This is a genomic window from Paenibacillus paludis (assembly GCF_042610515.1).
Lineage (GTDB): Bacteria > Bacillota > Bacilli > Paenibacillales > Paenibacillaceae > Paenibacillus_AQ.
The window spans coordinates 1-57,410 of the sequence record NZ_JBGJZP010000024.1 but is presented as its reverse complement, the minus strand read 5'-3'; the positions used below and the strand labels follow the sequence as shown (position 1 = coordinate 57,410).

At 52.9% G+C, this 57,410-nt stretch carries 55 protein-coding genes and 1 pseudogene (1 of these 56 running past the window's edge); 18 read left to right on the top strand and 38 right to left on the bottom strand.

Translation table 11 applies throughout. From position 1 onward, the window contains the following. From mnmM to ACAN56_RS30190, 3 genes are all read left to right on the top strand, one after another. Positions 1-359, top strand: partial view of a tRNA 5-(aminomethyl)-2-thiouridylate-methyltransferase MnmM gene (gene mnmM / locus ACAN56_RS30200; RefSeq protein WP_379147521.1) — the 3' portion only. It extends 247 nt beyond the left edge of the window; only the last 359 of its 606 coding nucleotides appear in the window; its start codon lies off the left edge, out of view; its stop codon occupies positions 357-359. 105 nt (positions 360-464) lie between these two features. After that, on the top strand, positions 465-1,433 hold the full coding sequence (locus tag ACAN56_RS30195) for a type I phosphomannose isomerase catalytic subunit (RefSeq protein WP_379147519.1): 969 nt from the start codon (positions 465-467) through the stop codon (positions 1,431-1,433). A 186-nt stretch (positions 1,434-1,619) separates the two neighbouring features. Continuing rightward, positions 1,620-2,579, top strand: coding sequence for a serine aminopeptidase domain-containing protein (locus tag ACAN56_RS30190; protein WP_379147517.1), 960 nt, complete (start codon positions 1,620-1,622; stop codon positions 2,577-2,579). A 159-nt stretch (positions 2,580-2,738) separates the two neighbouring features. On the opposite strand, the gene ACAN56_RS30185 is transcribed toward ACAN56_RS30190, so the two are convergent. From ACAN56_RS30185 to recQ, 3 genes are read right to left on the bottom strand one after another with little or no spacing between them, the layout of a single operon-like run. Continuing rightward, positions 2,739-3,287, bottom strand: coding sequence for a GNAT family N-acetyltransferase (locus ACAN56_RS30185; protein WP_379147515.1), 549 nt, complete (start codon positions 3,285-3,287; stop codon positions 2,739-2,741). A 19-nt stretch (positions 3,288-3,306) separates the two neighbouring features. Then, positions 3,307-5,208 carry a B12-binding domain-containing radical SAM protein gene (locus tag ACAN56_RS30180; RefSeq protein ID WP_038587236.1) on the bottom strand — a complete coding sequence of 634 codons (1,902 nt, stop codon included), beginning with the start codon at positions 5,206-5,208 and terminating at the stop codon, positions 3,307-3,309. Between the two features lie 15 nt (positions 5,209-5,223). Beyond that, complete coding sequence (gene recQ, locus ACAN56_RS30175) at positions 5,224-7,059, bottom strand: DNA helicase RecQ (protein ID WP_038587234.1); 1,836 nt, start codon at positions 7,057-7,059, stop codon at positions 5,224-5,226. A gap of 314 nt (positions 7,060-7,373) precedes the next feature. On the opposite strand from recQ, the gene ACAN56_RS30170 reads away from it, so the two are divergent. Beyond that, entirely contained in the window at positions 7,374-8,399 is a 1,026-nt protein-coding gene (locus tag ACAN56_RS30170; RefSeq protein ID WP_340894252.1) for an RluA family pseudouridine synthase, read from the top strand. A 101-nt stretch (positions 8,400-8,500) separates the two neighbouring features. Here the strand turns inward: ACAN56_RS30170 and ACAN56_RS30165 are convergent, their stop codons facing one another. Genes ACAN56_RS30165 through ACAN56_RS30150 form a run of 4 tightly spaced genes read right to left on the bottom strand, consistent with a single transcriptional unit; the run spans position 8,501 to position 11,500 of the window. Continuing rightward, positions 8,501-9,376, bottom strand: a complete 876-nt coding sequence (locus ACAN56_RS30165) for a cysteine ABC transporter substrate-binding protein (protein ID WP_379147512.1) — start codon at positions 9,374-9,376, stop codon at positions 8,501-8,503. A 31-nt stretch (positions 9,377-9,407) separates the two neighbouring features. Then, a complete protein-coding gene (locus ACAN56_RS30160; protein ID WP_379147510.1) occupies positions 9,408-10,154 on the bottom strand; it encodes an amino acid ABC transporter ATP-binding protein in 747 nt (248 codons plus the stop codon). A gap of 22 nt (positions 10,155-10,176) precedes the next feature. Beyond that, on the bottom strand, positions 10,177-10,854 hold the full coding sequence (locus ACAN56_RS30155; protein WP_038587228.1) for an amino acid ABC transporter permease: 678 nt from the start codon (positions 10,852-10,854) through the stop codon (positions 10,177-10,179). After that, on the bottom strand, positions 10,835-11,500 hold the full coding sequence (locus ACAN56_RS30150; protein WP_379147508.1) for an amino acid ABC transporter permease: 666 nt from the start codon (positions 11,498-11,500) through the stop codon (positions 10,835-10,837). Before ACAN56_RS30150 ends, ACAN56_RS30155 begins: the two co-directional genes overlap by 20 nt. A gap of 283 nt (positions 11,501-11,783) precedes the next feature. Here ACAN56_RS30150 and ACAN56_RS30145 point away from each other — a divergent pair, with 283 nt between their 5' ends. From ACAN56_RS30145 to ACAN56_RS30125, 5 genes are all read left to right on the top strand, one after another. Further along, positions 11,784-12,299 carry a hypothetical protein gene (locus ACAN56_RS30145; RefSeq protein ID WP_379147507.1) on the top strand — a complete coding sequence of 172 codons (516 nt, stop codon included), beginning with the start codon at positions 11,784-11,786 and terminating at the stop codon, positions 12,297-12,299. A gap of 20 nt (positions 12,300-12,319) precedes the next feature. Then, a complete protein-coding gene (locus ACAN56_RS30140) occupies positions 12,320-12,718 on the top strand; it encodes a hypothetical protein (protein WP_340894258.1) in 399 nt (132 codons plus the stop codon). A 62-nt stretch (positions 12,719-12,780) separates the two neighbouring features. Beyond that, a complete protein-coding gene (dhaS, locus tag ACAN56_RS30135; protein WP_038587220.1) occupies positions 12,781-13,356 on the top strand; it encodes a dihydroxyacetone kinase transcriptional activator DhaS in 576 nt (191 codons plus the stop codon). Positions 13,357-13,574: 218 nt separating this feature from the next. Then, positions 13,575-13,931: an HIT domain-containing protein gene (locus ACAN56_RS30130; RefSeq protein WP_076112659.1), complete on the top strand. Its 357-nt coding sequence runs from the start codon at positions 13,575-13,577 to the stop codon at positions 13,929-13,931. A 142-nt stretch (positions 13,932-14,073) separates the two neighbouring features. Further along, positions 14,074-15,654: an oleate hydratase gene (locus ACAN56_RS30125; RefSeq protein WP_038587216.1), complete on the top strand. Its 1,581-nt coding sequence runs from the start codon at positions 14,074-14,076 to the stop codon at positions 15,652-15,654. 103 nt (positions 15,655-15,757) lie between these two features. Here the strand turns inward: ACAN56_RS30125 and ACAN56_RS30120 are convergent, their stop codons facing one another. Further along, positions 15,758-16,480 carry a DsbA family oxidoreductase gene (locus tag ACAN56_RS30120; protein WP_379147503.1) on the bottom strand — a complete coding sequence of 241 codons (723 nt, stop codon included), beginning with the start codon at positions 16,478-16,480 and terminating at the stop codon, positions 15,758-15,760. A 237-nt stretch (positions 16,481-16,717) separates the two neighbouring features. Here ACAN56_RS30120 and ACAN56_RS30115 point away from each other — a divergent pair, with 237 nt between their 5' ends. Further along, positions 16,718-17,650 (top strand): glycosyltransferase family 2 protein, encoded by a 933-nt coding sequence (locus tag ACAN56_RS30115; RefSeq protein WP_379147501.1) that lies wholly within the window; start codon positions 16,718-16,720, stop codon positions 17,648-17,650. Positions 17,651-17,855: 205 nt separating this feature from the next. Next, the gene (locus ACAN56_RS30110) at positions 17,856-18,974 is read left to right on the top strand and encodes an FAD:protein FMN transferase (protein WP_340894263.1); all 1,119 of its coding nucleotides are present in this window, start codon (positions 17,856-17,858) and stop codon (positions 18,972-18,974) included. Between the two features lie 130 nt (positions 18,975-19,104). Here ACAN56_RS30110 and ACAN56_RS30105 read toward each other — a convergent pair whose 3' ends face one another. The 8 genes from ACAN56_RS30105 to ACAN56_RS30070 form a co-directional block, all read right to left on the bottom strand. Then, positions 19,105-19,815, bottom strand: coding sequence for an HAD family hydrolase (locus tag ACAN56_RS30105; RefSeq protein WP_076112663.1), 711 nt, complete (start codon positions 19,813-19,815; stop codon positions 19,105-19,107). Positions 19,816-19,829: 14 nt separating this feature from the next. Further along, complete coding sequence (locus tag ACAN56_RS30100) at positions 19,830-20,306, bottom strand: GNAT family N-acetyltransferase (protein WP_076112690.1); 477 nt, start codon at positions 20,304-20,306, stop codon at positions 19,830-19,832. A 122-nt stretch (positions 20,307-20,428) separates the two neighbouring features. Further along, positions 20,429-20,935: a metallophosphoesterase family protein gene (locus ACAN56_RS30095; protein WP_076112664.1), complete on the bottom strand. Its 507-nt coding sequence runs from the start codon at positions 20,933-20,935 to the stop codon at positions 20,429-20,431. A gap of 167 nt (positions 20,936-21,102) precedes the next feature. Further along, positions 21,103-22,311 (bottom strand): anti-sigma factor, encoded by a 1,209-nt coding sequence (locus ACAN56_RS30090; protein ID WP_379147497.1) that lies wholly within the window; start codon positions 22,309-22,311, stop codon positions 21,103-21,105. Then, on the bottom strand, positions 22,304-22,807 hold the full coding sequence (locus tag ACAN56_RS30085; RefSeq protein ID WP_076112666.1) for a sigma-70 family RNA polymerase sigma factor: 504 nt from the start codon (positions 22,805-22,807) through the stop codon (positions 22,304-22,306). Before ACAN56_RS30085 ends, ACAN56_RS30090 begins: the two co-directional genes overlap by 8 nt. A gap of 272 nt (positions 22,808-23,079) precedes the next feature. Beyond that, entirely contained in the window at positions 23,080-24,366 is a 1,287-nt protein-coding gene (locus ACAN56_RS30080; RefSeq protein WP_038587192.1) for an AAA family ATPase, read from the bottom strand. Between the two features lies 1 nt (position 24,367). Continuing rightward, complete coding sequence (locus tag ACAN56_RS30075) at positions 24,368-25,819, bottom strand: RtcB family protein (protein WP_379147495.1); 1,452 nt, start codon at positions 25,817-25,819, stop codon at positions 24,368-24,370. Positions 25,820-26,343: 524 nt separating this feature from the next. Further along, positions 26,344-26,604 (bottom strand): YqkE family protein, encoded by a 261-nt coding sequence (locus ACAN56_RS30070; protein WP_038587188.1) that lies wholly within the window; start codon positions 26,602-26,604, stop codon positions 26,344-26,346. 90 nt (positions 26,605-26,694) lie between these two features. Here ACAN56_RS30070 and ACAN56_RS30065 point away from each other — a divergent pair, with 90 nt between their 5' ends. Next, positions 26,695-27,039: a winged helix-turn-helix transcriptional regulator gene (locus tag ACAN56_RS30065; protein WP_379147492.1), complete on the top strand. Its 345-nt coding sequence runs from the start codon at positions 26,695-26,697 to the stop codon at positions 27,037-27,039. Between the two features lie 43 nt (positions 27,040-27,082). Here the strand turns inward: ACAN56_RS30065 and ACAN56_RS30060 are convergent, their stop codons facing one another. Together ACAN56_RS30060 and ACAN56_RS30055 are read right to left on the bottom strand one after the other, a co-directional pair. Next, positions 27,083-27,586 carry a GNAT family N-acetyltransferase gene (locus ACAN56_RS30060; RefSeq protein ID WP_340894276.1) on the bottom strand — a complete coding sequence of 168 codons (504 nt, stop codon included), beginning with the start codon at positions 27,584-27,586 and terminating at the stop codon, positions 27,083-27,085. A 13-nt stretch (positions 27,587-27,599) separates the two neighbouring features. Beyond that, positions 27,600-28,460: an SDR family oxidoreductase gene (locus ACAN56_RS30055; RefSeq protein WP_379147490.1), complete on the bottom strand. Its 861-nt coding sequence runs from the start codon at positions 28,458-28,460 to the stop codon at positions 27,600-27,602. Positions 28,461-29,085: 625 nt separating this feature from the next. Here ACAN56_RS30055 and ACAN56_RS30050 point away from each other — a divergent pair. Next, positions 29,086-29,814, top strand: coding sequence for an MBL fold metallo-hydrolase (locus ACAN56_RS30050; RefSeq protein ID WP_379147488.1), 729 nt, complete (start codon positions 29,086-29,088; stop codon positions 29,812-29,814). A 114-nt stretch (positions 29,815-29,928) separates the two neighbouring features. Here the strand turns inward: ACAN56_RS30050 and ACAN56_RS30045 are convergent, their stop codons facing one another. Further along, positions 29,929-31,278: a PQQ-dependent sugar dehydrogenase gene (locus ACAN56_RS30045; protein WP_379147486.1), complete on the bottom strand. Its 1,350-nt coding sequence runs from the start codon at positions 31,276-31,278 to the stop codon at positions 29,929-29,931. Between the two features lie 210 nt (positions 31,279-31,488). Here ACAN56_RS30045 and ACAN56_RS30040 point away from each other — a divergent pair, with 210 nt between their 5' ends. Next, positions 31,489-32,583, top strand: coding sequence for a M24 family metallopeptidase (locus tag ACAN56_RS30040; RefSeq protein ID WP_379147484.1), 1,095 nt, complete (start codon positions 31,489-31,491; stop codon positions 32,581-32,583). Positions 32,584-32,671: 88 nt separating this feature from the next. On the opposite strand, the gene ACAN56_RS30035 is transcribed toward ACAN56_RS30040, so the two are convergent. After that, complete coding sequence (locus ACAN56_RS30035) at positions 32,672-33,397, bottom strand: queuosine precursor transporter (RefSeq protein ID WP_038587178.1); 726 nt, start codon at positions 33,395-33,397, stop codon at positions 32,672-32,674. Positions 33,398-33,785: 388 nt separating this feature from the next. On the opposite strand from ACAN56_RS30035, the gene ACAN56_RS30030 reads away from it, so the two are divergent. Next, on the top strand, positions 33,786-35,474 hold the full coding sequence (locus ACAN56_RS30030) for a methyl-accepting chemotaxis protein (RefSeq protein ID WP_038587176.1): 1,689 nt from the start codon (positions 33,786-33,788) through the stop codon (positions 35,472-35,474). Positions 35,475-35,586: 112 nt separating this feature from the next. Here the strand turns inward: ACAN56_RS30030 and ACAN56_RS30025 are convergent, their stop codons facing one another. The 13 genes from ACAN56_RS30025 to cobD form a co-directional block, all read right to left on the bottom strand. Further along, positions 35,587-35,913, bottom strand: a complete 327-nt coding sequence (locus ACAN56_RS30025; protein WP_076112675.1) for a YnfA family protein — start codon at positions 35,911-35,913, stop codon at positions 35,587-35,589. A gap of 2 nt (positions 35,914-35,915) precedes the next feature. Further along, complete coding sequence (locus ACAN56_RS30020) at positions 35,916-37,658, bottom strand: cobyric acid synthase (protein WP_379147481.1); 1,743 nt, start codon at positions 37,656-37,658, stop codon at positions 35,916-35,918. A gap of 100 nt (positions 37,659-37,758) precedes the next feature. Further along, positions 37,759-38,571, bottom strand: coding sequence for an adenosylcobinamide-GDP ribazoletransferase (cobS, locus tag ACAN56_RS30015; protein WP_379147479.1), 813 nt, complete (start codon positions 38,569-38,571; stop codon positions 37,759-37,761). After that, a complete protein-coding gene (cobU, locus tag ACAN56_RS30010) occupies positions 38,568-39,116 on the bottom strand; it encodes a bifunctional adenosylcobinamide kinase/adenosylcobinamide-phosphate guanylyltransferase (protein WP_038587167.1) in 549 nt (182 codons plus the stop codon). Before cobU ends, cobS begins: the two co-directional genes overlap by 4 nt. After that, complete coding sequence (gene cobT, locus ACAN56_RS30005; protein WP_379147476.1) at positions 39,113-40,174, bottom strand: nicotinate-nucleotide--dimethylbenzimidazole phosphoribosyltransferase; 1,062 nt, start codon at positions 40,172-40,174, stop codon at positions 39,113-39,115. The genes cobU and cobT overlap by 4 nt, the downstream gene beginning before the upstream one ends. A gap of 325 nt (positions 40,175-40,499) precedes the next feature. Next, positions 40,500-41,684: an aminotransferase class I/II-fold pyridoxal phosphate-dependent enzyme gene (locus ACAN56_RS30000; RefSeq protein WP_379147474.1), complete on the bottom strand. Its 1,185-nt coding sequence runs from the start codon at positions 41,682-41,684 to the stop codon at positions 40,500-40,502. Beyond that, a complete protein-coding gene (locus tag ACAN56_RS29995; protein WP_379147472.1) occupies positions 41,677-42,666 on the bottom strand; it encodes a D-alanine--D-alanine ligase in 990 nt (329 codons plus the stop codon). The genes ACAN56_RS30000 and ACAN56_RS29995 overlap by 8 nt, the downstream gene beginning before the upstream one ends. A gap of 15 nt (positions 42,667-42,681) precedes the next feature. Beyond that, positions 42,682-44,136 carry an aminotransferase-like domain-containing protein gene (locus tag ACAN56_RS29990; protein ID WP_379147470.1) on the bottom strand — a complete coding sequence of 485 codons (1,455 nt, stop codon included), beginning with the start codon at positions 44,134-44,136 and terminating at the stop codon, positions 42,682-42,684. A gap of 285 nt (positions 44,137-44,421) precedes the next feature. Next, on the bottom strand, positions 44,422-45,132 hold the full coding sequence (locus ACAN56_RS29985; RefSeq protein ID WP_379147468.1) for a histidine phosphatase family protein: 711 nt from the start codon (positions 45,130-45,132) through the stop codon (positions 44,422-44,424). A gap of 59 nt (positions 45,133-45,191) precedes the next feature. Beyond that, positions 45,192-45,428 (bottom strand): hypothetical protein, encoded by a 237-nt coding sequence (locus tag ACAN56_RS29980; protein ID WP_379147466.1) that lies wholly within the window; start codon positions 45,426-45,428, stop codon positions 45,192-45,194. A 49-nt stretch (positions 45,429-45,477) separates the two neighbouring features. Then, on the bottom strand, positions 45,478-46,437 hold the full coding sequence (cbiB, locus tag ACAN56_RS29975; RefSeq protein WP_379147464.1) for an adenosylcobinamide-phosphate synthase CbiB: 960 nt from the start codon (positions 46,435-46,437) through the stop codon (positions 45,478-45,480). Positions 46,438-46,474: 37 nt separating this feature from the next. Then, positions 46,475-47,431, bottom strand: a complete 957-nt coding sequence (locus ACAN56_RS29970) for an adenosylcobinamide amidohydrolase (protein WP_379147462.1) — start codon at positions 47,429-47,431, stop codon at positions 46,475-46,477. An 842-nt stretch (positions 47,432-48,273) separates the two neighbouring features. Beyond that, positions 48,274-49,368 (bottom strand): threonine-phosphate decarboxylase CobD, encoded by a 1,095-nt coding sequence (gene cobD / locus ACAN56_RS29965; RefSeq protein ID WP_379147559.1) that lies wholly within the window; start codon positions 49,366-49,368, stop codon positions 48,274-48,276. A 224-nt stretch (positions 49,369-49,592) separates the two neighbouring features. On the opposite strand from cobD, the gene lplA reads away from it, so the two are divergent. Beyond that, positions 49,593-50,594, top strand: a complete 1,002-nt coding sequence (gene lplA, locus ACAN56_RS29960) for a lipoate--protein ligase (protein WP_038587155.1) — start codon at positions 49,593-49,595, stop codon at positions 50,592-50,594. Between the two features lie 202 nt (positions 50,595-50,796). Here the strand turns inward: lplA and ACAN56_RS29955 are convergent, their stop codons facing one another. The 4 genes from ACAN56_RS29955 to ACAN56_RS29940 all read right to left on the bottom strand — a co-directional run bounded on the left by ACAN56_RS29955 (position 50,797) and on the right by ACAN56_RS29940 (position 54,354). Next, the gene (locus ACAN56_RS29955; RefSeq protein WP_379147459.1) at positions 50,797-51,939 is read right to left on the bottom strand and encodes an ABC transporter permease; all 1,143 of its coding nucleotides are present in this window, start codon (positions 51,937-51,939) and stop codon (positions 50,797-50,799) included. After that, entirely contained in the window at positions 51,936-52,883 is a 948-nt protein-coding gene (locus ACAN56_RS29950) for an ABC transporter ATP-binding protein (RefSeq protein ID WP_038587149.1), read from the bottom strand. Before ACAN56_RS29950 ends, ACAN56_RS29955 begins: the two co-directional genes overlap by 4 nt. A gap of 21 nt (positions 52,884-52,904) precedes the next feature. Beyond that, on the bottom strand, positions 52,905-53,480 hold the full coding sequence (locus tag ACAN56_RS29945; RefSeq protein WP_038587146.1) for a TetR/AcrR family transcriptional regulator: 576 nt from the start codon (positions 53,478-53,480) through the stop codon (positions 52,905-52,907). A 160-nt stretch (positions 53,481-53,640) separates the two neighbouring features. Next, on the bottom strand, positions 53,641-54,354 hold the full coding sequence (locus tag ACAN56_RS29940; RefSeq protein WP_038587143.1) for a metal-dependent hydrolase: 714 nt from the start codon (positions 54,352-54,354) through the stop codon (positions 53,641-53,643). 241 nt (positions 54,355-54,595) lie between these two features. On the opposite strand from ACAN56_RS29940, the gene ACAN56_RS29935 reads away from it, so the two are divergent. Beyond that, positions 54,596-55,519 carry a DMT family transporter gene (locus ACAN56_RS29935; protein WP_038587142.1) on the top strand — a complete coding sequence of 308 codons (924 nt, stop codon included), beginning with the start codon at positions 54,596-54,598 and terminating at the stop codon, positions 55,517-55,519. A 92-nt stretch (positions 55,520-55,611) separates the two neighbouring features. Next, the gene (locus ACAN56_RS29930) at positions 55,612-56,418 is read left to right on the top strand and encodes a Cof-type HAD-IIB family hydrolase (protein ID WP_379147455.1); all 807 of its coding nucleotides are present in this window, start codon (positions 55,612-55,614) and stop codon (positions 56,416-56,418) included. A 616-nt stretch (positions 56,419-57,034) separates the two neighbouring features. On the opposite strand, the pseudogene ACAN56_RS29925 reads toward ACAN56_RS29930, so the two are convergent. After that, a pseudogene (locus tag ACAN56_RS29925) lies at positions 57,035-57,410 on the bottom strand (hypothetical protein); the annotation flags it as partial.

Genomic DNA, 57,410 nt, shown 5'->3' with positions numbered 1-57,410 from the left:
AGCGCAGCCATGCAGCGATGGCGGAAGCCGTTCCGCCGGAGTGGCGCGGAACGGTGTCGGCGGTGATGTTCAACCTCGGCTACCTGCCTTCCGGCGATGCCGACAAGACCATCATCACCGAGCCGGAGAGCACGCTGGCCGCCTTGGAGGCCGCGCTCTCGCTGCTGCGCCCGGGCGGCATCGTCACGGCGGTGCTCTACCCGGGCCATGACGGCGGAGACCGCGAAGCCTCCGCCGTAGAGTCATGGGCGGCAGGGCTTGCCCAGCAGGAGGCGCAGAGCATTGTGTACCGCCAGCTGCAGCGGTCTTCTGCTCCCTACGTAGTAGCCGTAGAGAAGAAAAAAGGAACTGAAGCCTAAATAGCAATGAGTAAAATCGGGCATTTTGGCATTCAGCTCACAAAATTGACACGCTGTAAGTAACAGAAGCAAGTAAATATTACAATTTGGAAGGAAGATGTTGTGATGACAAAACCATATCCTTTAAAATTTCAGCCGGAGTTTAAAGAACGCGTCTGGGGCGGCCGCGCACTGGAGAAATTCGGGCTCGGACTGCCGGAGGGCCATATTGGCGAAGGCTGGATGATCGCCGATCACCCGAACGGCACCTCTTCCGTCGTAAACGGCGAACTCGCCGGACAGGGGCTCGATCAAATCCGTGAGCAGTTTGGACAGGAATGGTTCGGCAGCAAAGGCATCAGCGAAGAAGGCGGAAGATTCCCCCTGCTGATCAAGCTGCTGGACTGCAATGACAACCTTTCCGTGCAAGTGCATCCTACAGATGACTATGAAGGATTGCCGAAGGGTGAACTGGGCAAGACAGAAATGTGGTACGTGCTGGACGCCAAGCCGGGTGCCAAGATCATTTACGGCCTGAAAGAAAATGTCACCAGGGAAACACTGCGTGATGCACTGGAGAATGGAACCGTTATGGACAGTCTTCAGGAGATTACCGTCTCTGCCGGTGATTCCTTCTATATTCCTGCGGGCACCGTTCACGCTCTCTGCGCAGGAGTCGTTGTTGCCGAAATCCAGCAAAACTCTGACACTACATACCGGATTTATGATTATGACCGTCCGGGACTGGACGGCAAGCCGCGTGAGCTTCATATTGAGGATTCATTGAATGTAACCGCCTATGAAGGTGCGGGGGCCACCTCGATGAAGACAGACGGCGCCGTTCCCGGGGAATGGCTGCAAATCGCCTCCTCTCCTTATTTCATCGTTGAAAAAGGCCTTGTAAACGGACAATGGGAGCTTGCCACGACTCCGGACAGCTTCACCATTCTCGTCATCTGCGAAGGCAGCGGACACCTGACTTGGGAAGGCGGTTCCCAACCTTATGCCGCAGGAGAATGTTATCTGCTTCCGGCAACCCTTGGCTCTTACGGAATCGAAGGCCACTCTACCGTGTTGCGTTCATATTTGCCCTAAAATTCATACTTATAAGGCAAACCCGCAGCAGGGAAACAGTGTAAAGCGGGGTTTTCTCTCGTTACTCTTTCCGATAAAGAGCTGTATCAGCGATTCCTACAATACTCAGATGTATCACTCAGCGGAGTGGGTACGGCGTATGATCAAGGAAGCAGATGTTTTACAAACTTTTAGGAGGGCAGGATAATGCAGGAAAACAGCTTTACAATGACCGATCCCCTCGGCGTGAATATTCATGTGTACGAATGGCTGCCGGAGCCAGAAGCTCCGGTCAGGGGCATCGTGCAAATTGCACATGGCATGTGTGAGACGGCTGCACGTTATACCCGCTTCGCATTAGCGCTCACCGGGGCCGGATATGCAGTTTATGCCAATGATCACCGTGGGCACGGCAAAACTGCCGGGAAGGTCAACCTGCTTGGCGATACCGGGGAGAACGGATTCTACTGGATGCGGCGCGATATGCTCCAGCTTGCCGGGATTGCCTCTTCCCGGCATGAAGGTCTGCCGATCTTCCTGCTCGCCCACAGCATGAGCTCCTTCCTGGCACAGAAGCTGATGTGTGAGCATGGCAATGAGATATACGCCGGCTTTATTCTCAGCGGCACCAATGGCCCGCGCAATATGCTGAGAGCCGGAGAAACGCTGGCCGGGATGCAGTTCAGACTGCAGGGAGCCCTTCATCGCAGCGTAATGCTGAACGGCCTCGTATTCGGCCCTTACAACCGTTCCTTCTCTCCGGTAAGAACGGCTTTTGACTGGCTGAGCAGTGACACGCAGGAGGTGGACCGTTACATCGCCGATCCTTTCTGCGGCGCGATCTGCACCACCCGCTTCTTCCGGGATTTCTTCCGGCTGCTGCGCGAAATCCAGTCCCGCGAAACACTGCTGACATTATGCAAGAATAAGCCAGTGTATCTGTTCTCCGGGGCCAAGGACCCTGTGGGCATGCAGGGGCAAGGTGTGCTGCGATTGGCCAGCATCTACAAGGAGCAAGGATTAGGCGATGTGGAGTACAGGCTGTATCCGGAAGGCAGACATGAAATGCTGAACGAAGTGAATCATAACGAGGTCACAGCCGACGTGTTAGACTGGCTGGTCCGGCACCTCCCTGCCGAGTCTCTGCTTCAATCGAATGCAATATAAAAGCGAACAAAAACAGGCATTCCAGAAATAATGGAATGCCTGTTTTTTGAACAAACTTTTAGTCAAGCGGTCGAAAGTGCAGCATATAAACAAACAGAATAATGTAACTGACACTCCGTTGAGAACGTTGCAAACAGCGGACTGCGGGTCATGCTCTGATTAGCCGCTCCCGCAGCCGTCCCCGTTGTTCATGCCCCCGCCAGAACCTGCGCTGAATTCCTCAAGCGAATACTGCAGAATCATCTGCGATCCTTTTGCACCGCTCCTGCGCAGACCGTAATCCCGAAAACCGGCACACAGATAGAGATTTCCTGCCGGGAGATTGCGCTCATTCACAGCCAGCACCACCTCACGGACTGCCGGAAAATGAATACGGACAAAACCCGGCAGCAAAGCCATTGCAGCCTTGGCAAACCCTTGTCCCTGGCTGGCATAGTCAACAAGGAACGCACGCAGCAGCAACGCTTCAGACCAATGGTTGTAGAAGTCGGCGATACCCGCTCCGGTATGCAGGATGAAGAATCCCACCGGCTTTTCTCCAGCCACAATAACAACCGGAACCTTCCCCTCGTCCTGCAAGGCACCATCTATAGTCTCCTCAGGCAAGCCGGTGAATTCCGCCTGCTCCGCAGGAAGCTGAAACGCCAGCAGCTCTTCCCGCAGCTTCTCTTCATACAAAGTCAATCTGACCGGAGGTTGATTGCTCATAGCCGGAAGAATCCTCCTTCTACAAAGGCAGTGTATAATACTGTGCCCGCTGGCTGTCATCCTGCTGGTACAGCACAATCAGCAGCGTGTTTCCTCCCACTCCTGCCTCAGCTTCGGCCACAGCCGTGGCCCTGTCATTTACCGCTACGGCCGCCGCTGCTGCGTTCGCTTCACCGATATTGCCAGACACACCACTCATCTCCACATTCGGTTCTGTATTCGCTTCTGCATCAGCCAATCCTTCATCGGCCCGCAGGCCGCTGATCGAATCCAGTACCGTCTCCAAACGGAAAGGCAGCACTTCCAGCATCATGAACTTCTGCAGTTCACGTTCACTGTATCCGGCCTCCGCCAGCTGCGGGGATATCAATCCCGGATGAGCAGCGATATCCTTCATATGTTTGGACCAATCCGCTTTATCCAGCAAGACATCCCACCAGATTTTGCGCGGCTTATATTTGTGCCCCAGGAAATAATCAAGCTTCATCAGCCCGGTAATGATGTTCATGGCATCTGTCCCGCGATCTGTAAGGAAGGCATGCAGACGGGTGAACAAATCCTCCAGCTGGTGGCCGATCTTCTGCCAGCCCCGATCTTCCCAGTAATCCCCGAATTCCTGAAAGAAATCAAACGGCGACTGGAACACATGGCGGATCAGGTATTTCACAGTATGGTCGAGCCGATGGCTGTTCCAGTATTTCTCCAGCACATCCTCCAGCCGTTTGAGCCGGATAATATCGGAGAACGGCATCACATGGCTGCTGAGAATCTCATACGGGGCATGTTCCATATAGGTATAGTCATATTTGGCTGCCTGGGCACGCAGACCGGTGCCGCGCAGCATTTTCAGGAACCCAAGCTGCAGCTCCTCCGGCTCCATGGCAAATACATCGTTGAAGGTTTTACGGAAAGTGGAATAATCCTCCATGGGCAGTCCGGCAATTAAATCGAGATGCTGATCGATATTGCCGCTGGCCTTAATCTTCATCACCGTACGCGATAGCTTCGTGAAATTCTGGCGGCGTTTGACCAGCTCGTTGGTCTCGTCATTGGTTGACTGCACGCCAATCTCGAATCTAAAGACGCCGGGAGGAGCGTTCTGGGCCAGAAAATCCAGGACCTCGGGCCGCATGATGTCCGCGGTAATCTCGAACTGGAACACGCAGCCCTGGTGGTTATCAATCAGAAACTGGAACATCTCCATGGCATAGCTGCGGTTGATATTAAAGGTACGGTCAAGAAACTTGATAACCTTGGCTCCGTTCTCGATCAGATACAGCAAATCGGATTTGACCCGTTCGATATCATAATAGCGTACGCCTACCTCAATGCTGGACAAGCAGAATTGACAGTTGAAGGGACAGCCCCTGCTGGTCTCAAAATAAACGATCCGCTTGCTGAGATCCGGCAGATCATCCGGAAACCGGTGCGGTGTCGGCAGTGTATTCAGATCCGTCTTCGGACGCGGCGGATTGACAATCAGCTCTTCGCCCTTACGGTAAGCCGCACCGTATACAAAATGGAACTTGCGCTCATCCCGCAATTCCTGCAGCAGATGGTGGAAGGTCTCTTCCCCATCGCCGTTTACAACAAAATCAATCCCGGCTTCCCGCTTCATCCAGTACAGCGGCTCGTAAGACACCTCCGGCCCGCCTAGCACGATAGTGACCTCCGGCATCACCTGTTTGAGTATGCCAATCAGCTTGACGGTCTCCTCGATGTTCCATATATAACAGGAAAAGCCGATAACATCGGGCTTCTTCTGGAATAGGTCTGACACGATATTCATCACGGGATCTTTGATAGTGTATTCCGCCAGAAGGATATCTTCGAATTCATGCTCGCTGTACGCCTTCAGAAGACGGATGGCAAGCGAGGTGTGGATATACTTGGCGTTTAATGTGGCCAGGACGATTCTCATGCCTCATAACCTTCTTTACATTTCATTTTGAAAAAACTCCAGAAACGGCTTGCCGTATTTCCGGTACTTCACTTCCCCGACACCCTTCACCCTCAGCATCTCCGCTTCGGTCTGCGGGCAAACCACACTCATCTCACGCAGGGTCGCATCATTAAAAATGATATAGGACGGGACATGCTCGCGTCCCGCCAGCTCGCGGCGGATCAGGCGCAGCTGCTCGAAGACCGTCTCATTGACGGCCGACGGCGAAAGATCCCGCGACCGGCTGCGGTCCCGCCCGCCGGAGGCTCCGCCGGTGCGTGAAGGACGGGCCACACGCTGCTGCACCTCACGCTGGCCGCGCAGTACCTCGGCAGCCAGCGGCTGCAGCCGCACCACAGGATATTGGCCTTCTGTCAGGGCCAGATATCCCTCCGAGATCAGCACATTGATGCTCTCGGTAATCTCTTTCTCCGTACGGCTCGACATCGCGCCATGAGTCGGCAGCTGCTCGAAGCCGTATTGCAGCACCTTCTGGTTGCGTGAGCCCTTGAGCACCGAAGCAACCAGCGCCACACCGTAACGTTCACGCATGCGGTGGATGCAGGAGAAAATCTTCTGCGCATCCACTGTCATGTCTACCAGTTCCCGTTCATCCGTACAGGAGCTGCAGATGCCGCAGGGCTTGTCCCCGTGATCTTCACCGAAATAATTCAGCTGTGCGCTGCGCAGGCAGCGGGTGGTGTAGCAGTAATCGATCATCTGCTGCAGCTTGCGGTATTCATTCGCCTTGCGCTCCGGGTCCTGCGGATTCTGTTCAATCAGAAATTTCTGCGTCATAATGTCCTGCGCGCTGAAGAGCAGGATACACTCACTCGGCTCACCATCCCGTCCGGCACGTCCGGCTTCCTGAACATAAGCTTCCATATTCTTCGGCATATTGTAATGGATAACATAACGTACGTTGGACTTGTCGATCCCCATCCCGAAGGCATTGGTGGCGACCATCACACGGATGTCGTCATACAGGAAACCTTCCTGGCTCTCTGCCCGTTCCTGGTCATTCATTCCGGCATGATAGCGTCCGGCAGCGATTCCCGACGCCTGCAGTCTTTGATAGAGATCATCAACCTCTTTGCGGGTAGCCGCATATACAATACCCGGCTGATGGGAATGAGTAGCGGTATAATCCAGAACGAATTCGCGTTTGTTCTCCCCGCGCAGCACAGACATCGCCAGATTATCCCGGCCAAGCCCGGTCATGAAGACGCCCGGCTGGCGCAGACGCAGCAGCCGGACCATATCCTCCATGACCTCCGGGGTAGCAGTCGCGGTAAATGCGGCAAGAATCGGCCGCTGCGGCAGTTCCTCTACAAAAGGGGATACCGCGAGGTAGCTTGTACGGAAATCATGGCCCCACTGGGATACACAGTGCGCTTCATCCACAGCCACGCATGAGATGGATAACCCGGCCATCTCTAACCGGAACCAGTCCAGCTCCAGCCGCTCGGGTGCAACATAAAGCAGCTTCAGCTCGCCGCGGCGCGCAGCCCGGATGCGCTCATTCACTTCCTTGCCGCTTAAGGTGCTGTTGATATAGGCAGCAGGTATCCCCGCAGTGGTCAGTGCATCCACCTGATCCTTCATCAGCGAGATCAGAGGCGAGATGACCAGCGTCAGCCCCGGCTGCAGCAGCGCCGGAACCTGATAGCAGATCGATTTTCCGCCTCCGGTTGGCATGATGCCCAGCGTATCATGACCCTCCAGCAAGCTCTCGACAATCTTTTTCTGGCCCTCCCGGAAGTCGGGATAGCCGTAATATTTTTGCAGTTCAGCCTGCGCCTGTTCCATAGTAGGTGCTTGCATCTTCATATCTCTCAAAACTCCTTAGAACTTTCTCTCTTTAGTTTACCGGGCAAAAGACTAATGAGCAACAACCGGAGTGGTAAAACCGGAGGTTCATATTCAAATCATTACATAAAAATCACCGTTCAAAGCAACACTTGATAGATATCCGCAATTTTCCTTTCCAGAAAATTGGCCTTTGTGCTGGCTGGATCTATGGAGCCCTCTCTATCCTCATTATTGTCGGGCTGATTAGTGTTATGTAGGGACCCCTCCATAGTATTTCTTCACGGCCCATGGTATATTGAGGAATACAATATTAGAGGACGGAGAATGCAGGCATGAACACCAGACGAAATCCCAAAGAGGCAAGCAAACGGGGCGGCAAGCCCGGAGGCCCCTCCCAATCACAGCCAAAATCAGGGGCAAGAAACCATAAATCAGGCGCTAAGCCTGGCATCACTGCCAAAGCGAAGGGACAGGCTGCCGTCAAAAGCTATTCCATAACTGAGCCCGCAGAGCTGCTGCCTTTTTTGCTTAGCGTAATCACAAACAAGGGACGGAACTCCGTCAAGTCACTGCTCGCCCGCGGACAGGTCTCCGTAAACGGCAAACCAATAACCCGGCACAATTTCCAGCTGCATCCGGGTCAGACTGTAACCATAGACCAAGAGAAGCAAGTACAGGCCAAAGAGATGACCCTGCTGACCATCGTTCATGAGGACGATGATCTGATTATTATCCAGAAGGATGCAGGACTGCTGTCCATTGCCACCGGGGAAGACAATGAATTAACGGCATACCGCCAGCTGATGGAGCATGTCCGCCTCACCAATCCGCGCAACCGTATTTATGTCGTTCACCGGCTGGACCGTGATACTTCAGGCGTGATGATGTTTGCCAAGAGTGAAGCCATTCAGCAGAAGCTGCAAAATACGTGGAAGGAAACTGTAAAGGAACGTTCCTACGTGGCACTCGTGGAAGGGGCCGTCAAAAAGGCCGAAGGGACCATCAGCTCCTGGCTGAAGGAAACTTCGACCCTCAAAATGTATTCCAGTCCCCATGAAGGCGACGGGCTTCATGCCATAACTCATTACAAGCTTATTCAAGCCAACCGCCATTTCTCTCTGCTGGAGGTACAACTGGAAACCGGACGCAAAAATCAAATCCGTGTGCATATGGCTGACATCGGCCACCCTATCGCCGGTGATAAGAAATACGGCGCAGAGACTAAGGCCGTAGGCCGCCTTGGCCTTCATGCCCGCGTGCTTTCCTTCGTTCATCCGACTTCAGGAGAACTGCTGACCTTTGAAAGCGCCATTCCCAAGACGTTCCTGAAATACACAGCCCCTGCGCCAACCAACTGATTCCTGATCACACCAAGCACCTGTATTTCAGACCCGTTATCGTTATTTCGGTGGCCCCGCATGGATGCAAAAAGACACCCTCCAGGGTGTCTTTCTCTGTGCTACTCGATCTTTCCGCCTTCAACGACCAAATCATCGGTGTAGCCTTCCCCATATACTTCATTTAATGTTTCTTTATACGCCTGATGAATAAACTGCTCTTTCCCCAGCGTCTCAAGTTCGGTGTTGATCCAGTTCAGCAATTCCGTATTGCCCTTGGCAACTGCCGGTGCTATCGTATCCTGGCCGCCAAAAGCCGGGATGCTTACGGTAAAGCCGGGGTTGGATTTAGCCCACGCGATCAGTTCCGTATTATCATTGGCAATAGCTGCGCCGCGTCCGTCTTTAAGTGCCGCAAAAATCTCTGTGTACTGGTCGAATTTAAGCAGCTCGATTTCCGGATGTTCTTTTGTGAAGTAGGTTTCGGCAGTTGTACCTTTGGCTACGATCAGCTTTTGGCCCTTTTCTTTCAGCTGGTCAATGGAAGTGATCGGCGCGCTGTCAGGAGAAACGATCCCAAAGGACAACTTCATGTAAGGAGCGGCAAAATCCACTTTTTCTTTGCGTTCATCGGTTACTGTGAAGTTAGCCATAATGATATCAACCTTATTGGATTCCAGATAGGCCACACGGCTGGCTGCATCCACAAGCACAAACTCTGCCTTGGATTCATCCCCCAGCAAATTCTTGGCAAATCTTTTGGCGATATAAACGTCGAACCCCTGGTTTTTGCCTTCGGAGTCCACATAACCAAACGGCGGCTTGTCGGCGAACACACCGATCCGGATCTTTTCGTTTTTCTTAAGCTCTTCAATAGAAGCAAACTTTGAAGAAGCGGCCCCTTCCTTGTTGTTCCCCGAATTGCCGCATGCGGTCAAACCCAGCAAAAGCATTCCAGCTGCCATAACCGATACTGCAAATTTCAAACTCTTTTTCATCCCTCTTCATCCCCAATTTCTATATAGTTTGTTAATACTGAAATATATCCAGAAAGTGCTGGGCACGCTCTGTCGCCGGTTTGGTGAAAAATTGCTGCGGAGCCGCAGTTTCGCAAATTTTACCTTGGTCCATAAATATGACCCGGTCTCCAACAGACTTGGCAAAACCCATTTCATGGGTCACAATGATCATGGTCATTCCCTGCTGGGCCAGACCCAGAATGACATCCAGCACTTCCCGCACCATCTCGGGATCAAGAGAGGCCGTCACTTCATCGAACAGCATAATTTCCGGATTCATGCATAACGCTCTGACAATCGCGATTCTCTGCTTCTGCCCCCCGGACAATTGACGGGGATACGCATCCTTGCGGTCCAGCAGTCCAACCCTGCTAAGCAGCTCTTCTGCCTGCTTCAGCGCTTCCTTGCCGTCTCTCTTCTGTACCTTAAGCGGGCCGAGCAGAATGTTGTCTATAACCGTCATGTGGGGAAACAGCTCATAATTTTGAAAAACCATGCCGATATGCTGCCTTACTTCACGCCAATCTACAGCGTTCCCGGCAAGATTCTGCCCCCGGTACCGAATTTCTCCCCCCTGAATCGGCTCCAGGCCGTTTAGACATCGCAGGAAGGTACTCTTCCCGCAGCCCGACGGGCCCAGAATAACTGTAACTTCCCCCTTCGCCACCTGCAGCTCTATATTATTCAGAACCTTCCGGTCTCCAAAGCTTTTCTCCAGCCCTTTTACCTCCAGCAAAATCTCTTTGGAATCTGCCATCGCCCTTCTTCCTTCCTGAATGCTAATTTTGCCATCTGCGCTCTATTCTCTTGGAAATCCTGGACAACGGAAAACATACGGCGAAATAAAGAATGAATATAAAGCCGTAGACCCAAAAGGAAGCATTCGGCGCCTTGATCACGCCAAGCTCAATAATCTGCTGTCCGATCTTCACCACCTCGATCACTCCGATCAGCACAACAAGCGAGGTAGTTTTTACCATGCGTGTGGCCAGATTGATCGAACCCGGCACCATTCTGCGGACCGCTTGCGGAATCAGAATATACCGGTACAGCTGCCCTTTGCTGAGGCCCAGCGCTTTGCCGGATTCGTCCTGATGTTTTGGCATCGATTCCAATGCCCCGCGTACGATATCTCCGATTTCGGCTGCTCCCCATAAACTAAATACCAGGATAGAGGTAGCCTCTCCGCTGATATCGATATCGAGCAGGGGAGTAAAACTAAAATGTACCACGTAGAGCCAGACCAGAATCGGGATGATTCTGAAGGCCTCCAGATAGAGCCGCAGGACAAATCTTAGCGGTTTCGAATTCAGGGTTCTCAAGAGCCCCATCACAATGCCAAGCACCATTGCAATTGCAATGGAAATGAACGAAATCTCTATCGTGACCAGCAGACCGCCCAGCAGCCGCTCAAAATTCGATCCTTCAAACAGCACCTCAATCCCCGAATTCTGCATATCTTACCTTCCTTTCCAGCCATGTCAGGACCAGCGACAGTGGAAGCACAAGGACAAGATAGGACAACACCAGAAGCGATAGGGATTCCGCTGTTTTGTAATGCATGCCGATCAGATCCTTCGCCACATTCATCAGGTCCATTAAAGCAATGGCGCCGACAATCGAGGTTTCCTTCAGCAAAAATATCACGTTGGCTCCCAGAGAAGGAATGCTGATTGCAAACGCCTGCGGAAAAATCACATACCTGGCGAGCTGAAATTTGGATAGCCCGATGCTGAGCCCGGATTCCAGCTGCGTTCGGCTTACCGCTTCAATTCCGCTGCGGAACGCCTCGGTCATATAGCTGCCGCCCAAAAAGGTCAGGCCGACAATGGCACAGGTCACTTCGCTCAGGCGAAGGCCTACCTTGGGCAAGCCATAATAGAGAAAGAACAGCTGGACCAGCAGAGGCGTATTTCTCGACAGCTCGACGTAGGCATGAATCACCATCCGGAGCCCCCGCACCTTGTAATACAAAATAATGCTGAACAGCAGTCCCAGAACGGTGGAGAACAGAATCGCCCAGAATGCCAGCTTCACTGTCAGCCACATCGCATTCCCGTAAAGCGGCAAGCTCTCCAGTATAAATTCCCAATCCAAATTCATAAGTGCACAACCTTCTGTCGTAAAATCAACCCGTAATATACAACTATATAAATGTGTATAGTCGGCTATATAATCGGCCATGAGTATCAGCTGACACTCAAAGGACTGCAGCCCTTTTAATGGCCATTCTAGCTTATTGAAATATTTAAAATTTAACCAAAAACCTCACATAATGTGGTAATCATCTTATTCTCATAATACCTACTTGTCAACTGTGTTTTGTGAATTTTCACTCTCATTCCCCACATGGTACAATGTAGAGAAAATCAAGAAGGTGCTTTCAGTGTTCCACCCTACTGTCTTTGAGAATATTAAGGTTTCCTTAGAGAATCAGATCTATGACTATGATAATCTGGATGGAATTCTGGTAGTCACGAACCGTTCCGATCTGCTGGACCTGGCGTTGATGTCCAGGGAATTCACCCTCTCCTTCAAGCTGGCCGGCAGCAGCAAGGTAACAAGTGAACTGGTTCTCCGCTCGTCGGTGAAGGATCTCAGTGATGAAATACTGGAAGTCCCGGATTCCGTTCCCGGCTGTAATCTACTGCTGCGTTTTCATTTGGAAATCGGGGATATCCCCACTCAATGCTCTGCTATCGAACAGATTATCACCGGGATTTGGGGCCCGGAGCTTACTCCCGTGCAATCGCTAAGCTTCCCCTTCGGCAGCAATAGCGGCCTATACACCTGCTGCGTCTCTCTCGCATTCAAGAGACAAATTAATGAAGAGCAAATGGACGATCTGCCGGAGCTGCTCGAGTTTCTGCTTAGAAGCGCTGAGGAACTGGAGAAGGTCTAATATCACAGTGAGGTGAAGCCATGTTAAAGTTCCTGCCTCCCGCCAAAAGCAATCGCTGGTTCGTCTGGTACCTGATTTATACCTTGATTCTCTGGCTGCTGCTGGCTCTGCACCGGTTTCTGCTGCTCGGGGAAAACTTCGACCTTCCGGTCTTTGCCCGTTTTGCGGCGCTCGCCCTTGTAGTCTCCGGAATTCTGCACAGCTTCGGGTGGTTTGGCGCCAAGCTGGTATGGCTGATCAGCACCATTGGCATTGTTTTCGGACTGGGCACCATGTATCAATACACTTACCAGGACATGTCCGGCTGGGAGGATCTTGCGGGATTTCTGTCTTTGATCGTGTTTACAGCGGGCGGCTTCGTTCTGGGTCTTATCGTCGAAGGCAGTTATCTGCTGATCAGGAAGCTGCGGAAACCTTAGATCCACGGGGTCCACAGGCGAAACAATTGAATAATCCGAACAAATGATGAGGTGATATTGCCATGTCCACTTCCTATTTGACCAAAAAAGCGCTGGCCCAGTCGTTAAAGCACTTAATGGAGCACACCCCGCTCAATAAAATCTCGGTAAAGCATCTTGTCGACGATTGCGGGCTGAACAGGCAGACGTTCTACTATCATTTTCAGGATATTTTTGAGCTGCTGGGCTGGATTTACAAGACAGAGGCGGTAGAGAGCATTGCTGAGTACCGGAGCTACAACACATGGACGGACGGGTTCTACAGAATCTTTTGTTATATTGAGAGCAATAGAACCTTCTGCTGTAATACGCTGGATTCTCTCGGCAGATCCCACCTTGATGCTTATCTGTACGACGTGACCAACGGCCTGGTTATGGGCGTCATTCAGGAGCTGTCAAGCGGAATGGAGGTTAGTGCCGAAGACAAGCGGTTCATCGCCAACTTCTACACTCTCGCCTTTACCGGGCTTATCATTCAGTGGATGCGCGACGGGATGAAGGATCAGCCGAAGCATATGATTGAGCAGCTCAGTGTGCTGATTGAAGGGAATTTTCTGAAGGCGCTGCATAAATACGAGAAAAAGCTGTCGTTACCTTAGGGTGCGCAGCTTTTTTGGAAATATAAGAATTTATATGTTTCACACGATAACTTATCCTTCTATTTCTCGCTGAAACGGATACCGTCCTTTTGAGGACGGCAAAGCCGTTTCCACTTGGCTAATTGGATCCAGTTGGCAATCTATTGGGCAAGAATAGCAGAAACGATGCGGAATTTAAGACTTTGAAGTGAAAAATATGCAAAAATCAGGAGGCCACCATGACAGAGGACTTTTATTGCGATGAGGTATTGAACGGCAAAACCCAGGTACATAAAGTGCTGGAGACAGAAAATGTGCTAGCCTATTATCATACGAAACCTTTTTATCCCGTGCATATTGTAGCTATCCCCAAAAAGCATATCTCCTCACTTCTCACCCTTGAAGAAGAGGACACTGAATTATTTCTTGAGTTATTTGGCGTTATCAAGCAGGTCGCCGCCATGGTAACGCAAGAGCACGGAGCTTGCAGAGTTCTCACGAACTTAGGCAATTATCAGGATTCCAAGCACCTGCATTGGCATATTGCCTTTGGCAACCCGCTCAGATCACCTTCCTTCCCTGTAGAACCTTGTTAATTACTGTAAAAAAACTATACACTTTGCCTAAAGTGACCAAAATCCATACACTCTGGCGGTTTTGATTATACCTTCTGGACCGGCCTAGGGTTACATTAGGGTTAGCAACAGCAATCAGCAACCCTATGGAGGCGAGTATTCAGTGAAAAGAGAGTACGGTAACCAACAGGTTTATTTTGTCGGAGGCGGGATTGCATCCCTTGCGGGTGCGGCATACCTCGTCAGAGACTGCGATTTTCCGGGAAAGAACATCCACATTATTGAAGAGATGAAGATCCTCGGCGGCAGCAATGACGGCGCAGGCAGTGTAGAGCATGGATATGTCATTCGCGGCGGACGGATGCTCAACGATGAAGCCTATGAGAATTTATGGGAGCTTCTCAACACCATCCCTTCGATCGACCATCCGGGAAAGTCCGTCCGGGAAGAAATTACCGAATTCGACGACGCCAACCCTACCCATTCCAACGCCAGACTGGTGAACAGCAAGGGTGAAGTTGAAGACGTATTGTCGATGGGGTTCGATATGGCCGACCGGCTGGCAATGGGCAAGCTGATTATTACACCAGAGGAAAAGATGGGCAAGGCCCGGATTAACGACTGGTTCGCTCCGCACTTTTTCGAGACGAATTTCTGGTATATGTGGGCGACCACCTTCGCCTTCCAGCCTTGGCACAGCGCCATTGAGTTCAAAAGATACATGCTGCGCTTTATTCACGAATTCCCAAGAATTCAAACGCTCGAAGGTGTCACCCGCACACCTTATAATCAATACGATTCGATCATCCTTCCGCTGCACAAATATCTGGAGCCGTTCGGTGTAGACTTTACGCTGAAATGTACAGTAACTGACCTACAGTTCAAAGACGGCGACGGCATCACCGTCACGAAGATGAACGTGCTGCGTCAAGGCGTGGAAGATGTCATTGAAGTGAAAGATGGCGATCTGGTTATCGTCACTAACGGCTCCATGACCGAAGGCTCCAGCCTCGGTTCGATGAGCACCGCACCGCGTCTCAACGGCAAAGGCAGCTCGTGGAAGCTCTGGGAGAACATTGCCGCCAAAAAACCTGGCCTCGGCAATCCATCTTCCTTCGACGATCATGTCGACGGCTCCAAGTGGGAATCGTTCACCGTTACGTTCGAAGACTCCAAATTCTTTGATCTGATGGAGAAATTCACACGCAACCGGGCCGGCACCGGCGCACTCGTCACCTTCAAGGATTCGAGCTGGTTCATGTCCGTAGTGCTGGCGTTCCAGCCGCATTTCCGCGATCAGCCTGAGCATGTTACGGTATTCTGGGGCTATGGGCTGTATCCTGACAAGGTAGGCGATTTCGTCAAGAAGAAAATGAGCGACTGTACCGGGGCAGAAATCATGGAAGAGCTGATCGGACATCTGCACTTTGAAGAGCATAAAGCTGAGATTATGGCAACCGCCAACTGTATCCCGTGCATGATGCCGTATATTACTTCCCAGTTCATGCCGAGACTCGGCAGCGACAGACCACTGGTCGTGCCAGAGGGCTCTACCAACCTCGCATTCGTCGGTCAATATTGCGAAATTCCAGACGATGTGGTGTTCACCGAGGAATATTCCGTCAGAGCGGCCAGAATCGCCGTCTACACCCTGCTCGGCATCAACCGTCCGGTTGAGCCAATCAATCAGTACCAGTATGATGTTCGGACATTACTTTCGAGCCTTGTGACTTCATTAAGATAATAAAATCATAGATAATCAAGAAACCTCTCCCTTGATCACGCAAGGGAGAGGTTTCTTTGTGCATTGACTAACTATGGGGTTGTATGGACTCTAACGCGCTCAATCAGATGCTGCAAGAACCGTCATCGCAGCCTTCGGCATCCGGTGCCTGTGACTGTGGTTTGCCGACAACCTGCAGTACCGGAGCGTTCTTCTCCTCCGCCCATACTGTCTCCAGCACCTCGGAAAATACCGGGCCGGGCTGTGCACCGGATACCGCATATTTATTGTTGAAGACGAAGAAGGGGACGCCGGTAATATTAAGGCGTTGCCCTTCTTCAATATCTTCATTCACTTCAGCCGCGTAGGCATCGCTATCCAGCATCGCTGCGGTTTCGGCAGCGTCCAGTCCAACCTCGCCGGCCAGCGAAACCAGAACACTGCGCTCTCCAATATTAACCGTATCGGTAAAATAAGCGCGCAGCAGCCGCTCGGTCATTGCCGCTGCCTTTCCTTGAGCAGCGGCATAATGGCTCAACCGGTGGCTGTCGAAGGTATTGGTATGCACCACCGTATCGAAGTTGAACTCCAGGCCGACACCTCTGGCTTGCTCCGCCAGCTGTTCGTTCATCGCTTTGGCCTTCTCGCGGGTCATGCCATATTTGGCGGCCAGCTGATCATGAATATCCCTGCTTGCATCTGCACGGGCATTCGGATCCAGCTGAAAGCTGCGGTACACCACTTCCACCTTGTCGCGGTCAGGAAATTGGCTTAGCGCGTGTTCAAGCCGTCTTTTGCCGATATAACAGAACGGGCAGGCGTAATCGGACCATATATCTATTCTCACATTAAATTCCTCCTAATGGGATTGTGAATACATTGATATTACCATTAACAAATAATACGTCACTTACAATTATATAGTTAAAAACCAAAAAACACAAATGCTAAATAAAAGTAAACGAAAGTGGTATATACGCCCTACTTATGGGGGAGTAAAATTAGATCAACACGTACTTTCGGTGCTTTACATCATTACCACTATTACTAGCGGACGATAGGCGTCCCAGAAGGAGCCAGCGGCATGCATGATGTGTCTATAGTAATTCCCACGCGCAACCGGATCAGCGATCTTACGCTATGTATTGAATCCATCGGCAGGCAGACAGAGCTGGAAGACGTCTCGATCGAGCTATTGATTGTTGATGATGGCGATATTGAGGAGAATGTCCTGGACTATTTGCGCAAGGTGCTGGCGCAGATGCCAAGTGCTGAGCTGCGTTATTACCGCAAAACCAAACCTGGCGTCTGGCTCTCCCGTTACGAAGCGCTGAACCTGATCGACGGAGACATTGTGCTCAGCTTCGATGATGACGCCGAGCTGGATGATCCGCTGTATATCCGCCGGATGCTGGACACCTATGCGGCCGATCCGGCGATTGTCGGAGTAGGCGGCATCGCCAAAGGCCTCTCCAGCAGCAAATCCGGCAAGCTGCTCGGCGTGCTTACCTGCCAAATGTCGGCTTCGCCCGGCAGACTGTCGGCCAGCACGCTGGCAGGCTCACTGCTGCTCTGGGGAGAAACGGAGGATACCTTTGAAACGGATTTCTTCCACGGCTGCAATATGTCTTTCAAACGTGAGGCGTTGAGGGATATGAAACCTTACCCCTGGATGACCAGCTATGCCGTGGCTGATGATATTTATATGTGCCATCTGGCCAGCAAATACGGCAAGCTTGTAATCAACCCGGATATGAAGATTACCCATCATGAATCCCCAAGCTCCCGTGATAAAGCGGGACGCGTCGCCCGTGCAACCGCGGTGAACCATTATTACCTGCTCAATCTGCGCAAAGCCCCGGTGAAGAACTACGCTGCCCTGCTGTGGACGCTGATTTATTTGACCGGCAAATCAACTCTGAAGCGCAACTTCAATGCGGTTTCAGGCTATATCAGCGGCATCCTCTTTGTACTCAATCCCCGCAAGAATAAATACAGCGAATATATGCTGGACTAACGCTCTCCACACAAACTTCATAATGGACAACAGCAGAAACACCTGCCTGCCCTTTCGGGAAGCGGGTGTTTCTGCTGTTTCTGCGGACTGCTTCTTCCGGTCATCTTAATCCGCAAAATGTCATGAAATTAGTATCCATTGCCATTCTATCTGGGGTATGATAGTAAAGATGAGTTCAAGAAACTACTTTTATGGATGGTGGAATATGTTCAAAAACAAAAAAACGGCGATAATTCTGGTCGCTCTCGTCATCATTATCGTTGCCGTTGCCGGCATATGGATGCTTACAGGCAACAAGGATAAAGACGCTGCCAGTACTTCCGATACCCCAGGCGGTGCAAAAGTTTCGGAACAAGGCGGAACGAAATCCCTTGAGCAGACTTTTTACATTTATGATACGGTCGTTAACATTAAGGTCTTCGGCGATCATGCCGAGCAGAAAAATATGGACGACATTCAGGCCATGCTGGAACGGATGGATATAGAGTTCAGCCGCACTAAGGAAAATGGAGAAATCTACGCGGTCAACCAGGCAGCAGGTAAGGAAGCTGTTACTGTCTCAGACGAAACTCTGGACATCGTCAAGCTTTCGATTAAATATGCCGAAGAGATGGACGGGCTGTTCGATCCGACGATTGGGCCGCTAGTGGATCTGTGGAATATCGGCAACGGCGGCGAGCAGGTTCCTCCGCAAGCAGATATCGAACAAGCCAAGAGCCTGACCAATTACAAGGACATTATTGTTGATGAAGCCGCGAAGACCGTGAAGCTGGCTAAAGAAGGCATGGTGCTCGATATGGGCGGAATCGGCAAAGGTTATGCCGCTGACCGGATCGCCGATTATTTGAAGGAGCAAGGTCTGGACAGTGCGATGATCAACCTCGGCGGCAGCAGCATCATTGCCCTCGGCAACAAGCCGAATGGATCGCAGTGGAACATAGGCCTGCAGGACCCCGATAAGACCCGCGGCACACAGCTGGGCACTATCAAGATTTCTAATGAGGTCATCGATGCTTCCGGCGTTTATGAGCGTTACTTCACGCAGGATAATATTCGCTATCACCATATACTTGACCCGCGTACAGGATTCCCTTCCCAGAACGGCTTAAAGAGCATTACGATTATGAGCCCGAACGCAACGGATGCGGATGCCTTGTCCACCGGCGTATTCCTGATGGGGCTTGAGGAAGGCATGGCCTACCTTGAAGCTCTGCCGGAGGACGTGGAAGCCTTCTTCATTACCGATGACAACAAAATCTATGCCACTTCAGGCATTAGAGAGAGACTGCAGCTCACGGATCCAACGTATAGCTTTGCGGAGTAACTAAGAAGAAGAAGATAAGGGACAATCATTATCCGAAGCCTATACACTCTTGTCTTTCGGAACCATAGAACGAATAAGCGGCGGAGCTGAGGCTCCGCCGCTTATTTATTTTCGTTATGAGTACGTGTCCTCAGATCAGCGGAAGCTCGCTGAATTCTTGGTAACTGGCAAAGGTGAAGCTTGGGCTATGACCGGTTCCCGGCTGTCTGCCGCGCGGATTGTACCAGCATACTTTCCAGCCTGCTGCAAGCGCGCCAACTACATCATTGTTCCAGGTATCTCCGACATACAGCGAGTTCTCCGCTGTTGTTCCGCTCACGCGGTTAACATGGGCAAAGATCTCCGGGTCCGGCTTGGCCAGCCCAACGGCATCCGAGATGAAGATCATCTCTTCCGGAATCAGCTTGTCGATGCCAAGTCCGCGCAGCTTGCTCATCTGGTGAGCCTTCGGGCCATTGGTGATAATCCCCACCTTGTGCCCAAGAGCGATGAACCGCCGCAGCTGCTCTTCTACACCGTCTATGAACTGAATGGAATACTGCCGGCCAATGTAGGACGCCTGAACTTGGGCTGCCTGCTCCCGGCTAAGGTCCATCCCGTATTCGGCAAAAGCCAGCTCCAGACGCTGCACCCGCGTCTCCTCCAGCTCAAGCTCGCCCCGCAAATACTTTGGCCAGAGCTGGTCACTGTGATGCCTCACTTTATAAAATAGCTCCGCATAGTCCAGACTGTCCTCATCCGGGGCCAAAACCTCGCGTACCGCTTCCCGGAAAGGCACCAAATGATCGTACAAAGTATCATCCAAATCAAAAAAAACCGCCAGTTTATTGCTGTTATCCACATTAACGCCCCTTACTATTCATGCTTGGTATTCAAAAATAGATTATAAGTGTAGAACTCATCATCCCGGACATAGCCTTTCGCAACGTATAGACGCTGCGCAGTAGTATTATCTGTCATCGTAGTCAAGGTCAGCCCTTTGCTTCCAGTGCTCAAAGCGAACTCCCGGGCACCGTCCAGCAGTAAGGAGCCCAAACCCTGTCCGCGCAGCTCCGCGGCCACATACAGATCATTCAGTATCCAGAGCCGCTGCATGCTCACCGAGGAGAAGGATGGATAGAGCTGGGCAAACCCTCCGGCCTCCTTATTAGCGCCGTTCCCCGTTACAGCCATCCAAATTGCGGACTCATCCGCCTCCAGTCTGGCTTTCAGGAAAAACTGGACTCCTTGAAGATCGGAAACCTGGCCATAATACACGCGATATTCATCAAACAGCAGAGCAATCTGTTCAAGGTCTTCAAGGCCAGCACGTTCCAAACGATACTCCGGCATCATCATTCCAACTTTCCGGCAACAGCCAATAATAAGATGTATACATTATTTTAAAAGTTCAGCTGCCAGGTGAACATGGAGAGAATGCACTTTAGTTTGGACAATGCTTCCGATTTCCTTACTTAGTCCCTGGAGTCATAGAAGACATGCCGGGCACTGATTATGCCGTCTTCGATGTCCAGCAGCCCGAATGAATACTGCTTCTCCCGCCGTTTGTCGGTCGGCGACCCGGGATTAAACAGCAGAATGCCGTTTTCCCTGCGCATCAGCGGCTGATGAGAATGACCGAATAGAATGCAGTCCACTTCATCGCCTTCAAAAGCGAGCAGTGCATTCCCATCCGTACCTTTGCGCGAATACGGGGCATGTCCGTGGATCATCCCGATACGCACACCTTCCAGCGTAATGATCTTGCGCTCTCCGAACCGCTGAATAATCTCGGCTCCATCATTATTGCCGGCAATTCCCTCGACCGGCGCGAGCTGCGACAGCATTTCATAGATCTCCAGCGCCACCCAATCGCCGAGATGCAGAATCTGGTCAACATGGCGGAATTCCGCCACAAGCGCCTGCGGCAACGACTTCGCGTTCCGTGACATATGCGTATCCGATACAACTCCTATTTTCATCAGCTTCAGCTCCTAATCCCCATATTGCCCGCGCAAGTATCGCAAGCAGCCATAATCATTAATATTCTGCTAATTGTACGATTTGCGCGTGGGAGAAGCAAGTAAACCGGTTGTTTCCCTTAAGCTATCGAGTCCAAAATGCATGATTGCCTCTATAGTTCAGTTCCCTATTCCCGCCAGTTCCACAGCCGAACTTCCCCAATCCGGATATTGCTGATCCATGTATCCTCCCGGAGCTTCAGCAGCTCCTTTACCGGACCCGTAACAACAACTCCATACAGCTTAACGCCGTGCTCCCCGAGATAACTTATGGATTCATCCAGATCAATGAATGGGGCTACGTTGTTTGATATTTTTTTATGCTGCTGCATTAGCCGCAAGGTATCCATGAAGTTCTCCTCACGCAAAGCGCCGTCCCCGTAGGATTCAACAGCTGGAGAGACCGAACTGCTTGAAGTCACCTTGCTGAACCAGCCCGATTTCTCTTCTGAGATCTTTGTTACCTTCATGTCATCGGCATGCCACAGCGGTGTATAAGGAAATCCAAGGGGAGTGCCGGCAAAGCGTTCACGCGAGAATTGACCGGCATCTGCAGCGAACCACACAGGCAACAGATTCAATGGCTCCAGCTTCTTCAGCAGCTCATCCGTTGTGTATAACCGGTCTAAAGACAGATAAGCCTCAGCCACGGTGCCCTCGTGAAGCTTCTCCAGCATCCGCCACTCCACCCCGTCGCTGCGCAGACTGCCTGAGTTCTTCCCTGTTTCCGGGTATTGAAAGTAATAATTCCCGCCACTCCGTTCATCCGTCCAGGAGAACTTGCCTACACCGCCCAGCCCCAGCAGAAACGGAGTGGAGTAGCTTCCCACATCCACCGTTTCCCCGCCGATTTGCTTCAGCAGCTTACCTGACATTTCCATTCTGAAAAAGAACTTCGCGTTGCTGCTCAAATGGACAATCGTATTCGGGCGGGAGACAGCTACCGCTGATGATACTACATCACTGTAAGTCTCCCCCCGGCCACCGGTACTATAGAACACTGCAGTGATAATACCGCTGATGGTCCAAAATGCCAGAAATGCCGCCAGTACAGTAAACGTATTGGCTATTCGCGCCCTCCATTTGCCGCGGCGGATAATGCCCTTTTCCCTGGCGGACGCAGATTTCCTCTTGCTTTTTCCCTTACCCTTGCTCTTGCCGTTGGAGAGATCTACCCCCTGATGTTCAGACAAGTGGTCTTCCCGTTCCATCAGCTCATCCACATAGACCTGATAGGCCTCCAGCTTCTCCAACTCTTGCTCCAGTTCAGTCCGTTCCTCTTCCGGCAGCGTCCCCTCGCTGTACTTCCGCAGCTTCTCCTTGAACTCCTCACTCATGCCTGCTCCTCCTCCGCTCTGCCTCCCGCAGCCGCTGTCTGGCGCGGAATAACAATATTTTATATTGAGACAGCCCCACATCCATGATCTCCGCCGCTTCCTTGTAAGACATTCCGTGAAAATCGTACAACAGCAGCGCGTGGCGCTGCCCCTCCGGCAGGCTATCTACAGACAAGGCCATCTCTTCCAGACGTTCCTGCCGCAGCAGGGTGCCTTCGGTCGTATCCGGATGGGCCAGCTCATTGAAATAACCCGCTTCTTTGGTGACACTCCGGCTCTCTTTCCGCTTGTAATCCACAAAAGCATTATAGGCGACGCGGAACAGCCACGGCTTGATGGTGTCTTCACGGCAATTCTCCAGGTACAGATAAGCCCGGTAAAAAGTCTCCTGCATTAAATCTTCGGCCACATGGTGATCATGACAGAGGGAGCGCAAATAGCGGTAAATATCCTGAACATAACTCTGATAAAGATCATCCAGCGAATTTGGCTTCATTCCCTCCCCCCTTACTCTAACCACGTATAAGATTGGAAAAAGTTACATGGTCAGGATAATAATTTTTTTTGCTTATTAAACAGGTGAGGAGCAAAAGGCCAAACAGATATTCATCCAAGATGAATCAATCAGGATAACCCGGTCCATCGATGCAAAAAATACCGCGTACAATCTTTCGGTAGGCAGACGGGTGCCCTAACCAAGATAATGAAACGTAAATACAAAAAGATAGCCCGGTGTCTCCAGGACCCGGGCTTCTTTGCCAAATAAAATCAGTAAAATCCAATCGTGGACGAGCCGTCCTTCATCCATTCGCGCTTGCGTCCTTTGTCCAGCTCTCCGCGCATTCCGCGGACAAGCGCCTCCACATCGGCTCTGCCGTTCTCATGCCATTCCAGTGCCGCACTGACATACAGCTCGCCAAGCTGGGTCAGGGAGAAATCTCCGGTCAAGCGTGCCGCCAGATCGACTCCCTCATCACCGGCAAAGGTCGAGAAGCCGCGCAGCCGCAAATACTCCAGCCTTAGCTCCTCATTCGGCATTTTGATCTCATATGCCCGGTCAAAACGTCCGGCGCGGTTCATCAGCCCGGGATCTATCTTCTCCGGATAGTTGGTCGTGCCGATCAGAAAGATGCCTTCCTTGGAGGTCGCCCCGTCCAAAGTATTCAGGAAAAAGGATCTGACCTCCTGCGGCATAGAGTCGATATCCTCAATCACCAGCACCATCGGTGCCAGCCGGGCTGCGGCTTCAAACACCTCGCCTACCGACTCACTGCTTGTATATTCGGTGATCTGCCAATAGATCACCGGTCCGGGCACACTTCCGGCGATGGACTTGACGAGCGTCGTCTTGCCGTTGCCCGGATGCCCGTAGAGCAGAATCCCCCGTTTATAAGGGATATCATAGGTCACATAGAAGCTGCGGTCCGAATCGAAAAACTGGTCGAGCGAGCGGTAGATTTCCTTTTTGATCGCGACATCCAGCACCACTTCCTCCCGTCCGACAGAACGGGTGATTGGCTCATCTTCCCGGAAAATACCGTTGCGCCGATCGGTGAACACCGTCACCTTATTGATATTCTGCTCCCGCTGCCGCGTGCGCACATTGCTCAGGAAAGCCTGCAGCTGCGCGTCGGAGGCGGCAAATACAAAATCCTGAAAGTTGATGCCGTTCTCCTGAAATACGGGCACGCGTGCCAGCGCCACGCCCATGGCAGGATAAGCCAGCACATTGTTGCGGATCGACAGGTGAATATTATACTCCGGCTGCTCCTTGTCATCGTCGTAGACAAAGGTACGGTCCTCCAGCCGGTCAAATATCCGCGCCACATGCTCTACTCCGGGATTGCCGGACTGCACATCATTCTCCAGCAGCTTCCAATACTCACTGTTGGGGTCGTCGCTGGCGTACAGCTCATAGCGGACACCATAGCGGGCATAAAGAGCTTCAAGGATACCGTCTACTAGGCGGGCGTAGACGTCGTACCCTTTGATCATGCCACTCGTGCCTCCATCGTATTCGTAAATCACAGCCTGTTTCTTGCACTCCTGCTCCATCCTATTTGGTCCCCTTTATCGCTGCGAGCGGCTTGCACTTGGCCACAACGGCAGCCAGGCCGGCGCCCGTAACGCTTTCTATGATCTCATCTACATTCTTATAGGCTTGGGGAGATTCGTCAATGATAGATTCCAGGGAATGCTGGTTTACTACAATCTCATCTTCTTTGCCTACCTTTAGCGACTGGGAAAATTCATGAACAGACACCAGCCGTTTCGTTGCCGTGCGTGAACGGATCCGCCCTGCACCGTGGCAGATGGAATAAAAGTTCTCTTCCCCGCCGGGCTGGCCGACCATGATATAAGAGGCGGTGCCCATTGAGCCGGGAATCAGCGCCGGGTGACCGGTCGCGGCATAGGGCCGCGGATTGTCCGGATGCTGAGCCGGCAAGGCACGGGTTGCCCCCTTGCGGTGCACAAATTTGGTCCCCGAAGAGGTCTCTTCCTTCCAGGCATAATTGTGCATCAGGTCATACAGGGTGCGCAGCTCACATTTCGTGCCGAACACCTCACGGAACGCTTCGCGGACACCGTAGGCGATCAGATGCCGGTTCACGACAGCGTAGTTCAAGGCGGAGTACATCAGATTAACATAGCGCTGGCCTTGCGGATGTTCCAGCGGGGCAAAGATCAGGCGCGGATCGGCGCTGCCAAGTCCTAGCTGCCCCATCACCTTGGCGAAGGCCGGGGTGCAGAACTGGTTGACCATGCCGCCCCAGGCCCGTGAGCCGGAATGGATCATCACGGCAACCTGCCCGTCCTGCAGCCCCCAGGCTTCCGCCACCTCCCGCTGTTCCTCCGCAATCTCAATCGCCTGAATCTCGACAAAATGATTGCCTCCTCCAAGGGTACCCAACTGGCGGTGTCCGCGGTGCCAGGCCATATCGGGCAGCTCATTCAGGATTTCCTCGTCAAAAGCCAGCTTGCTGATCTCCACATGGGAAAGCGCGCTTGATTTCTTCGGAGTGTAGCTGTCGGGTACATATTTGTTCGGGAGCCCGTGCAGCCCCTTGCGGACCACATTCTCCAGCCGGATATCGCCGTAATGACCCCGCTGCTGCGCCTCCATCGGCAAATATTTCTCGATGGCGCGGACCAGCTTTCTCCGCAGCTTAACCTCACGCAGATCATCCTTGTGCAGATTGGTGAGATGCACGCGCATTCCGCAGCCGATGTCGCTGCCCACGATAGAGGGCGACACATATCCTCCTGCCGCATCCCATACCGCAGTTGTGCCGATGCAGGTGCCGACGCCTACATGCACATCCGGTGTATAGCTCATATATTCAATATTCGGGATTTGCAGGTTGTTGTTCGCCATTTCCATGACCTTATAGTCCAATGTGGCAAATAATTGCCCGCTGGCATAGACCTTCAGGTCGCCTCCCGGAAGAGCCACCCGGTGTTTATATTGCGGCTCATCGAAGCCCGCTTGTTGTGAATTACTATTCATAAGTTATTTTCAATTCCTCTCAAGTTCGTTGATAAGTTAAATTTTCTTTCCGTTCGTGAAATCTTTAGTGTTTCAGGTACGCAAAAAAAGCCGCAGATCAGTTCTGATCCACGGCTCCCGAAGAGCTAATCATTGCTTCAAAATTACCTAACATAATTTAAAGCTTACCCATGTGCAAGAATGCGACAGGATGAGCCAAGGGCGCATCATGTCTCCCGGACGAAGGCGATGAGATCAGATGGTTCATATGCGGTTGTAATGTGGCAAGGCAACAATTCCAGTACAATAGTTCCAATCATGGCCCATCGGCCTCCCTTCTCTAAATGATAAACCCAATAATATATGGCTCTGCTGCAGATTGTCAACCCTAATATTGGAAGTCCTGTCCGCCAGGCTGCAAAAAAAACCGCAGAATCTACTGAATTCTGCGGCTCGCCTGCGCAAAAAATACATCAAAAGGACTACTTCCCCTGCACGCAAAAAAAGAAGACACCCTCCCAGGCGCCTCTTCATAGGTTATTTGTTTACTTGAATTTATGCCAATCCTGTTTGCTGTTCTCCAGCAAATGGGCAAAATCATTCTCCAGCCGCTTCTGCTCGGCTTTCCGCTGATCCTCTACCGCTTTGCGGGCTGCCTCTTTCTTGTCATTCTCCTCGGCTTTGAGCGCATCGGACTGCGCCTTCAGCTTGTCAAGCACATCACTGCTGAGGAGATCCCGGAGTGTTGCCGGAGCATCCGATGCAGCGGGACGTGGAGCAGGGGTTATTTTCTTTTTTTTGGCCATGTAGCTCATCCTTTCGGGCATTGCATGTAGTTCAAATTTGTTTTAGTTATAGGTCTTTTCGTTTATAATGTTCAGTAAGAGGTGAGCCTTATGAAATCCCTAGATTTGTGTCCAAAGTTACAGAAAAGCATGGATATCATCGGCAGACGTTGGACAGGCTTAATCATCTATCAGCTCCTTCAGGGACCACAGCGCTTCAGTGTTATCGAGTCTTCTCTGCCCGTCAGCGGCAGACTCTTGTCCGAACGGCTTAAGGAACTGGAGCTGGAAGGCATTGTCCTCCGCGAAGTATTTCCCGAGACACCTGTAAGAATTCAATACTCCTTGACGGATAAAGGGCGGGCGCTGGAATCGGTCATCCGTGATCTGCAGGAATGGTCGAAATCCTGGATTGAACCGGAAGGCTGCGGGCCGGAAAGAATTCCTCCGGAGTAAGGGTTAGCCTTCACATACTGCACAAACAATGGTGCGCTGCTCCTTACAGCTTGCGGCCGATAATGACCAGATCGCGTTGAATGCCGTCCATTTCAGCAACACCAGGCAGCAGTCCCCATTGTTCAAAACCAAATTTCCGCAGCAGAGCCAGGCTTGGCTCGTTGTGGCCGAATACAAAACCAACTAAATTCTGAAGACCAAGGCGCGGGCATTCTTCCAGTGCCTTGGTCAGCAGGATACTCCCGGCACCGCTGCCGCGGAACTTCCCGCTTACATATACACTGACTTCTGCGGTTCCATTATAGGCCGGACGGCCATAGAACGACTGGAAGCTGAACCAGGCGGCAACCTCGCCGTCCTGCTTCAGTACCCACAGCGGGCGATGATGGCTGTTATGCTCATGGAACCAGTGCAAGCGGTCCTCCACCCGAACCGGCTCCAGGTCAGCAGTAACCATCCGTCCGGCTACCGTTGAATTATAAATCTCCACAATTGCCCCTAAATCCTCTAGTGTTGCATCTTCAATGCTGTAATTGTGCCAAGCCATTCTTCAGAACCTCCTAAAAGTTGTGTAAGCCCTGCTCTGCTCCGGTCTGTTCCAGACTCCACTGCCACAAACGTTCGGCATCTTCCTGATTCAGTGCCCGCGGTGACAGCTCTTTGATCTTTCGGCGGTAATAATATTGTCCGGTCACTCCCAGCAGTTCCGGTGCCGTCGCCAGATAGATAGCCGTGTCCGCCCCCTGCTCGGGTGTCAGGAAGAAATAGGACAACAGCTTGAGCACCGAGCGGCCAAAGCCTGTCTCCCGGTTAACCCCGATATTGGTCCCCACAGCACCCGGATGTACAGCATTGACCGTAACTTCCGTGCCCTGCAGGCGCTTGGCCAGCTCTCTCGTAAAAAGGATATTGGCCAGCTTGGAACGCGCGTAAGCCTTGGCCGGATTGAAACCGCGCGACAGAGTAGGATCGTTCAAATACAGCTTTCCGATCTTGTAGGCCCCGGAAGCAACGACCACGATCCTGCCTTGCTCAGCCGCCTTTAGCTGATCCAGCAGCAGACGGGTCAGCAAGAAGTGTCCCAAATGGTTCACGCCGAAGTCCTGCTCGAAGCCGTCCGCCGTAAGCTCACGTCTAACAGCCACTACACCGGCATTGTTAATCAATACGTCGAGTATGGGGTGGCTCGCCTTGAACTCCGCTGCAAACCCGCGTATGCTCTGAAACGAAGCCAAATCGCATAACATCAGCGTGATATGGTCAGATCCGCTCTGCCGCTTGGCTTCCGCCAGCGCCTCTTCCCCGCGCTTACGGCTGCGGCAGGCCATCACCACCGTTGCTCCCTGGCGGGCCATTTCAACCGTCGTTGCCAATCCCATCCCGGAGTTACCTCCGGTTACAAGCACCGTCTTTCCATTCATGGCCAATCCCCTCTCTAGCAACCTGCCAATTACACCTGCCAGCCTGGCCTTTCCACAGCATATGTTTTAAGATTATGTTACATCAAATCAGGTGCACAAGAAAAGCCTTTCAGTACATATGGCTATCAAGCTCTATGAATCGCTCATCCTGATTGCTGCATTCCTGTAATTGTATCATTATTTGAATAGGATACGGCGTCAAACGAATGGAGCACAGGATACATCAGCCGGCAATCAGCATCTAGCGGCTCGGACTGTCTCGCGGACTCAGGAGACGTTATTTTGTACAAAAAGGACTCCTCACTCTTCGAACGGACACCAGCGCCGCTATCTCATTGAAAATGGGTTGTTTAGCCTGTTTTCCAGGCAAATAAGGGCTATGCAGTCCGCGTGGAGTGCTGATCACGGGATTTGAGCCAAATAAAGAACATACAGTCCGCCGAGCAGAAACAGCACCAAAACCATGCTCATGGATATACGTTTGGCGGGTTACGCATCGCATGCAGAGGAAGGCGAGGTCATCCTGCTGGCTCCGGACCGCAAGGTCCCGAACGGAACGCCGATTGTTAACTGAGAAAACTTATATGGAGGTGAATTCCGGGAATCCTATTCCCGGAGCTGAACTATGAATATTGGCCCAAATGTTATCGTACTGACTGTCCCCATGATCTCACCCGTAATGGGCCCTACCAAGATTTATCCGGTGCTGCTGAAAGATGGGGAGGACTTGACCCTCATAGACACCGGCATGTTCGGCCAATATGATACTCTGCTGCAAGCTATAGAGCAAGCGGGCGAACAGCTTTCCAGTATTAAACGCATTATCCTCACCCATCAGGATATTGATCATATCGGCAATCTCCCTTTGCTCGTGCAGAAGCTCCCCGGCGTTGAGCTATTCGCCCATCCGGGCGATATTCCGGCAATCACGAACAGCCAGCCGATGCTGAAAATGAATCCGCAGCGGGTCGCGCAGATGCCGCAGGCATTTCAGGAGCAGTTCCATGCGTTTCTGGAGCAGCTGGCACAGCTCGGCAGCTTCACGGAGCTGCATGACGGCCAGCGGCTGCCGTGGGGCGGCGGCATCGAAATTATTCATACCCCCGGCCATACGCCGGGGCATATCTGCCTTTATGTGCAGGAACAAGCGCTGCTGCTGGCAGTCGATGAGCTGCTCGTCGTAGACGGACAGCTGACCGGACCGGCAGAGTCGGCCACACCGGACATGCCACAGGCGCTGCGCAGCCTGCACAAGCTGGAAGGACGGTTAATCCAGTCCGTCCTCTGTTACCACGGCGGACTCTACGACGGCAGTCCGCAGGAGCTGATCAACCAATTGACGGATGCGCTCTAACAGAGCATATCCGGCTTATAGTCCAGACAAAAATCAGGCCCGCAAGTAGAGTAATCTACGAGCGGGCCTGATTTTTTATCATGATGGGATATCAAACGAGGAGCGGCACTAGGCTCATTTCCAGTTTGGCTTCAGGGCAATCAGCTTGTCGTCATTGTTTCCGGGCTCGCCCCTGCCATCCCGGTTATTCGTCATTACATATAAGGTACCATCCGGACCCTCGGCCACATTGCGGAGCCGTCCCCATTTCTCCTGGAATAATGCTGTTGCCTTAGCCTTCCCCCCTCTGGACGACGGGGAAATCCACAGCAGCTGTTCTCCGGCCAGCCCGGCAACCAGCAGTTCGCCGCTCCATGGACCCTGTGTAATAAAAGCCATTCCCGACGGAGCCCAGGTTTGGCTGTCGCTATGCAGGAGCGGAAGCCTCAGACTCACCTCACCTTTGCCTGCGGTTTCATCGCCCTCAATAAGCGGCCAGCCGTAATTGGCGCCTGCCTCAATGATATTGATTTCATCATGGCTGGACTGGCCATGCTCCGAGCTGTAAAGCACTCCAGTGTCCGGCTGCCAGGCCAACCCTTGCGGGTTGCGGTGGCCCCAGCTGTAGACGGGAGAATCCGGCCAAGGGTTATCCTGCGGGATGGACCCGTCAAGTGAGATTCGCAGGATTTTTCCGCCCAGACTGTCTTTATCCTGTGCCAGCTCCGGCTTATATCGTTCACCGGCAGTGACGTACAGATATCCGTCCGGTCCTACTTTAAGCCTGCCGCCGTTATGATTGATGTCTCCAGGGATGCCATCCAGCATCACCTTGTTAATCTCCGCTTTGCCGCTGCTGATCTTGAGCCGCAGTACACGGTTCTGCACTCCGCCGTCTGTATGGAGATAGGAATGGTAGACGTAGGCATACCCGCTTTTTTCAAACGCCGGATCCAGCGCAAGTCCCAAGAGACCGCCCTCCCCCTTGCTGACAAACGGCGCAAGAAGCTCCAGCAGCGGAGCCTTTCTCAGTTTACCATTCTCAATCACCCGCAGGCTGCCGGGCCGTTCAGTAAAAAAAATCCGCCCATCCGGAGCAAATGCCATTTCCCAAGGGACATTCAGCCCCGTTGCTACTGTTTGAGCTGTATAGGGGAAGGATGCTTTGGACTTTACAGAAGCTGTTGTTGCAGGATCCTCGGATACTGTAAATGGGGTTGGTTCTGCAGAGGGAGCGGGACCCGGTGAGACCTGCGCCTCTGCCTGCTGACCCGATTTTCCATCCGCAGTATTATTTGACGGAGAAACCAGGGATGGATCTGCGCTCTCTGCAGGGTTTCCCGAGAGGTGCGGCCCTGCACTCTTCAGCGTTTCCCCCGCATTACTGGTTTCGGAAGAAGCTGTGCAGGCTGACAACCCTCCTGTCAGCAGGATCAACATACAGCACCCTAGAAGGCTGTGGTGGACTTTTCTTTTGCCGGACATGGCTGTCACCTCCTGAAAGAATATATGAACACTGGCTTCAAAGCTTGTTATGTTCAGTCTGCAATCAATTTGGGCAACTATTACCCGGCCTTGCGGTTCGCTAAACCCTTTGGGCAAGCAAATCTACAGAGGCGTGCACCCTGCCGGCTAATGATCTATAATGAAAACATTGCTTTTTTTTATCGTGATGACGAAAGGGGAACACCTGAAATGAATGATGCTCTACAAAGCTTGGCTGGGGGAATGGCGGGAGAAGGGCTGGACGCTCTGCTCGTCACCGATCCCAAACATGTCTACTACTTGACCGGGTTTGCCAGCAATCCGCATGAACGTTTTCTTGGCCTGCTGCTGATTCGCGGAGAGGAGCCCGTCCTGATTGTTCCGGCACTGGATGCCGAAGCGGCGCATGCGGCTTCCTCCGTCACGACGATCCTGACACACAGCGATACTGATAATCCGTATGAGCTGCTAAAGTCGCAATTTGGCGGCAAAACACCTGGAACACTCGGCATAGAGAAAGAGCATTTCTCCGTAAGCCGGTATGAGCTGCTCGCCGATTCTGTGCCTGCAGCGCAATTTAGCGATATTGGTCCCCTGCTCCGGGCGATGCGCGCCAAGAAGACACCGGAGGAAGTCAGCCGGATGAAACATGCCGCCGAGCTGGTGGAAGAGGTTCTGCGCCGCGGTCTAAACCATGTGAAAAGCGGAGTCAGCGAAATTGAGCTGGTAGCCGAGCTGGAATATCTGATGAAAAAGGTCGGCGCCTCCGGTCCTTCCTTCGACACTATGGTCCTCAGTGGTTCTAACACTGCCCTTCCGCATGGTGTGCCGGGAGACCGCATCATCCAGCCGGGTGATTTCCTGATGTTCGACCTTGGCGTATATGCCGCCGGGTATGCTTCCGACATCACACGGACCTTTGCCGTGGAGGAAGCGGACAGCAAGCTGACCGAAATCTACAACACGGTGCTGGCCGCTAACCTGGCAGGCATTGCCGCTTCCCGAGCAGGAGCTACCTTCGGCTCAGTGGACCGGGCAGCGCGTGAAGTGATCGAAAATGCGGGTTACGGGGAATATTTCATGCACCGTGTCGGCCATGGACTTGGCATGGATACCCATGAGTATCCTTCCCTTCACGGTTTAAATACGGATATTATCGAGAACGGCAACGTATTCACCGTGGAACCGGGCATCTATGTGCCGGGCGTAGGCGGTGTACGTATTGAAGATGATGTCTTTATTACAGCAGAAGGTCCCGTAACGCTGACCAGCTTCCCGAAAGAGCTGACTATCCTCCATTTGTAACAGCATTCCAATATAAGATATGTCCATCAAAAAAAGCAGTGAGCCGACCCCATAACGGGAGACTCACTGCTTTTTTTATGGTCACAATCTATGAAATGCTGCGGCTTTCCGCATCCTTCAGGGCCGGCTCTTCCTCTTCAGCAAACTTAAAGGAGCGGGCAATGTAAAGGATTGGCGTGCCTGCACCGGTCAGCAGGAATTTCACTACGTAGGTAGTCAGCAAAATTTCGATCCACACCTGTATATCGAATCTGCCGGCAAACGCAATGGTGCAAAAAATCAGCGTATCAACAAATGAGCTGATCATCGTACTGCCGTTGGAGCGGATCCAAAGCTGGCGCGAGGTGCTGTAGTATTTGCGGATCCACGAATACAGGCGCACGTCGAGGAACTGGCTGATGAAATAGGCAGCAAGGCTTCCCAGCGCCAGACGCGGCATCAGTCCAAAGATCGTTTCCAGCGAGGTCTGGAAAATGGGATCTCCCTGCGGTTTGAACACCAGCGCCATCTGCATAATCACCGTAGTCATCAGCAGGGTGAAAAAGCCGAACCATACGGCATTGCGCGCTTCCTTCCGCCCGTACCGTTCATTAAGCAAATCGCTGGTCATATACAGCGTTACATACATCGTATTGCCCAGCGTCATCACGATGTCCAGCGGCATGGCAATCGTCTTGGCCACTTGAATATTGGCGATGACCGTAGCAACTCCAACCCAGGCATACAGCCCCTTTTTACCAAAGAGACGGTAACAGAGCAGAAATAGGCCGAAGTTGACAATAACGAACAAAATTCCCCACAACAAATTAAACATTTTTCTATACTTCCTCCTAGTTTTGGTTACGCGGGATGGTTACGAACCGCGGATATTTTGTTTATTGGAACAAAACATTAATACTCTACCATATAAAAAGCTAACATTCTATGAGAATTTTAAATTTTCAGAAAAGAAGAATGTTGTCACTTATTTTCGGTAAATAAATGGTTCATTCGACAATTATTCATATTTTTCTGAAAATATGCGTTATAATTCAATTTTTTCACTATTCAACCGGAGGTTAATTCTATAGAATAGTTATCAATCATATCCCCGGAACGATAGCCTGATATATGACCAACATCAATGGAGTATATAGCTGTGTGCCCGCTTATAAGCGTTGGCATGGGATCGATGCATTCAAATAGAAAAGGAGAGAATGGATATGTCACGCTTTAAGAATTCAATCAGCCGCAAATTTACACTTTTGTTGTTTGTCGTCCTATTGCTCACATCTCTTGTGTTAAGTATCAGCTTCTACTTTATATCAATGAGTACCATCGACGGCTACGTAATGCCGCAAATTAACAAGCTTCTGACCGGGGCCGCTCAGGATGTCTACAAGAATTTGAACGCAACCCACGCCCAGCAGACCCTGAGTAAGAGTGCACAGGCCACCACGAATGTCGAATACTATTTCCAGGAAAAAAGAAAGCTGCATGATGTGGAGACCATTTTCCTCATCGAAATGAAAGATGGAAAGGCCACCGTACTGGCCGCAGATCACGGCTCAAAGCTGAAGGCTGAAGAAAGCCTTAAGGTATTGCCCGCTATGGAACAAGCCGCTAAAGGAAAAACGGGGCTTAGTGAAATCTATAGTGACAGTCACGGTATACATAAGACCGCCTATGTCAGTGTTCCTGGCAGCAAGATGGTCATCGGAGTAAGTTCTGACGTTGGTTTTGTTGAAGACAAGATAAACAGCATCGTTTGGGCAAGTATAGGAATTACACTGCTGTCGCTGATCATTGGAACCGCCGCCGCGACCTTTATGAGCCGGAAAATCACACGGCCGCTCTCTCAGCTTACCGCTTATAGCAATAAGCTCGCTGCCGGTGATTTCACGCAGAATCTGGTTATCAAGGGCAACGATGAGGTCGGCCAGTTGTCGGTGAGCTTCCAAAGTATGGGACAACGGCTTAAGGAAATGATCGGGCAGGTGCTCGATACTTCAGGCAGTGTCGTCGCCGATGCCAATGATCTGAAAGCGCGTGTTGAAGTGCTGGGCGAAATGGCCGAGCGTTCGGCGCTATCCGTTACGGAGATCGGCAAAGGCAGTACAACTATTGCCAGCAGCGCACTGGAGAACTCCAGAGCCATGGAAGAAATCAATTTCGGCATTCAGCATATCGCATCCGCAGCCGGTGAAGTCACCGAGCAGATCAGTGAAGCTGCAGCGGAAGCTATGGGCGGCAATGAGGTTGCCCAGAGTGCCGTACAGCAAATGCGTCAGGTGGAGCATGCCTCTCAGAAGTCGCTGGAGCAGTTCCGCATCATGAATGAACGTTCCCTGATGATTGGCGGGGTTGTCCAGGGCATCACCGAAATAACCAAGCAGATTCAGATGCTGTCGCTGAATGCTTCCATTGAAGCGGCACGCGCAGGCGAGCATGGCCGCGGTTTTGCTGTTGTAGCCGGAGAAGTCCGCAAGTTGTCCGAACAGTCCAAGGAATCCAATGAGCAGATCCGCGACTTCCTGCTTAGCCTGCAGGAGGATATGAACCGTTCGGTGGAAGAAATGAATCATGTGAACTCGGAAGTAGCCTCGGGCGTAGGCAAAGCGGTGGAAGCCGGCAATGCCTTTAATCAACTGCTTATTCTTATTCAAAGCATCAATCACAGCATTCAGTCCGTATCTGCCGCCACCCAGCAGATTTCGGCCGGCACCGAAGAAGTAAGCGCCTCGGTGGAGGAAACCGCACAAATCACCGGCAAATCGCAAGCCAGTGCAGAATTGCTTGCGGAGAACTCCTCACGGCAGCATGAGGAGCTGGATGGCCACTCCCTGACTGTGGAGCATCTGCATGAACAAGCGGTGAAGCTGCAGGAAGCTGTGAAACAGTTCAAGATTTAAAGAGAACCCGCTTCTTTCGAACCATATCAAAAGGCAGTCCACAGCTTATCAAAGCTTGGACTGCCTTTTTGTTAGATTGCGCTGCAATTTAATAACGCTCTTCCCCTCCAGATCAGTGTCTCGGTGCCCACAGGATAACCGATACCCCAATCACACAAATACCTGCACCGATCCAGTCATACAGATCCGGTGTCTTCTTGTCCACCAGCCAGCCCCAAAGAACGGCAAGCACGATGAACACACCGCCATAGGCGGCGTACACCCTGCCGAAAGAAGGGAACTTCTGCAAGGTGGGGATGATGCCGTACGCAATCAGAATTAGTGCACCAACGAGGCCGTACCAGAGCGGCCGCGACTCCCGCAGCCACAGCCAGATCAAATAACCGCCGCCGATTTCAGCCAGACCGGCAACAATAAACAGCAGAACCGCCAGCACCATTCTTACCCCTCTTCTCCGGGAAGACCCATTATTCTGTAAACTGCCTCCATATCAAGGCTGGCTCTTACGGCATCTGCCAGGCGGTCGAATTCCTGCTCGCGGAGCGCTGCCGACGAGAAGGTCCTGGCCAGCGGGGCAAGACCTTTGGCCTGCCGTATTCCGTCAAGCCAGGCTCTGCGCAGGCTATCATTATGAAACAAACCATGCAGATAAGTTCCCCATATTTTGCCGTCCGGCGTACCCCAACCTTCAGGCAACGTCTCCCCATCCGGTCCCGTCAGGTGGAACAGGCTTCTGACGCCTGCACCTTCATGTTTTGTCGTGGTACCCATATGAATCTCATATCCGGCAACAGTAATTTCCTCAGCCGCTCCGGGGTCAAGGCCGCATAATTGCAGCGGATGATTACCAGCCAGCGTGCCGCTCACACGCACCGTCGTCTTATGCGGCAGAAATTCCGTGGACAGGGGCAGATAGCCCAGCCCGTCACTATCCCCCGGCTCCGCATTTTCAACAGCATGCGGATCGAGCAGCTTCCGCCCCAGCATCTGGTAACCTCCGCAAATCCCGGTAAGCTGCAGTGTTCCGTGCTCCAGCGCATCCGTTATTGCTTCAGGGAAGCCCTGCTCCCGCAAATAATTCAGGTCTGCCGCCGTATTCTTCGTGCCCGGCAGAATGATGGCATCCGGTGTGCCCAGCTCCTCTACGGAGGTCACATAACGCACGGCGGTATCCGGCTCGTCCTCCAGCGGATCGAAGTCGGTGAAGTTCGATATTCTCGGGTAGCGGATGACCGCAATATCCAGCTCCTTCGCGCTGCCGGGCTGCATACGGCCCGAAGTCCCTTCCAGTACTANACGCACGGCGGTATCCGGCTCGTCCTCCAGCGGATCGAAGTCGGTGAAGTTCGATATTCTCGGGTAGCGGATGACCGCAATATCCAGCTCCTTCGCGCTGCCGGGCTGCATACGGCCCGAAGTCCCTTCCAGTACTACGGAATCCTCCGCCTCTATCCGCAGCTGCGGCAGAAACGGCAGCACACCAAGCACCGGGATCCCGGTGCGCTGCTCCAGCCAATCCAGACCGGGCTGCAGCAAGGACAGATCTCCGCGGAATTTATTGATAATGAAGCCTTTGACACGCGCCCGCTCATGCGGCTCCAAGAGTTCGAGTGTACCAACCAGAAAGGCGAATACGCCACCTCTGTCAATGTCTGCGATCAGCAGCACCGGCGCATCCGCCCAGCCTGCGAGATTCATATTAACGATATCCCGCGCCTTCAGGTTGATCTCGGCCGGACTTCCCGCCCCTTCCATCAGCACGATATCATAAGCTGACCGCAAACGATCCAGCGCGTCCAGCACCGTCCCTTTGGCTTCCGGCAGAAACTTCTCGCGGTATTCCCGCGCGCTCAGCGCCGTGTGCGGTACGCCATGGACGACGATTTGCGCGCTCATCTCGCCCGATGGCTTCAGCAGAATCGGATTCATGTCGCTGGTAGCCGTAATGCCGAATGCTTCGGCCTGCATGCCCTGGGCACGCCCGATTTCTTTTCCGTCCACGGTGACATAGGAATTCAGCGCCATATTCTGCGACTTGAAGGGCGCCGTCCGGTAGCCGTCCTGTGTCATAATCCGCCCGATGGCTGCAGTAACGAGGCTCTTGCCGACATCCGAAGCCGTTCCCTGCATCATCAGCACGGCCGCCCGCTGTTTCTTCTCTTGTGTGTCCGCTTGGTTCTTCATGCTCTTCTCCCCGCTTTCTTCCTGCTGCCGGAGTACTGGCGAAGCAGTTGTTCTTGTTCTAGCATACGCCGGAAATGCAGCTCTCCGCAGAGCCTTCCGGCTACATCAGGTTGTGCTGCAGCAGCACCAGCAGGAGCAGCAGCGCTACCTCCAGCAGCTCGTTCAGCGCGCCGTATACATCGCCGGTGAGCCCGCCGAGCCGGCTGCTGATCCGCCGCGCCGCGAGGTGGCCGCAGAGCACTGCGGCCACCGGGGCAAGGCAGGCCGCCGCCAGATGCTGCGGCCAGGTGCCGCTTGCCGCGCCGAGCGCAAGTGGCGCAGCGGCAGCGGCCAGTGAGAGCAGCGCGGCGGTGAGCAGCGCGCGCCGCTCCTGCCGGGGCTGCAGCTCTGCGAAGCTGGCTGCCAACCCCTCATTGCCGCGGGCAACAGGATAGCGGGCCATCGCCCGCACCATATACCAGCGGCTCCAGACCGGCGGCAATAACAGCAGCGGCAGCTCGTAGAAGGTGCCGCCTTCAATAAATGCCGCCAGCAAGGCGGCCTTCAGCAGCAATAGCAGCACGCAGGCCAGGACGCCCATCGCTCCTACGCGGCTGTCCTTCATGATCTCCAGCATCCGCTCCCGCGAGCGGTAGCTGAGCAGTGCGTCGGCGCTGTCCATCCAGCCGTCCAGGTGCAGCCCGCCGGTCAGCCCTACCCACAGGATGAGGGTGATTACAGCGGCAGGCCAAGCCGGCAGCAGCCAAGCCGCTGCAGCAGCGCATAGCGCAGCACTCCCCCCGATCGCCGCGCCGACAAGCGGATAATAGACCACGCTGCGCCGCAGCAATTCACGGGAAAAGTCGCCGCCGCCCTTTACCGGAAAACGCGACAGGAACTGAAAAGCGGCAGCAGCATCCTCCCGCGCGCTCATAGCAGATACTCCCTGCTTTTCAGCTCAACCGGTATTCCGGCAGTGACGAGAAAGACCTGCTGGCACTGCCGGGCCAGCAGCGCATTCATCCGTCCGGCGAGATCACGGTACAGCCGTCCCAGTGCATATTCCGGCACGATGCCGTCGCCAACCTCGTTCGTAACCAGAACGAGCGTCCCCTGGAAAGACGCCACACTGTGCTCCAGCCTGGCGATTTCCTGCTCCATCCGCTCTTGTCTGTCCGCCTGCCCTTCCACGGCCAGCAGCACATTGGAGAGCCACAGGGTCAGGCAGTCTACAAGCACCGCCTTTCCCCCGGAGAGACGCTCCAGCAGAGCCGGCAAATCCAGCGGCTCCTCCAGCGTCTCCCACTGGCCGCCGCTTTCTTCGCGCTGCTGCCGGTGCAGGGCAATCCGCGCCTTCATCTCTTCATCGAACGCTTGCCCGGTCGCCACATAGAAAGCCTGACCGGCCAGCGACAGTGTCAGGCGTTCGGCAAAGCTGCTTTTGCCGCTGCGCGCGCCGCCTGTTACAAGGATGCTCATCGGTTCTCCGCCCCGGATACCCCTGCGCTTTCGAAGGTGGCCATTTCGCGCATAATCCGGCACACCGCCTCAATCAGATGAAGGCAGAGGGCACCCCCTGTTCCTTCGCCAAGACGCAGCCCAAGGTCGAGCAGTGCTTCCAGCCCCAGCCGCTCCAGCATCAGCTTATGCCCCTGCTCCCCTGAGACATGGGAGGCAATCATATAATGGATGGACTCCGGTGCAAGTGCTTTGGCTGCAAGCGCTGCGGCGCCGGAGATGAAGCCGTCAAGCACAACGGGAACCCGTGCAGCGGCTGCACCCAGAATAAGCCCGGCCAGACCGGCGATTTCAAGACCACCTACCTTAGCTAACACGTCGATAGCATCGTCCGTATCCGGTGCATTGATCTGCAGCGCCCGCTCCACCACTGCGATTTTATGGCGCAGCCGCTCATCGTCAATGCCAGTCCCCCGGCCTACAGCGGTCTCTGCCGGGATGCCTTCCAGTGCACACAGCACCGCAGCGCTGGCTGTCGTATTGCCGATGCCCATTTCGCCGGTGATAAGTATCTCCGTTCCACTCTTCACCGCTTCCTCCGCCACGCTCACTCCGGCCAAAATGGCTCTCAGCGCTTCCTCCCGGCTCATCGCCGGTCCCTGCGCCATATTGCAGGTTCCACGCCGCACCTTGCGGTCAATCAGCTCCGGATGGCTCAGGTCACCGCCTATCCCGATATCCACCAGCTTCACCTCTGCCCCGCCTTGGCGGGCCAGCACATTCACCGCTGCGCCGCCGCCGAGGAAATTATGGGCCATCTGCACCGTAACCTCCTGCGGAAATGCGCTGACTCCCTCACTGCAGACACCGTGGTCTGCAGCCATGACCACTACGGTGCGTTTGCCGTAGCTTGGCTGTTCCACACCGGAGATTCCCGCCAGCCGGACGGCTAATGCCTCCAGCCGGCCAAGGCTTCCCGGCGGCTTGGTCAGGCTGTTCAGCCGGTCCTCGGCGCGCAGTATCGCTTGTTCATCGGCGGGGACAATCCGCCCAATCACTTCTTCTAAAGCTGAAATCATAGTTACTCCTCCTGTTTCTTCTATTACAACTCTATTTAAATAACCGTAGCTCCACGGCACAAAGCCCCCTTCTCCAAAGAAGGGGGCTTTGTGCTGCCACTGCTGCTGCCGCGAACTATTTTAGTGCATACCCCTATTTCTTCCTTAAGGATTATAGGTGATATAGCAGGATCATACAATTACATTTTTACCTTCATGCACTTGGAAAGCTGTCTATACCGCTGCTTCCGGTTGCAGAGCTTTAATACTGTCTTGTGGAGAATTTCTTTACACGTATGATCATTTGCATTCACGCTTGCATTCACACTTGCATTTTCGTTTACATTCATATTCTTACTTTCATAAACCCTTCCATCCGCTCCAGCGCTTCGGTCAGCCTCTCTGTGGATGTCGAATAGGAGCAGCGGATATGCCCCTCGCCACCGCTTCCGAACACATGTCCCGGAACTGCGGCGACTCCAGCCTCCCGCAGGAGGCGCAAAGCAAATTCCTCCGATTTCAGTCCGGTATGAGCGATGGACGGGAAGGCATAGAACGCACCCTGCGGCTGATGGCAGTGAAGTCCGATGGTTCTGAGGCCCTCCACAAACAGGGTTCTGCGCTGCCGGAAGCATGCCTTCATCCGGTCTTTGTCGGGCAGCCCGCTACGCAGGGATTCGATCGCGGCAATCTGGCCCAGCACCGGCGCACACATCGCGGTATACTGATGAATCTTCAGCATCGCTGCCAGCAGCTCATGATTCCCGCAGACATAACCGACACGCCAGCCGGTCATGGCGAATGCCTTCGAGAAGCCGCTGATCACTATCGTCCGCTCCTGCATGCCGGGGAGCGAAGCGATACTAACATGAGTGCTGTCATAGGTAAGCTCCGCATAGATTTCATCCGAAAGCACGAGCAGATTATGCTCTTTTACAACTTCTGCAATCGGCAGCCAGTCCTCATAGGACATGACCGCTCCCGTAGGATTATTCGGAAAATTCACTACCAGCAGCTTCGAGCGTGGGGTGATGGCCTTACGCAGCGCTTCCGCTGTAAGCTTGAAGCCCTGCTCTGCCGTAGCTTCCACCTCAACCAGCGTCCCTCCGTTTAAGTGGGCAATCGGCGAATAAGCAATATAGCTGGGAGAAGGAATGATGATCTCATCACCCGGAGCCGTGAAAGCGCGCAGTGCCAGATCAAGGGCTTCGCTGCTGCCCACCGTAACCATGATCTCGTCCGCAGGATGATACTGCAGTCCAAAGCTGCTCCCCAGATATTGGGCGATCTCTTCTCTAAGCTCAAGCAATCCGGCATTCGGGGTGTACATCGTTTCCCCGCGGTTCAAAGCACGGACGCAGGCAGCTCTTACATGCTCAGGTGTAGCGAAATCCGGTTCACCTACGCCCAGTGATATAATATCGTTGTTACCGGCAGTGAGATCAAAAAAAGCCCGGATGCCCGAAGGCGCAATCTCCCGCACACGGGGAGCTATCCAATCCTCTGCCATCTTGCGGTTCTCCTTAAGCATGACCTGCTACCTCTTGCCTTTCTTCTTCCATCTTCGTCTCCGTTACCTCTTGCGTTACTTGGACTGCCTGATTCGCTCGCCGTTCCTTCAGAGAACCCGCGATAATCTCATCCAGCAGGCTGCTGAAGGTGAATCCGGCCGCAAGTGCGCTTTTGGGCAGCAGGCTCGTTTCGGTCATTCCCGGCAGCGTATTGACCTCAAGTACGTAGGGATTCCCATTCTTCAGCAGCATATCCACCCGTGCATATACCGAGCATTTCAGCGCACGATAACAGGCCAGCGCCGCCGCTTGCACCCGCTCCAGGATCTCGGCAGGCAGCTGAATTACCCGTTCGTCGGCTCCGCCCTGCTCATATTTGGAGCTGTAATCGAACCAGTCCGCGCCCAGCGCATGGATGCCGATAACGGGCAGCAGGGTTCCGCCGAGGATCGGGCAGGTAATCTCCTGACCTTCGGTATACGATTCGACGAGTACCGACTGGTCTGCGGCAAAAGCTTTCTCCACCGCGCTCCGCAGCTCCTGCGAGCTATTCACTTTGGTCATCCCGATGCTGGAACCGCCTGAGTTCGGCTTCACCATCACCGGGTAACCGAGCCGTTCCACGGCTTCCGGCGCAACATCCTCCGTCCGGTCCCAGCACAGCCAGTCAGGCGTAGGAACACCTTTGCTGCGGAGAATTGTTTTGGACAGATGTTTATCCATGCACAGGCTACTCGACAGCACGCCACTTCCGGAATATGGGATGCCAAGCGTCTCCAGCGTCCCCTGAACCGTTCCATCCTCACCATAGGTTCCATGAAGGGCCAGCAGCGCAAAATCCAGACCTTTTACCTGTCCGATCAGCTGTTCACGCTCTGTAATAACCACCGGGACAACCTCATATTTGCTCCGGTCCAGGTGCTTCAGCATTTCTCTGCCGGTATTCAGCGACACTTCATATTCAGAGGAAACCCCGCCCATTATTACGCCTACTTTTATCATCCCCATAACCCCTTTTCATCCCAGTAGTTGCCGTGCTGCCCTGCCGATAATCTCGATTCCCCTGCGGATATCCCCGTCAGCCACCCTGGAGAAGCCCAGGCGCAGCGTGTTTTGTCCTGTTCCATTCGTGAAGAAGATATCCCCCGCTGTAAAAATAACCCCCCGCTCACGGCAGGCATCCAACAGCTCTCTTGTACTAAAGCCTTCGGGAAATGTTACAAAAAGATGCAGTCCGCCGTCTCCGCTTAGCCCAACATACGGCAAATACTCCTTGCAGCATTCCAGCGTCAGCTCGTATTTCCGTTTATATTCCGTTCGCGCTCGTTTGAGGTATTTTTCCAGATGGCCGCCGAGCAGATATTGATACAGAATGGATTGATCCAGCGTTGAAGTATGAATACTGCGGGCTCTTTTGACACTTTCCAGATAGTAGATCAGCTCCTGATCAGCCAGCACCCAGCCTACACGCAGTCCGGGAAACAACACCTTGGAGAAGCTGCCAAGATAGACGACGCTGTTCCCGCCGCCCGCCGCCGCGATTAACGGAGCCACATGCGAACCCGAATAGCGCAGCTCTTCGTTGAAGCCGTCCTCGATGACCGGCACCTTGTACTCCGCCATCAGCTTCATCAGCCCTTGTCTTTTTTCGGGGGACATGACGATGCCGGTAGGATTGTGATAGGAAGGCACAAAATACGCGCAGTCATACTCCCGCTCCTCCAGCGCCCGTTTCAGTTCACCGAGGTGGATGCCGTCCCGCTCCATGGTTACTCCAGTGATTTCAAATCCATTCAGCCGCATATTTTTGATCGCCGTATGATGGGTCGGATTCTCGCATAGCACCTGCCCGTGCTTCTGGCCAAGTGCGGACAGCACCAAATCGAAGCCTTCCGTAAAACCATTCGTAATCAGCATATCCTTGCCGCGCATATCCACGCCCTTATGCTCCATATATTGCCGCAAATAGTCTATTAAAGGCTTATACCCCTTGGCATAGCCATAGTTCAGCAGAACGTTGCCCTCTACGGACATGCGGTCCAGAAAGGCCCGCTTTACATTATCCAGATCAAACAGGCTCTCATCGGGCGCAATACTGGTAAAAGAAATCGTGCCCTTCTCCGCGCGGATTCCGCGCTTCATTATATCCAGTTCCTCCGCCAGCAGCGCGCGGCTGTTCATCCGCTCTTTCCAGTCCACGGTCCAGGAGGGGGCCGCTGCACTCTCAGTAGAGGCAGCAAGCGAAACATAACTTCCTTGACCCTGCACCGTATACGCAAAGCCGTCATCCGTAAGCCCCGCATAAGCGGAAATAATCGAATTGCGGCTGACTTTCAGCAGTGTGCTGAGCTCGCGTGTCGACGGAAGCTTCTGGCCGCCTTGGAGGGCGCCTTTTAGAATGAGATGCTTCAAATAATCCTTCACCTGAATATATACCGGACGTCCGGCAATGAGCTTGAAATCCTTAAACATGCTTCAATCGCCCCCATAGCTATCATGGCACAGTCGCCAGCGTAAAAAAAGAACCACAACCCCGGGATTTTCTTCCGGTGTGGTTCTATGACGGGATAACCCATGCGTCCCGCGGTGATATAGCTTTTTAATTACATAATGTGGGTACTTTTCTGGGCACCGAGTCTCTGCAGACCCACAGCTTCCCAGCTGTATACACGGCACACGGACTAATCAACGCCTGCATTATGGGATTCCTTCTAGTGCTTACACTTGTCTTAGGCTGAACGGTCTATTGAAAAAGGATTACCACTGCCACTTGCCTCCGCTCCGTACCAGTGTAAGTACTGCCACCGTTCCAGGCGGCGGAGCGGCGGCAGTACGAAAAGTCACGTCCTCCAAAGCCCGTGCCAGCAGCTGGCGGATTACACCGCCGTGGGTCACCAGCAGCACACGCAAATGCAGCGGCTCTTCACTAGGGTGGTGGTCCGGAGCGGCAGTTTGGACGGTACTGTCTTCAGGGAGCAGGCTTAATTCAGCCTCATCCCCGCTTGCTTCGGCTGACTGCCTTAGTTCCTTTAAAAACGAGTCCAGCCGCGCTTCGAACGCCTCCCAGGATTCCCCGTCAGGCGGCGTGACTTCGGCAGGATCATCAATCCAGCTTCGATAATCGAGATTATTCTGCAGCTGCTCATAAGTACAGCCCTCCCACGCGCCGAAGCTCATCTCACGCAAACGGGAATCATAAAGGGCCGACGCCTCAAGACCTGGTGCGATGCAAGCCAATGTCTCCCGGCATCTGCGCAAATCGCTGCAATATACCCGCCAGAAATCTCCGCGCAGTTCAGGCTGCTCCCTGAGCGCAGTCAACTCCTCCTGTGCTCCGGGCAGCAGAGGAAGATCTGTGCTCCCCAGATAACGGCATTCCTTATTCCACTGTGTATGGCCATGGCGGAGAAGAACTAACTGGAGCTTGAGTACTTTGGGCAGTACTTGATCCAGTTTTGGAGCCAGCACCAGTGCTTTCTCATCCCTCGGCCTTGGCTCTTTCCTTATCTCCTGCTCTAGCACTTGTTTTAGTTTTGACTCTTTTCCGTGCTTTTGCCTTTGCTGTTGTTCTTGCTTTTGCTCTTGCTCTTGCCTTTGTTCTTGCCCTTGCCTTTGTTCTTGCTCTTGCCTTTGTTCTTGCTCTTGCCTTTGTTCTTGCTCTTGCCTTTGTTCTTGCCCTTGCCTTTGTTCTTGCCCTTGCCTTTGTTCTTGCCCTTGCCTTTGTTCTTGCCCTTGCTCTTGTTCGCGCACATGCTCATGCTCATGCTCATGCTCTTGTCCATGTCCATGTGTTAGATCTGTCATGCTCGCCGCTCAGCCTCCGATCCAAATCCATGCCAATGCTGCGCAGAAGCAGACGAATATTGCCGAAGAGAGCAGCATCAGCCGGGAGGTCACAATAATATCCTCCGGTTCCATAGCACGCAGCGGGTCCCCCATGTAAGCCCGGAACGAAGTGATGCCGTGATAGACATTTTCGCCTCCCAGCCGAATGCCCAGTGCTCCGGCAACTGCCGACTCCGGGTAGCCGCTGTTCGGACTGGGATGAAGGCGGGCATCGCGAAGTACGGTGCGCCAGCAGCCCCGCCAATCCAGCCGCAGCAGCCAGGCGCATAAGGTTAACAACAGCGCAGTGATTCGCGCCGGTATGTAATTGACCACATCATCGAGCCGGGCGGATGCCCAGCCGAGGTCGCGGTATTTGTCGTTCTTGTAGCCGACCATGGAATCCAGCGTGTTCACTGCACGGTAAGCCATGGCCAGCGGTGCACCGCCCAGCAGGGCGAAGAACAGAGGGGAAATAATCGCATCGACGATATTCTCCGCTACGGTTTCCACAGTGCCGCGGACAATCTCCGGGCTGTCCAGCCCAGCCGTATCGCGGCCGACGATCATCCCCAGCGCCCTGCGCGCTGCGGGATGATCACCCTTGCGCAGCTCGACATATACGGCAAGCCCTGCCTCCTTCAATCCTTTGGCGGCAACCGTTGTGGAGAGCAGCCAAGCCCCGGCTGCCCAGCCGAGCCAGGGAGATACCCAGGACAGCAGTCCGACGAGGAGTGCTGTCAACCCCCAGGCTCCGCCCGCCACCAGCAGCGGCAGCAGGATCCCGGCCCGCTTCAGACTCCGCGGCTGCGAGACAAAGCGGCGGATCAGCCGCTCGATCACAGAGATCGCCTTCCCCATATACACTACCGGATGGGGAAGACTCCTTGGATCGCCTACGATCAGGTCCAGCACATAGGCTGCCAGCAATATTAACGCAAGACTCACGGGCGCTCACCCCGCCGGGTTATCAGGAATTGACTGCTCATTGCCCACTCGTCCTAGCCTGCTCCTGTTGAGCAGATGGCACAGCTTGGGTCTGTCGAGCGGATGACACAGTTTGAGCCAGTGGAGCAAGTGGCACAGCTTGAGCCATGGGGGCGCTTTGGATGGCTTGCGCCTTGGAATCGTCCTGCACAACTTGATCTGTTTGAGCCGATATTACTGGTTCAGCCAATTGTTCCACCTTGGCTGGCTGCACAGAATGCGCCGGCTGCACAGATTTCACCGACTGCAGGCTGCCGGTAACAGCGGCATACACCAGCCGGCCAATGGCGCCGCCAAGATCAGTCGCTGTTCCTGCATAGACATGCTCCGCGCCGTAGCGCCCGCTTTGGCTCACCGCAAGCACAATCGCATCCGTGGTTGTGCCGGTTGCAATCAGGCCGTTCTCGGGATCAGTGACGCCGAGATCGGCCAGGGCGGCAGCTTTGGCTTCGGCTGCCGTCATTACAGCATTGACCATCGCCGCCGGAGTCAGCCGTCCGTCAATGCCGAGCATAATATTGATCGTGCCGGGGCGGTAAGCCGCCAGCACGGGGCGCTCCACCCCGGCGCGCGCGGCATTGCCCGAAGCGGCCGTCACACAGCAGAAGATGCCTGCCGAGCCGGTATCTTCTTCTATCACAGCTGCGTGCTCCAGCGGCACAGCAGTCATAAGGCCCGCACAGCCTTCTTGCGGGTACCCCCATTCGCGCAATTTAAGCTCCATATCCCGCACAGGATCGCTGCACTCGTAATCACGACTGACAAATTGGTTGACGGCCCGCTGTAGACGCCCCATTCCCCCGCCGTACACCGCACTCGAAATCCCATCCGCCTCAGCCGGGAACTCCAGCAGCAGATGTCCTTCCTTCCATTCCAGCACAAGCCCCGGCCATACCCTGCTCAGGTACACAGTTCCCCCGCCGGTAAGATTAAAAGGGATTTTCACTTCATCCATCTTCTATCCGTCTCCCCTCACAGTTCTTTTCCAAACTCTATGCACAGCATCAGCCTTGTTCGCAGTTTCAACCTCGTTCACACTTCAGCTCCTTGTTCATAGCTTACTGCGGCTCCGTAACTCCTACTGTAATTGTACTCAAAAAACAGGTAAGAAGAAGCGTGCCATCCAGCCGATCTCCCTAAACCTTGCCGCACAAGGAGTGAATAACATAAGACTTTCATCAACGTTGGATTCCTGCTAAGTATAGAAGGGCAGCCAGATCACTATGACTTTTATAAAAATAACCTTAGCTCTCTAACAAACCTTTTCTCTACTAACAAACAATATCTCAGCTGACATACCTCTTCACCTCTAACGTACTTCTTTTCAACTAAAATACTTCTTCCCCTCTAACCTACCTCTTCTCAGCTAACGTACTTCTTCCCCTCTAACCTACTTCTTCTCCTCTAACCTGCCTCTTCTCATCCTCAGCTATAGAGATAACTGCATTCTGTACAACTAAAAACACTCATTTCAGGAGGGAATTTGATTTAGTTGCACTCCGTACATCTAAAAAGCCCGGTTTCAGCAGAAATGTCCATTTCAGCTACTCTTAATTGCACAAAATACAAGTAACTCTCAAACTACCCTGCAGCCGCACCTGATAGTTGCAGAAAATACATCTATTCCTTAATCTCATCACACTCATATTCGCTTCTACAGCCAGCAGATCTGCAAGCACATTACAAATAGTTGCAGCTCGGATCGCTATGACTGCCCCCTCTGCTAATCTTCGCAGATTCATAATGTTCGCAGCTTATGCCTCCAACATATATCTGTCTAAGATGCAGCTCAGCCGATCATAAAAATTCCCCCTGCATAATCTCCGCCATCTGCCGGAGCAGCCGGGCATTGTCGTCGCGCCCCCGGACCGCGACGCGGATATGGCCGTGCCCCAGGCCGGCATACATGGCGCAGCTGCGCACCAGGATGCCGCTGCGGCCCAGCCTGGCCTGCATTTCCTGCGCGCTCCATGGCGCAGGCAGGCCGGCGAGCAGGAAGTTGGCCTCGCCCGGCGGCACAGCACAGCCGAGGTGCAGCAGCCCCTGCCGCAGCACCTCCCGCTCCTCCGCGATTAACTCGCGGGTGTTCGCTTCATAGGCTTGCCCGCTGCGCAGGCAAGCTTCCCCGGCCAGCAGCGCCAGGCCGTTCACGCTCCACGTCACCTGCTTGGCGGTCATTGCCGCCGCAAGCTCGGGATGCGCGACCGTGAATCCCAGGCGCAGCCCCGGGATGGCATAGAACTTCGTCATCGAGCGGATCAGCACCGTCTGACGGTACTCCGCCAGCTCCGGCAGCAAAGATTGCCGCCGCTCCCCGGGAATGAAGTCGATGAACGCTTCATCGACCGCAAGAATGGCCCCGCAGCGCTCCGCCTTGCGTGCCAGCAGCCGGAGGTCGTCCAGCGAATACTGGACGCCGTTCGGATTGTTCGGCTGGCCGAGGAACAGCAGATCGACCTGCTCCAGCAGTCCGGCAATGCTCTGCACACCGGCCCGGTATTCCTGTTCCTTCGTACCCTGAACGGACAAGACCTCTGCACCGAACTGCTCCGCAAGCTGGCGGTACTCGGAGAAGCAAGGCTCAATGATCCCCACCTTGCGCGGTGCTGCAGCCAGCAGTAGCAGCGCCATTGACTCTGCTGCCCCGTTGCCCACCGTAATCCAGCCGCTGTCCACTTCAAGACTCTCCGCCATCAGCGACTTTAATCGGCGGTGCCCGGGATCGGGATAAGCCGTGACGGCTTGCCTGGAATCACCCAGCAGTTCAAGCACGCCGGGCGGCGGGCCCAGCGGGTTAATATTGGCGCTGAAATCAAGAAACAGGCCGTCCCCTACCCCATAGAGTTCCGCTGCTGTCAGCAAATCACCGCCGTGGCCATATTTTTCAAGCATAGTTCTGCACTCCCTCTGATCTTCCTCGCGGGTATGTTCTTCATTGACCCAATTATTGCCCCTTTGCCAAGAGTACGTCAATGCCCCGGTATCAGGGAATGCGCAGTTGGGCACTTCAGCACACACGGCTGCTTATATGAAGAATGTTTTCTATTTTGTGAAATGCAAGCTTTTAGTTTAGAATAAATGCAGTAGTTAATCATGCCTAAGCGGAGGAATACACTATGCTTTTTATCGATAACACAGGAATCACAGACGCATCGATTAATCTGGCGATTGAAGAGTTTGCGCTTAAAAACCTGCCGATGGACGAAAGCTATCTGCTCTTTTATATCAACAGTCCGTCTATCATCATCGGCAAACACCAGAATACGATTGAAGAGATCAACCAGGAGTATGTAAAAGACAACAACATCCAGGTCGTCCGGCGGTTGTCCGGCGGCGGGGCTGTCTATCATGACCTCGGCAATCTCAACTTCAGCTTCATTACCAAAGACGACGGACAGTCGTTCCATAACTTTCTTAAATTCACCCAGCCGGTCATCGACTATCTGCAGTCCATGGGTGTAAATGCCGAGCTTAGCGGTCGCAATGACCTTCAGGTCGGCGAGCAAAAAATTTCCGGAAATGCCCAATTCTCCACACGCGGACGTATGTTCAGCCATGGAACCTTGATGTTCAACCTCAATTTGGATGATGTGCAGGCTTCGCTCAATGTCAATCCGGAGAAATTTAAATCCAAGAGCACCAAATCCGTGCGCAGCCGTGTGGCCAACATTAAGGAGCTGCTCGGCACTGAAATGACGATTGAGGAATTCCGCGAAGGCCTGCTGCGTTCCATCTTTGGCATGGAGCCTTCCGAGGTTCCACAGTACAAGCTGACCATGGACGACTGGGTGCGGATCAATGAAATTTCCAAGGAGCATTACCAGAACTGGGATTGGAACTACGGCCTGTCGCCGAAAAGCAATGTGAAGCATACCCGCAAATTCCCGGCAGGACTTGTCGATATCCGCATGGATATTGAAGACTCCATTATTCAAGAGATCAAAATTTACGGTGACTTCTTCGGCGTCGGCGATGTGGCAGACGTAGAGAACGCACTGCGCGGCAAACGTTATGAACAAGCTGAGGTCAGAGACGCTCTGTCCGGGCTCGATCTGAAGCATTATTTCGGCCGCATTGAGCCGGAGGACTTTATCGGGCTTATTTTCCTGGAAGAATAGCTTTTCGCAAGTGGAAACGGCTTTGCCGTCCTTTTTAAGGACGGTACCGTTTCAGCGAGAAATAGAAGGATAAGTTATCGTGTGAAACATTTAAATTCTTATATTTGAACAAGAACCAGCCAATCTCCATTAACCGGAGTCTGACTGGTTTTTTAATGAAACAGCGGTTTCCAGCGCCGTTCCTTCCTCTCTTCACATTCAGCTATGCTTTGGAAAGCTTGCGCTTCTGGTACAGCAAAAGTCCTGTTACAAAATATATTACGGTGAGCAGCGCAATCATTATGAAATCAAACCATACCTCATGTAAGCCTGCTCCATCGTTCAAAATGTGATTAAAAGCATTGGCGGTATGCGTAAGCGGCAATAAATCTGTGATCCCAAAGGAATGCCCGTGGATTGTAAATATATTCATCTTCGTCAGGGGGAACATACTACCTGAAAAAAACATTAGAATAAAGAAAGGAAAACAGCCGACAGTTAAAACATCAAAAACGGTATTCAGGAAGCTTGCTACCACTAAGCTTATAGCAACCATGGAGAAGCTCGACAGGATCCCAACGACAAGGATGGCGCCAAATCCTCCTGCCGGTCTGTAGCCTAACCCAAGCGCCGTCCAGTAGGACAGAACAATGGCCCCTGCTGCTACGATGGCTTGCGTAATACATATACCGGCAAGGAAATTGAAGGCTCCAAGACGGCTGAGCTTCAACCTTATAAGTGTCTTCTTATCATTTTCCTTTACAATGGAAGCTGTGGCTGTAAACAGGATCATTAAAACAGCCAAAGAGATTAAACCCGGAACATAACCTTCAAATTCGTTCAACGGCTGTTTTTTCTCCAGAAAAGTTTCATTTATACTTGCGGGCAATATTATTTTCGCTGCATCCATCCCCTGTTTGCTTACAGCATCTGCCACCCATACCGCAGCAACCGGATATCGCATATTCCCCATACTTCCATAAAAGTTTATTTGAGCAGGGTCTGCATTGTTCCCGGCAGCCTTGCTGCCTAATTTGTCAGAATAATCTTCTGGGATCACGATTCCTATATCTACGGCCTTTTCCTTAATCTTTGCCCTTAATGGCTCCTCGCCACCGAAACCGGTTACATTAAATAGTTGCGAGTTGCCCTGCCCCTTCATATTCTCCAGATTGCTGATTAATTCGATGGACGCGTGGCCTGAATCCAAATTCAGAACGCCTAAATGATAGGTGGTAGGCCCTCCCCCGTAAAAAAGGTTCATCAGTACTAAAAAGAACGGAGAGAACATCAAAACCATCGCGAGAACTTTCCAATCCCTTATGTTTTCCTTAAAGGATTTGGTAACCGAAGCCGCCAGTCTCATTCCCGCAGCCCCCTTCCAGTCACAGCAATAAATGCATCCTCAAGCGTCCGCTTGCGGATCGTCATATCCTCTATATGTATGTTAAAAGCTTGCAATCTCTGGTTCACCTTCGGAATAAGCTCAAGAACTCCACCCGCCCCCAGCAAAAATAATCCATCCGAATAGGTTCGCTCTGTACATTCATCCGGCATTGACTTCAGGACTTGATGGGCCAAATCTGCGCTTACCCCATTTACCCGTATCTGCAGAAGTTCTCCCTCCCCGGATTTTGCCTTGAGCTTCTCAGGAGTGTCTATCAAAAGCACCTTCCCATGGTCCATGATGGCCACCCTGTCTGAAAGTCTATCGGCTTCATCCATGTCATGTGTAGTGAGGATCACCGTTTTTTCTTGTGCCAGCTGTCTGATGAAGTCACGTACGAGTATTCTGCTCTGGGGATCAAGCCCTGCCTGAGGTTCATCCAAAATAATCAGCTTCGGGTCATGGACAAGTGCCAGCGCGATATTGAGTCTTCTTTGCATTCCGCCTGACAGCGTCTTGGCAAGCTTATTTCTTTTCTCCCAAAGTCCAAGCGATTGCAGCAGGCTTTCTGCCTTATTACCGGCTGCTCTGGAACTTAGCCCGTAGGCCATACCGGCAAATTTCAATTGTTCAAGGCAGGTAAGCAGCTCCCAGATGACGATTTCCTGCGGACACAGCCCAATCATCCCTTTTACACGCTCATAGCCGGAAGACATGGAGATTCCATTTACAGTAATACGGCCTGAATCCACTTTGAGAAGACCGCACAGCATTCTTATGGTAGTCGTCTTACCGGCACCATTGGGTCCAAGCAACCCGAATACCTCTCCCTTACGAACCGAAAAGCTTACATTGTCTACTGCGGGCAGTTCACCATATGTTTTGCTTAATCCTTCTACAGAAAGAAAGTTCTCATGCTCCATACATTGGATTACTCCTTTCGTTTATTTCAGCCAGACCTGTTCAAACCGTTCAACCAGAAGCTCAATATCCTCCTCAGGATGAATCATCGCATAAGAAACAACCCCATCGAGTGCCCCCATCAAGGAGATCCCATAGGCTTCAGGGTCCCTAAGATCAGTCTCTCCGGATTCCACTGCTTTTTGAAACATCCCTACAAAGAACGCGGTGCTTTGATTTACATATTCTCTGTAATACTCCATAAGGGCCGGAGCTTGCAAAGCCTTTGACATCGATAAGAAAAAAAAGCTCAATTCTCGTGGCCTGCTTGCCCAATAGTTCAGATATTCTTTAATATATTGTCTTAATCCATCCATAACACTGCTATTCGAGTAAGCCTTTTCTGCCATTTCCATGATTGGCTCCGAAAGCTTCTGATTCGCCTCCATCAGGAGGACTTCCTTATTGGGAAAATGATGATAAAAGCCGCCTTTGCTGACACCGGCCCGCTTGGCTATAGCATCTACAGATGCGCCATCATAGCCCTTTTCGAGAAACTCTTCTACGGCTGCCATGAGCAGAGACTCCACTCTATGTTCCTTTAACTGTTTTTTTGTCATATTCCGTTCTCCATTCCGACCGTCGGTATGTTCAATATAACAAGGACTATTGGTGATATCTGTGAATTAATTAACATCTTGCTCAAGAAGGACGAGAAAAAAGGCTCCCCGCTGCAAGCAGCGGAAAGCCTTCAGTGCCCCAGAGGGGGCTTCGCCCGTCTCAAGGGGTGAGTACAAATGCATAAATGACCAGTACAAGCGTAAACACGATACAGAGATTCTCTACTGCATCGCCCTTCTTCGTGCCGGTGCTCATCAGCTTAAGCCGAAGCTTGAAGGGGATCGGAGGCAGCGGGGTAATTCCGCGCTGAGTCAACGAATCCGCCAGCAGATGCAGCGCATAGGACAGGCCTCCGGCAATCCACAGGCTGCCGCCGTCATTCATTTCCAGGGAGGCAAAATAGAGCAGCGCTCCCCACCCGGCCACTGCGTAGAGCGTATGTGTCAGCCCGCGGTGCGGGACCACGGAGGACACGACCAGCACGCAGGCGGCAATGTAGTTCCACGGGTCGTAATCGTCCGCGAACGCGAACAGTGCCAGCGCAATCAGCAGCATGACGAGATGCCGCAGCCTCCTGCCCGGCAGGAAGGACACGCTGCCCACCAGCAGCGCCAGGGCGATATTCCAGGGCGGAGCTGCAACCTCGGCAAAATAGAGATACACCGCTGCTCCGATCAGAGCCACCTGCAGGATGCGCAGCAGGAATTCGGGAATCGCCTTGCGCACCAGCAATGAATTCGGCTCATCGATATCGGGGAGCAGTGCGCTAACTGCCGCCACGGCGATCGCCGGAATCGTGATTTCATAGCCGAGCAGATTCATAACAGAGAGGGTAACCCCGGTGCTGATTACTAAATGGGATTTGCCCATCATAGAGAACCGCTCCTTTCTAAGTTGTCGAAATAAGAACAAGTGTGCGGTTATCGAAGTATACCAAGGTCTGGATTTTTTGTCCAGCCTGGCCTGAATGATTGAGCTTCACTCCTTATACCAGCTGGCCTTTTGCGCAGTTTCGGCTTGTCCTTCCCCCTGTTTTAGGATACAATTTGGACAACTTGATACAGCAGCTGAACTCTATCTAACCCTTATTATATTCCAGGAAAGGATGACCACTGTGACCCGCTCCCGAATCGCCGATCTCAGTCTGCTGCTGGTAGCGTTGATGTGGGGCTCAACGTTTCTGATTGTACAGCATGCCGTCAGAGTGCTGCCGCCTCTCGCTTTTAACAGTATCCGGTTTACGGGTGCCGCTCTGCTGCTGGCGCTGATTACCGCTGTTTTTTACCGCCATGAATGGAAAAAGCTAAGCTGGCGCATGGTGGGCCACTCCCTGCTGCTCGGCCTTTTTTTGTTTATGGGCTATGGCTTCCAGACGATGGGCCTGCTGTACACGACCACTTCCAACACCGGATTCATTACCGGTCTGTCGGTGGTGCTTGTCCCCTTCCTGTCCTTGGCGCTGCTGAAACACGCTATATCCCGTTATACCTGGTTTAGTGCAATCCTGGCGGTGGCGGGACTTTATCTGCTGACCTTTACCGGCTCGGCATTTTCCCTGAATAAAGGCGACGGCCTGATTCTGCTCTGTGCTGTCGCCTTTGCGCTGCAGGTTGCCTATACTGGCGTGTATGCTCCGCGTTATCCGGCGCTGCCGCTGGCGACGCTGCAGCTCGCTTTTGTCGGACTGTTCAGCATTGTGGCTTCGCTCCTTGTGGACGGAACCGCACCGCTGGCTCACAGCGGAGCGCTGATCCTGAAACCGGATGTGCTGTGGGCACTGCTGATATCCATTGGCCCGACGAGCGCGTTTGCCTTCTGGATTCAGACCGCCTGCCAAAAGTACACCACCCCGTCACGGGTAGCCATCATTTACGCTACGGAGCCGGTATTCGCCGTCTTGACCGGCCTTGCCTTCGGCGGTGAGACACTAGGCATCTCCGCTGGTTTCGGCTGCCTCTGCATCCTTGCGGCCATGCTAATGGCGGAGCTCAGCCCTGAACCGGCCAGGAACGGAGTTCTGCAGCAGGATAGAAACTGAGCCTGAAGCAGGACTGAACAGCAGTACAAACCCATCACCACAAGCCGGAAATACAAATACAAATAGATAAAACTAAGGAGAGAACCACACACATGTACAAATTGATTGCTATCGATATTGACGACACCCTGATCAATGATGAGAAAGAAGTAACTCCCGCAACACAAACCGCACTGGAACAGGCCGTTGCCGCAGGCGTTGTCGTAACTCTGGCTACCGGTCGCGCTTATGCTTCAGCACAGGCCATCGCCCGTCAAACGGGACTGAATGTGCCAATCATCACCTATCAAGGCGCATTGGTGAAGAACCTGATGGATGAAAAAGTACTGTACGAGCGTTATGTCCCGCAGGATGCCGTACGCAGGCTGTTCACCTACTGTGTGGAGCATGACCTGCACCTGCAGACTTATATTGACGACAAGCTGTATGCCCGCGAAGAGAACCAGAAGCTGATTGATTACTCCGCGCTGAACGGAACTCAATACTATATTGAGCCGGATTGGGAAAAGCTCGTTCCGCAAAAAACGCCAAAAATGCTCATCATCGACGATCCCGCATTCCTGGACGAACTGTCGCCAATTCTGCGTGAGCTGCTGGGCGATTCCGTCCACATCACGAAGTCGAAGCCGCATTTCCTGGAAATCATGCATCATGAAGGCACCAAAGGCCTGGCGCTTGAGTTCCTTGCGGCCCACTTCGGCTGCGAGCTGTCCGAAACCATTGCTGTGGGAGATTCCTGGAACGACCACGAAATGCTGGAAGCTGCCGGCCTCGGCGTCGCTATGGCCAATTCCATTCCTGCGCTGAAGGAAATCGCTGATTTCATTACACTCAGCAATAACGAAGACGGTGTTAAGTTCGCTATCGATAAATTTATTCTGAATAACGTAGAAGCTTAAGCTGAGGTAAACCTTAGGTGGTGTGCTGTAATGATGGGGAATGCGGATGATTCGGCGGGAACCGGGATTTTGAAGTGTGCGATTGAAGATCGCATAAGTAACCCCCTGCTTAAATGTATTTGCTGCAACTATTTGGGGCAAAAACGATTGATTTTGAGAAATAGTTGTATTCCGTGCAATTAAAAAAGACGAAAACCTGCTTTTCAGCCGGAACCCGCCTATTTAATTGTACAAAGTGCAACTATTCCCCAATTGCTACCGAAGAGTAAAGATATAGTTGTATGAAATACAGTTAACCGCAATTACGAATAAGCAGATCGCTCAGTCTGTATGATGAACCGCTCATTACCTGACTGCTGCTTACTCAACTAATTAATAGTACGCGTTCTGTTGCTCAGGGCCGCATTGACGCTACTGTATATCGCATATTAATTCTCCGCCCTGGCCATTATGCAAAAGGGTGCTTAGTCCCGGGTCTGTAGACCGTGACTAAGCACCCTTTTGTTGTCTAGCGTGGCACAGCTAGCAGCATTCCGGGAAGTCTATTGGCTCCGCGCCTATCATCATCGCTTTTACCTCACCAGCACACCTACGCTCCGCACCTGTCATATGGCCTCTACCCCGTCAGCTCCCGCTCCCCGCCGCCAGTGAGCTCCTGCGCTGCGCTCCAGTCCTCCAGACCATCTCCCTCTTCCAGCTCCAGCTGGGAGTGGTAGAGTCCATGGTAACGCCCCTCAGCCGCAAGCAGCTCATCATGACTGCCGCGCTCCACAATTTTTCCGTTCTCCATCACCAGGATGACATCGGCGTTCTGGACCGTCGAGAGCCGGTGGGCGATGACGATTGTTGTTTTGTTGTTCATCAGCTTTCCTATGCCTGCCGGACACAAATGGGGCTGTCCCAAAAGCCATGAAATGGCTGCTTGGGACAGCCCCTTGGTTTTGGAGTAAGATGTATGTTTTCGCTTGGGTGGACGCTCCGCGAACGGACCG

Coding starts and splice junctions, on each gene's coding strand:
- cobT (WP_379147476.1), bottom strand. CDS start 40,174: ATGATTTCAGCTTTAGAAGAAGTGATTGGGCGGATTGTCCCCGCCGAT.
- ACAN56_RS29930 (WP_379147455.1), top strand. CDS start 55,612: ATGTACAAATTGATTGCTATCGATATTGACGACACCCTGATCAATGAT.
- ACAN56_RS30160 (WP_379147510.1), bottom strand. CDS start 10,154: ATGGCAGATTCCAAAGAGATTTTGCTGGAGGTAAAAGGGCTGGAGAAA.
- ACAN56_RS30025 (WP_076112675.1), bottom strand. CDS start 35,913: ATGGTGCTGGCGGTTCTGCTGTTTATTGTTGCCGGTCTGGCTGAAATC.
- ACAN56_RS30140 (WP_340894258.1), top strand. CDS start 12,320: ATGTTAAAGTTCCTGCCTCCCGCCAAAAGCAATCGCTGGTTCGTCTGG.
- ACAN56_RS30115 (WP_379147501.1), top strand. CDS start 16,718: ATGCATGATGTGTCTATAGTAATTCCCACGCGCAACCGGATCAGCGAT.
- ACAN56_RS30055 (WP_379147490.1), bottom strand. CDS start 28,460: ATGAATGGAAAGACGGTGCTTGTAACCGGAGGTAACTCCGGGATGGGA.
- recQ (WP_038587234.1), bottom strand. CDS start 7,059: ATGAAGATGCAAGCACCTACTATGGAACAGGCGCAGGCTGAACTGCAA.
- ACAN56_RS30180 (WP_038587236.1), bottom strand. CDS start 5,208: ATGAGAATCGTCCTGGCCACATTAAACGCCAAGTATATCCACACCTCG.
- ACAN56_RS30170 (WP_340894252.1), top strand. CDS start 7,374: ATGAACACCAGACGAAATCCCAAAGAGGCAAGCAAACGGGGCGGCAAG.
- ACAN56_RS30030 (WP_038587176.1), top strand. CDS start 33,786: ATGTCACGCTTTAAGAATTCAATCAGCCGCAAATTTACACTTTTGTTG.
- ACAN56_RS29980 (WP_379147466.1), bottom strand. CDS start 45,428: ATGAGCATGAGCATGTGCGCGAACAAGAGCAAGGGCAAGAACAAAGGC.
- ACAN56_RS30165 (WP_379147512.1), bottom strand. CDS start 9,376: ATGAAAAAGAGTTTGAAATTTGCAGTATCGGTTATGGCAGCTGGAATG.
- ACAN56_RS30000 (WP_379147474.1), bottom strand. CDS start 41,684: ATGCTTAAGGAGAACCGCAAGATGGCAGAGGATTGGATAGCTCCCCGT.
- ACAN56_RS30035 (WP_038587178.1), bottom strand. CDS start 33,397: ATGTTTAATTTGTTGTGGGGAATTTTGTTCGTTATTGTCAACTTCGGC.
- ACAN56_RS30070 (WP_038587188.1), bottom strand. CDS start 26,604: ATGGCCAAAAAAAAGAAAATAACCCCTGCTCCACGTCCCGCTGCATCG.
- ACAN56_RS30130 (WP_076112659.1), top strand. CDS start 13,575: ATGACAGAGGACTTTTATTGCGATGAGGTATTGAACGGCAAAACCCAG.
- cobD (WP_379147559.1), bottom strand. CDS start 49,368: ATGCTTGAAAAATATGGCCACGGCGGTGATTTGCTGACAGCAGCGGAA.
- cobU (WP_038587167.1), bottom strand. CDS start 39,116: ATGAGCATCCTTGTAACAGGCGGCGCGCGCAGCGGCAAAAGCAGCTTT.
- ACAN56_RS30050 (WP_379147488.1), top strand. CDS start 29,086: ATGAATATTGGCCCAAATGTTATCGTACTGACTGTCCCCATGATCTCA.
- ACAN56_RS29995 (WP_379147472.1), bottom strand. CDS start 42,666: ATGATAAAAGTAGGCGTAATAATGGGCGGGGTTTCCTCTGAATATGAA.
- ACAN56_RS30065 (WP_379147492.1), top strand. CDS start 26,695: ATGAAATCCCTAGATTTGTGTCCAAAGTTACAGAAAAGCATGGATATC.
- ACAN56_RS30040 (WP_379147484.1), top strand. CDS start 31,489: ATGAATGATGCTCTACAAAGCTTGGCTGGGGGAATGGCGGGAGAAGGG.
- cobS (WP_379147479.1), bottom strand. CDS start 38,571: ATGAGCGCGCGGGAGGATGCTGCTGCCGCTTTTCAGTTCCTGTCGCGT.
- ACAN56_RS30060 (WP_340894276.1), bottom strand. CDS start 27,586: ATGGCTTGGCACAATTACAGCATTGAAGATGCAACACTAGAGGATTTA.
- ACAN56_RS30185 (WP_379147515.1), bottom strand. CDS start 3,287: ATGAGCAATCAACCTCCGGTCAGATTGACTTTGTATGAAGAGAAGCTG.
- ACAN56_RS30155 (WP_038587228.1), bottom strand. CDS start 10,854: ATGCAGAATTCGGGGATTGAGGTGCTGTTTGAAGGATCGAATTTTGAG.
- ACAN56_RS29950 (WP_038587149.1), bottom strand. CDS start 52,883: ATGGAGCATGAGAACTTTCTTTCTGTAGAAGGATTAAGCAAAACATAT.
- lplA (WP_038587155.1), top strand. CDS start 49,593: ATGCTTTTTATCGATAACACAGGAATCACAGACGCATCGATTAATCTG.
- ACAN56_RS30045 (WP_379147486.1), bottom strand. CDS start 31,278: ATGTCCGGCAAAAGAAAAGTCCACCACAGCCTTCTAGGGTGCTGTATG.
- ACAN56_RS29990 (WP_379147470.1), bottom strand. CDS start 44,136: ATGTTTAAGGATTTCAAGCTCATTGCCGGACGTCCGGTATATATTCAG.
- ACAN56_RS30150 (WP_379147508.1), bottom strand. CDS start 11,500: ATGAATTTGGATTGGGAATTTATACTGGAGAGCTTGCCGCTTTACGGG.
- ACAN56_RS30095 (WP_076112664.1), bottom strand. CDS start 20,935: ATGAAAATAGGAGTTGTATCGGATACGCATATGTCACGGAACGCGAAG.
- ACAN56_RS29970 (WP_379147462.1), bottom strand. CDS start 47,431: ATGGATGAAGTGAAAATCCCTTTTAATCTTACCGGCGGGGGAACTGTG.
- ACAN56_RS29945 (WP_038587146.1), bottom strand. CDS start 53,480: ATGACAAAAAAACAGTTAAAGGAACATAGAGTGGAGTCTCTGCTCATG.
- ACAN56_RS29955 (WP_379147459.1), bottom strand. CDS start 51,939: ATGAGACTGGCGGCTTCGGTTACCAAATCCTTTAAGGAAAACATAAGG.
- ACAN56_RS29940 (WP_038587143.1), bottom strand. CDS start 54,354: ATGATGGGCAAATCCCATTTAGTAATCAGCACCGGGGTTACCCTCTCT.
- dhaS (WP_038587220.1), top strand. CDS start 12,781: ATGTCCACTTCCTATTTGACCAAAAAAGCGCTGGCCCAGTCGTTAAAG.
- ACAN56_RS30195 (WP_379147519.1), top strand. CDS start 465: ATGACAAAACCATATCCTTTAAAATTTCAGCCGGAGTTTAAAGAACGC.
- ACAN56_RS30080 (WP_038587192.1), bottom strand. CDS start 24,366: ATGGAGCAGGAGTGCAAGAAACAGGCTGTGATTTACGAATACGATGGA.
- ACAN56_RS30090 (WP_379147497.1), bottom strand. CDS start 22,311: ATGAGTGAGGAGTTCAAGGAGAAGCTGCGGAAGTACAGCGAGGGGACG.
- ACAN56_RS30075 (WP_379147495.1), bottom strand. CDS start 25,819: ATGAATAGTAATTCACAACAAGCGGGCTTCGATGAGCCGCAATATAAA.
- ACAN56_RS30100 (WP_076112690.1), bottom strand. CDS start 20,306: ATGCCGGAGTATCGTTTGGAACGTGCTGGCCTTGAAGACCTTGAACAG.
- ACAN56_RS30085 (WP_076112666.1), bottom strand. CDS start 22,807: ATGAAGCCAAATTCGCTGGATGATCTTTATCAGAGTTATGTTCAGGAT.
- ACAN56_RS30190 (WP_379147517.1), top strand. CDS start 1,620: ATGCAGGAAAACAGCTTTACAATGACCGATCCCCTCGGCGTGAATATT.
- ACAN56_RS30110 (WP_340894263.1), top strand. CDS start 17,856: ATGTTCAAAAACAAAAAAACGGCGATAATTCTGGTCGCTCTCGTCATC.